At 70.3% G+C, this 57671-nt stretch carries 46 protein-coding genes (2 of these 46 running past the window's edge); 21 read left to right on the top strand and 25 right to left on the bottom strand.

Annotated elements, in window-relative coordinates:
- Positions 1 to 500, bottom strand: partial view of a sugar kinase gene (locus QRN44_RS07840; protein ID WP_285038772.1) — the 5' end (the start) only. Its footprint begins 550 nt before the window's first position; the window shows 500 of its 1050 coding nt (coding positions 1-500); the start codon lies at positions 498 to 500; the stop codon falls past the left edge of the window.
- 158 nt (positions 501 to 658) lie between these two features.
- On the opposite strand from QRN44_RS07840, the gene QRN44_RS07835 reads away from it, so the two are divergent.
- From QRN44_RS07835 to QRN44_RS07820, 4 genes are read left to right on the top strand one after another with little or no spacing between them, the layout of a single operon-like run.
- Positions 659 to 1963, top strand: coding sequence for a type III PLP-dependent enzyme domain-containing protein (locus tag QRN44_RS07835; protein ID WP_285038771.1), 1305 nt, complete (start codon positions 659 to 661; stop codon positions 1961 to 1963).
- Between the two features lie 23 nt (positions 1964 to 1986).
- Entirely contained in the window at positions 1987 to 2646 is a 660-nt protein-coding gene (locus QRN44_RS07830; RefSeq protein ID WP_285038770.1) for a bifunctional 4-hydroxy-2-oxoglutarate aldolase/2-dehydro-3-deoxy-phosphogluconate aldolase, read from the top strand.
- Positions 2643 to 4280: an N-acyl-D-amino-acid deacylase family protein gene (locus QRN44_RS07825; RefSeq protein ID WP_285038769.1), complete on the top strand. Its 1638-nt coding sequence runs from the start codon at positions 2643 to 2645 to the stop codon at positions 4278 to 4280. Before QRN44_RS07830 ends, QRN44_RS07825 begins: the two co-directional genes overlap by 4 nt.
- Before the next feature lie 38 nt (positions 4281 to 4318).
- On the top strand, positions 4319 to 5788 hold the full coding sequence (locus QRN44_RS07820; protein ID WP_079000560.1) for a GntP family permease: 1470 nt from the start codon (positions 4319 to 4321) through the stop codon (positions 5786 to 5788).
- Between the two features lie 199 nt (positions 5789 to 5987).
- On the opposite strand, the gene nucS is transcribed toward QRN44_RS07820, so the two are convergent.
- Both nucS and QRN44_RS07810 read right to left on the bottom strand, forming a co-directional pair.
- The gene (nucS, locus tag QRN44_RS07815) at positions 5988 to 6683 is read right to left on the bottom strand and encodes an endonuclease NucS (RefSeq protein ID WP_064294112.1); all 696 of its coding nucleotides are present in this window, start codon (positions 6681 to 6683) and stop codon (positions 5988 to 5990) included.
- A gap of 95 nt (positions 6684 to 6778) precedes the next feature.
- Complete coding sequence (locus QRN44_RS07810; RefSeq protein ID WP_285038768.1) at positions 6779 to 8023, bottom strand: MFS transporter; 1245 nt, start codon at positions 8021 to 8023, stop codon at positions 6779 to 6781.
- 114 nt (positions 8024 to 8137) lie between these two features.
- Between QRN44_RS07810 and QRN44_RS07805 the strand changes: the two genes are divergently transcribed.
- From QRN44_RS07805 to QRN44_RS07790, 4 genes are all read left to right on the top strand, one after another.
- On the top strand, positions 8138 to 9205 hold the full coding sequence (locus QRN44_RS07805) for a LacI family DNA-binding transcriptional regulator (RefSeq protein WP_285038767.1): 1068 nt from the start codon (positions 8138 to 8140) through the stop codon (positions 9203 to 9205).
- Positions 9206 to 9284: 79 nt separating this feature from the next.
- Complete coding sequence (locus QRN44_RS07800; RefSeq protein WP_121293000.1) at positions 9285 to 10571, top strand: amidohydrolase; 1287 nt, start codon at positions 9285 to 9287, stop codon at positions 10569 to 10571.
- Between the two features lie 5 nt (positions 10572 to 10576).
- Positions 10577 to 10969 carry a YbjQ family protein gene (locus QRN44_RS07795; protein WP_314138173.1) on the top strand — a complete coding sequence of 131 codons (393 nt, stop codon included), beginning with the start codon at positions 10577 to 10579 and terminating at the stop codon, positions 10967 to 10969.
- Positions 10970 to 11113: 144 nt separating this feature from the next.
- Complete coding sequence (locus QRN44_RS07790; protein ID WP_139205426.1) at positions 11114 to 11356, top strand: hypothetical protein; 243 nt, start codon at positions 11114 to 11116, stop codon at positions 11354 to 11356.
- 101 nt (positions 11357 to 11457) lie between these two features.
- Here the strand turns inward: QRN44_RS07790 and QRN44_RS07785 are convergent, their stop codons facing one another.
- From QRN44_RS07785 to QRN44_RS07755, 7 genes are all read right to left on the bottom strand, one after another.
- Positions 11458 to 12087, bottom strand: a complete 630-nt coding sequence (locus tag QRN44_RS07785; protein WP_285038766.1) for a response regulator — start codon at positions 12085 to 12087, stop codon at positions 11458 to 11460.
- Positions 12084 to 13358 (bottom strand): sensor histidine kinase, encoded by a 1275-nt coding sequence (locus tag QRN44_RS07780; RefSeq protein ID WP_285038765.1) that lies wholly within the window; start codon positions 13356 to 13358, stop codon positions 12084 to 12086. Before QRN44_RS07780 ends, QRN44_RS07785 begins: the two co-directional genes overlap by 4 nt.
- 85 nt (positions 13359 to 13443) lie before the next feature.
- A complete protein-coding gene (locus QRN44_RS07775; protein WP_285038764.1) occupies positions 13444 to 14304 on the bottom strand; it encodes an ABC transporter permease in 861 nt (286 codons plus the stop codon).
- Entirely contained in the window at positions 14301 to 15224 is a 924-nt protein-coding gene (locus tag QRN44_RS07770; protein ID WP_285038763.1) for an ABC transporter ATP-binding protein, read from the bottom strand. The genes QRN44_RS07775 and QRN44_RS07770 overlap by 4 nt, the downstream gene beginning before the upstream one ends.
- Before the next feature lie 221 nt (positions 15225 to 15445).
- A complete protein-coding gene (locus QRN44_RS07765) occupies positions 15446 to 16018 on the bottom strand; it encodes a hypothetical protein (RefSeq protein ID WP_121293007.1) in 573 nt (190 codons plus the stop codon).
- Positions 16019 to 16110: 92 nt separating this feature from the next.
- Positions 16111 to 17451, bottom strand: a complete 1341-nt coding sequence (locus QRN44_RS07760) for an MATE family efflux transporter (RefSeq protein WP_285038762.1) — start codon at positions 17449 to 17451, stop codon at positions 16111 to 16113.
- A gap of 65 nt (positions 17452 to 17516) precedes the next feature.
- Complete coding sequence (locus tag QRN44_RS07755; protein ID WP_285038761.1) at positions 17517 to 20417, bottom strand: VTT domain-containing protein; 2901 nt, start codon at positions 20415 to 20417, stop codon at positions 17517 to 17519.
- A 150-nt stretch (positions 20418 to 20567) separates the two neighbouring features.
- Between QRN44_RS07755 and QRN44_RS07750 the strand changes: the two genes are divergently transcribed.
- Both QRN44_RS07750 and argG read left to right on the top strand, forming a co-directional pair.
- Complete coding sequence (locus QRN44_RS07750) at positions 20568 to 22547, top strand: M13 family metallopeptidase (protein WP_285038760.1); 1980 nt, start codon at positions 20568 to 20570, stop codon at positions 22545 to 22547.
- A gap of 362 nt (positions 22548 to 22909) precedes the next feature.
- Positions 22910 to 24349 (top strand): argininosuccinate synthase, encoded by a 1440-nt coding sequence (gene argG / locus QRN44_RS07745; RefSeq protein ID WP_285038759.1) that lies wholly within the window; start codon positions 22910 to 22912, stop codon positions 24347 to 24349.
- Between the two features lie 372 nt (positions 24350 to 24721).
- Here argG and QRN44_RS07740 read toward each other — a convergent pair whose 3' ends face one another.
- Entirely contained in the window at positions 24722 to 25366 is a 645-nt protein-coding gene (locus tag QRN44_RS07740) for an SAM-dependent methyltransferase (protein WP_121293017.1), read from the bottom strand.
- A gap of 298 nt (positions 25367 to 25664) precedes the next feature.
- On the bottom strand, positions 25665 to 27209 hold the full coding sequence (locus QRN44_RS07735; protein WP_121293019.1) for a leucyl aminopeptidase: 1545 nt from the start codon (positions 27207 to 27209) through the stop codon (positions 25665 to 25667).
- An 87-nt stretch (positions 27210 to 27296) separates the two neighbouring features.
- On the opposite strand from QRN44_RS07735, the gene QRN44_RS07730 reads away from it, so the two are divergent.
- Positions 27297 to 28073: a hypothetical protein gene (locus QRN44_RS07730; RefSeq protein ID WP_147427168.1), complete on the top strand. Its 777-nt coding sequence runs from the start codon at positions 27297 to 27299 to the stop codon at positions 28071 to 28073.
- Between the two features lie 45 nt (positions 28074 to 28118).
- On the opposite strand, the gene QRN44_RS07725 is transcribed toward QRN44_RS07730, so the two are convergent.
- The 6 genes from QRN44_RS07725 to QRN44_RS07700 form a co-directional block, all read right to left on the bottom strand.
- A complete protein-coding gene (locus QRN44_RS07725) occupies positions 28119 to 29258 on the bottom strand; it encodes a Gfo/Idh/MocA family protein (protein ID WP_285038758.1) in 1140 nt (379 codons plus the stop codon).
- The gene (locus tag QRN44_RS07720) at positions 29255 to 30034 is read right to left on the bottom strand and encodes a ThuA domain-containing protein (protein WP_064295429.1); all 780 of its coding nucleotides are present in this window, start codon (positions 30032 to 30034) and stop codon (positions 29255 to 29257) included. The genes QRN44_RS07725 and QRN44_RS07720 overlap by 4 nt, the downstream gene beginning before the upstream one ends.
- Before the next feature lie 59 nt (positions 30035 to 30093).
- Positions 30094 to 30975, bottom strand: coding sequence for a carbohydrate ABC transporter permease (locus QRN44_RS07715; protein WP_082916066.1), 882 nt, complete (start codon positions 30973 to 30975; stop codon positions 30094 to 30096).
- Positions 30976 to 30989: 14 nt separating this feature from the next.
- On the bottom strand, positions 30990 to 31988 hold the full coding sequence (locus QRN44_RS07710; RefSeq protein WP_285038757.1) for a carbohydrate ABC transporter permease: 999 nt from the start codon (positions 31986 to 31988) through the stop codon (positions 30990 to 30992).
- 5 nt (positions 31989 to 31993) lie between these two features.
- Positions 31994 to 33253 carry a sugar ABC transporter substrate-binding protein gene (locus QRN44_RS07705; RefSeq protein WP_121293028.1) on the bottom strand — a complete coding sequence of 420 codons (1260 nt, stop codon included), beginning with the start codon at positions 33251 to 33253 and terminating at the stop codon, positions 31994 to 31996.
- Positions 33254 to 33323: 70 nt separating this feature from the next.
- Complete coding sequence (locus tag QRN44_RS07700; RefSeq protein WP_285038756.1) at positions 33324 to 34556, bottom strand: Gfo/Idh/MocA family protein; 1233 nt, start codon at positions 34554 to 34556, stop codon at positions 33324 to 33326.
- Positions 34557 to 34739: 183 nt separating this feature from the next.
- Here QRN44_RS07700 and QRN44_RS07695 point away from each other — a divergent pair, with 183 nt between their 5' ends.
- Complete coding sequence (locus QRN44_RS07695; RefSeq protein ID WP_240555621.1) at positions 34740 to 35753, top strand: LacI family DNA-binding transcriptional regulator; 1014 nt, start codon at positions 34740 to 34742, stop codon at positions 35751 to 35753.
- 36 nt (positions 35754 to 35789) lie between these two features.
- On the opposite strand, the gene QRN44_RS07690 is transcribed toward QRN44_RS07695, so the two are convergent.
- Entirely contained in the window at positions 35790 to 36224 is a 435-nt protein-coding gene (locus tag QRN44_RS07690; RefSeq protein ID WP_121293032.1) for a hypothetical protein, read from the bottom strand.
- Positions 36225 to 36329: 105 nt separating this feature from the next.
- Entirely contained in the window at positions 36330 to 37634 is a 1305-nt protein-coding gene (locus QRN44_RS07685; protein ID WP_285038755.1) for an alpha/beta hydrolase, read from the bottom strand.
- Positions 37635 to 37818: 184 nt separating this feature from the next.
- Between QRN44_RS07685 and QRN44_RS07680 the strand changes: the two genes are divergently transcribed.
- The 4 genes from QRN44_RS07680 (at position 37819) to QRN44_RS07665 (ending at position 41488) form a co-directional block, all read left to right on the top strand.
- Positions 37819 to 39210, top strand: coding sequence for a glycine--tRNA ligase (locus tag QRN44_RS07680; RefSeq protein ID WP_285038754.1), 1392 nt, complete (start codon positions 37819 to 37821; stop codon positions 39208 to 39210).
- 189 nt (positions 39211 to 39399) lie between these two features.
- Positions 39400 to 39690, top strand: a complete 291-nt coding sequence (locus QRN44_RS07675) for a gamma-glutamyl-gamma-aminobutyrate hydrolase family protein (protein WP_285038753.1) — start codon at positions 39400 to 39402, stop codon at positions 39688 to 39690.
- Between the two features lie 2 nt (positions 39691 to 39692).
- Positions 39693 to 40511: a pyridoxal phosphate-dependent decarboxylase family protein gene (locus QRN44_RS07670; protein ID WP_285038752.1), complete on the top strand. Its 819-nt coding sequence runs from the start codon at positions 39693 to 39695 to the stop codon at positions 40509 to 40511.
- Positions 40508 to 41488, top strand: a complete 981-nt coding sequence (locus QRN44_RS07665; RefSeq protein WP_285038751.1) for a DMT family transporter — start codon at positions 40508 to 40510, stop codon at positions 41486 to 41488. Before QRN44_RS07670 ends, QRN44_RS07665 begins: the two co-directional genes overlap by 4 nt.
- Positions 41489 to 41558: 70 nt before the next feature.
- On the opposite strand, the gene QRN44_RS07660 is transcribed toward QRN44_RS07665, so the two are convergent.
- The gene (locus QRN44_RS07660; RefSeq protein WP_285038750.1) at positions 41559 to 42302 is read right to left on the bottom strand and encodes a dienelactone hydrolase family protein; all 744 of its coding nucleotides are present in this window, start codon (positions 42300 to 42302) and stop codon (positions 41559 to 41561) included.
- Between the two features lie 251 nt (positions 42303 to 42553).
- Here QRN44_RS07660 and QRN44_RS07655 point away from each other — a divergent pair, with 251 nt between their 5' ends.
- The 5 genes from QRN44_RS07655 to QRN44_RS07635 are packed head-to-tail and all read left to right on the top strand — an operon-like array spanning position 42554 to position 51649.
- Positions 42554 to 47257 carry a type I polyketide synthase gene (locus QRN44_RS07655; protein WP_285038749.1) on the top strand — a complete coding sequence of 1568 codons (4704 nt, stop codon included), beginning with the start codon at positions 42554 to 42556 and terminating at the stop codon, positions 47255 to 47257.
- Positions 47254 to 49410 carry an MMPL family transporter gene (locus QRN44_RS07650; protein ID WP_285038748.1) on the top strand — a complete coding sequence of 719 codons (2157 nt, stop codon included), beginning with the start codon at positions 47254 to 47256 and terminating at the stop codon, positions 49408 to 49410. The genes QRN44_RS07655 and QRN44_RS07650 overlap by 4 nt, the downstream gene beginning before the upstream one ends.
- Complete coding sequence (locus QRN44_RS07645; RefSeq protein WP_285038747.1) at positions 49411 to 50418, top strand: nitroreductase family protein; 1008 nt, start codon at positions 49411 to 49413, stop codon at positions 50416 to 50418.
- Complete coding sequence (locus QRN44_RS07640; protein WP_285038746.1) at positions 50411 to 51130, top strand: 4'-phosphopantetheinyl transferase family protein; 720 nt, start codon at positions 50411 to 50413, stop codon at positions 51128 to 51130. Before QRN44_RS07645 ends, QRN44_RS07640 begins: the two co-directional genes overlap by 8 nt.
- 18 nt (positions 51131 to 51148) lie before the next feature.
- On the top strand, positions 51149 to 51649 hold the full coding sequence (locus tag QRN44_RS07635) for a DUF2087 domain-containing protein (RefSeq protein WP_121293044.1): 501 nt from the start codon (positions 51149 to 51151) through the stop codon (positions 51647 to 51649).
- A gap of 214 nt (positions 51650 to 51863) precedes the next feature.
- Here the strand turns inward: QRN44_RS07635 and QRN44_RS07630 are convergent, their stop codons facing one another.
- The 4 genes from QRN44_RS07630 to QRN44_RS07615 form a co-directional block, all read right to left on the bottom strand.
- Entirely contained in the window at positions 51864 to 53495 is a 1632-nt protein-coding gene (locus tag QRN44_RS07630) for a beta-N-acetylhexosaminidase (protein ID WP_285038745.1), read from the bottom strand.
- Between the two features lie 115 nt (positions 53496 to 53610).
- On the bottom strand, positions 53611 to 53961 hold the full coding sequence (locus QRN44_RS07625) for a hypothetical protein (RefSeq protein ID WP_071261463.1): 351 nt from the start codon (positions 53959 to 53961) through the stop codon (positions 53611 to 53613).
- Positions 53962 to 54300: 339 nt separating this feature from the next.
- Positions 54301 to 56043, bottom strand: coding sequence for a DUF5605 domain-containing protein (locus tag QRN44_RS07620; protein WP_285038744.1), 1743 nt, complete (start codon positions 56041 to 56043; stop codon positions 54301 to 54303).
- Between the two features lie 89 nt (positions 56044 to 56132).
- Positions 56133 to 57671, bottom strand: partial view of a family 78 glycoside hydrolase catalytic domain gene (locus QRN44_RS07615; protein WP_285038743.1) — the 3' portion only. 1290 nt of this gene lie beyond the right edge of the window; the window shows 1539 of its 2829 coding nt (coding positions 1291-2829); the start codon falls outside the window, past its right edge; the stop codon is at positions 56133 to 56135.

The raw sequence follows: 57671 nt of genomic DNA, 5'->3' as shown, positions 1-57671 counted from the left end.
GGGAGCGCGTCGCCCAGCTCGCCCACGAGCAGCGCGGTCGAGTCGGACAGCGCCGGGGTGATGCCGGAGGTGTGCACGATGGCCGAGGCGGTGATGGCCGCCCGGGTCGCTTCGTGTCGAAGGGTGTCGGCGCCGAGCTGCGACGCGGCGGACTCGCTGCGGTAGTAATGCATCCGCGGCCGACGGTCGCCGTCGGCGCTCACGACCGTCTCCTTGACGTAGAGGCCGGTGGGCCGGTGGTCGTCACGCTCGACGGCGTCGGTGAGGACACCGTCGTGCCGGGCCGTCTCGAGGATGTAGTCACCGAACCCGTCGTCGCCGAGGCGAGAGATCCAGTGGGTGGGGACGCCCAGGCGCGCGAGGCTGGAGGCGACGTTGAACTCGGCACCGCCGACGCCCGTCCGGTATTCGCGGGCTTCGGCGACCGGGAGCTGCCCCTCGGGCAGGAGGACGACCATCGCTTCGCCGATCGTGCTCACGGTGGACGGTGACGTCGTCATCACGGTTCCCCTCGCGTCTCGGCCGGGTCCGGTTGACGGCCTGTGGATGCAATGCTAGAACAGATGTAGCGCTGAGTGCAATGTACGTTGCAAGATGCGCAACGTCTGACGCTCACGGTGTCGGTGGGTGCAGCGCTCGATCGCGAAACGAGGAGACCATGACGGACGACTTCGATGCCGGTGCGCTGGGCGTGCTCGACGGCAGCCTCAAGGGCTTCCCACCGGCGTCCGTCGGGACCGACGCCGCCACGTTCCTCGCCGGTCGACCGGCGCTCGCCGACTTCACCACGCCGCTCGTCACGCTCGACCGCTCGGCGGTCACCGACAACGTCGAGACCATGCGCCAGTGGTGCGACCGCGCCGGGGTGGGCCTCGCGCCGCACGGCAAGACCACGATGAACCGGGCCCTATGGCAGCGTCAGCTCGACGCGGGTGCCTGGGGCATCACCGTCGCGACCCCGTGGCAGCTCTCCGTCGCGCTCGACTGGTCGATTCCGCACATCATGCTGGCCAACGCCCTCGTACAGCCCGAACACCTGCGCGCCGTCGGGCGGGCCCTCGACCGCGGCGACGCCGAGATCGTCGTGTGGGCCGACTCCGTCCGCGCCGTGCAGATCATGTCGCGCGTGCTCGCCGAGCAGCCACTGCGTCGCCCGCTCCACGTGCTCGTGGAACTCGGTGCGCCGGGTGGCCGCACCGGAGCCCGGGACTACGCCACCGCGCTCGAGATCGCCGAGGCCGTCGTCGCCTCGCCCGAGCTCGCGCTCGCCGGCGTCAGCGGCTACGAGGGGGCCCTCGCGCACCACGGCGACGACGGTTCGCTGCAGATCGTGCGTGATTACCTGACCTCCCTCGCCGAGCTGCACACCGGGCTCCTCGCCGACGGCCGCTACGACGATCGCGTCGAGACCCTCATCGTGACCGCCGGGGGCAGTGCCTACTTCGACGTGGTCGCCGAGGTCCTCGCGGAACTGCGCGACCTCGACGGTGCTCGCGGACGCGCCGTCGACGTGCTGCTGCGCTCCGGCGCGTATGTCACCCACGACGACGGCTTCTACCGGGGGATCACGCCGCTGGGCCGCCACGAGGGTACCGGCGACTTCCGCTCCGCGATCCACGGCTGGGCGACGATCGTCTCCCGCCCCGAACCCGGCCTGGCGCTCGTCGACGGCGGGAAGCGCGACTTCCCCTTCGACGAAGGGCTCCCCGAGGTGCAGGGCGTCCGCCGCGCCGGATCCGCCACCGTCGAACCGCTCTCGGGCGCGACGACCACGGCCATGAACGACCAGCACACCTTCGTCTCCCTGCCGCCCGGCAGCGACGTCGAGGTCGGTGACGTCATCCGCCTGGGCCTCTCCCACCCGTGCACCACCTTCGACAAGTGGCGTGCCCTCGTGGTCATCGACGACGTCCGTCTCGCCGAACCGAGCGCCGTCGACGCCGTCACCACCACCTTCGGCTGAGCCGAACCGAACAGGAGCCCCGCATGACGCTCGAGACCCCTCCCACCACGCCGCACGCCCTCGACGCCCTGTACGCCGACCGCGCCATCGCCGTCGTCCGCGTGCCCGTCATCCCCGACCCGGTCGAACTCTGCCGGGCGCTCGCCGCGGGCGGGATCCGCAGTGTGGAGTTCACCTTCACGACGCCGGGCGTCGAAGCCCTGATCCGTGGCGCGGCCGACGCGATCGGCGACCACGGGGCCGTGATCGGCGCGGGGACGGTCGTGGACCGCGACACCGCCCAGCGCGCCATCGACAGCGGAGCGCAGTTCCTGGTCACACCCGGTCTGAGCGAGGAGGTGGCCGAGGTCGCCACCGCCGCCGGCATCCCGTTCCTGCTCGGTGCGATGACGCCGAGCGAGGTCATGCGCGCCGCGTCGCTCGGTTCCCACGCGGTGAAGATCTTCCCGGCCGCCGCCATGGGGTCCGGCTTCCTCAAAGACCTCAAGGGTCCGTTCCCGGGTCTCCGGCTCGTGCCGTCGGGCGGACTGCACGCCGGCAACGCCCGCGAGTACATCCAGGCCGGCGCAGCCGCCGTGACCGCGGGTTCGAGCGTGGTCGGTGCGGCCGACGTCGCCGCGGCCGATTGGGCCGGGGTCACCGAGCGTGCGACCGCCTTCACCGCGGCGGCCCTCCTGCCGTGACGTCGCGACCGACGGACGATGCGCGCGCGGTGGTCATCCGCGGCGCTCGCATCGTCGACGGCACCGGCGGACCGAGCGTGCACGGGTCGCTCCGCATCGACGAGGGCCGCATCGTCGCGATCGGGGCGTCCGCCGAGGCCGACGCGCCTGCTGACGCCCTGATCATCGATGCTGACGGCCTCGTCGCGTCGCCCGGCTTCATCGACATGCACGCACACTCCGACCTCGCGGTCCTCCGCGACCACGAGCACCTCGCCAAGGTCTCGCAGGGCGTCACCACGGAGGTCCTCGGACAGGACGGGCTCTCCTACGCCCCGACGGACGACCGCACGATGGCCATCGTCCGGCAGCAGATCGCCGGCTGGAACGGGCAACCCGACGACGTCGACTTCGCGTGGCGGACCGTCGGCGAGTACCTCGACCGGGTCGACCGCGGGGCCGCGCTGAACGTCGCCTACCTGGTGCCGCAGGGCTCCGTCCGGATGCTCGTGGTCGGCACCGAGAACCGGTCTGCGACCGCCGACGAGATCGCTCGGATGCAGGAGCTCGTCGCCGCCGGCATGCGGGAGGGCGCGGTCGGGATGTCCTCCGGCCTCACCTACGTGCCCGGCATGTTCGCCGACACCGAGGAACTCGTCGCGCTGTGCCGCACCGTCGCGGAGCACGGCGGCTTCTACGCACCGCATCAGCGCTCGTACGGCAAGGGTGCACTCGAGGCGTACGCGGAGATGATCGACATCAGTCGTCGTTCCGGCTGTGCGCTGCACCTCACGCACGCGACGATGAACTTCGGCGTCAACGCCGGCCGGGCCGCCGAACTCGTGGCCCTCATCGACGCCGCCATCGCGGACGGCGTCGACATCACGCTCGACACCTATCCGTACCTGCCGGGTTCGACGACCCTGTCGGCGTTGCTGCCGAGCTGGTCGGCGGTCGGCGGGCCGGACGCGACGATCGAGCGTCTGGGCGACGACGACGTCCGGGCGCGGATCCGATACGAGCTCGAGGTGCTCGGCACCGACGGCTGTCACGGTGTCGTCACCGACTGGGCCACGATCGAGATCTCCGGCGTCGCGAACCCCGAGCTCGCCGGCTTCGTCGGACGGACCGTCGCCGACATCGCCGCCGAGGAAGCGGGACACGCATGGTCGGGTGACCCGACGGCCCTGTTCTTCGCGCTGCTCGAAACCGACCGGCTCGCGACCGGCATCCTCCAGCACGTCGGCGACGAGGCCAACGTGCGCACGATGATGGTGCACCCGGCCCACACGGGCGGGAGCGACGGGATCCTGATCGGCGCGAAGCCACACCCGCGCGCCTGGGGCACCTTCCCGCGCTACCTCGGCCACTACGTCCGCGAGGAGGGGGTGCTCGGGCTGGAAGACGCCGTCGCCCACCTCACCTCGCGGCCGGCTGCGCGCCTCGGCCTCAGCGACCGCGGCGTGCTCCGCGTCGGAGCCGCGGCCGACCTCGTCCTGTTCGACCCAACGACCATCGCCGACCGCGCGACGTTCGCCGAGCCCCGGCAGCAGGCCGCCGGCATCCCGTGGGTGTTCGTGAACGGTGCCGCCGTCATCGCCGACGGTCGACGCACCGACGCCGTCCCCGGCCGCTCGATCCGCCGCCCGGCCTGACCGCTTCCCCCGCCTCCCACCGATCCAGAAGGTCTCCCATGCCCATCAACGCCCTCGCGCGCAGCGTCGCGGCCGCCGCTCCAGCACCGAGCGACCCCATCGGCTGGTTGCAGCAGACCACGCCCGGCCTGCTCATCCTGTGTGCCGTCGCCATCGCGGTGCTGCTGTTCCTCATCATCCGGGTCAAGCTCGAACCGTTCATCTCGCTCTTCATCGTCGGCATCGGCCTGGCTCTCGCGACCGGGACGAGCATCTACCAGATCGTCGGCGTGGCCGTGCCGGACCCCTTCGACGACGAGCAGATCAAGCCGGGGGCGTCGCTCCTCGAGACCGGCTTCGGCGGGATCCTCGGGCACATCACGATCATCATCGGTCTCGGCACCGTGCTCGGCGCGATCCTGGAGCGCTCCGGTGGTGCTGACGTCCTCATCCGGAAGCTGCTCGGTCGCTTCGGGGAACGCGGTGCTCCGATCGCGATGGGGCTCACCGGTCTCATCTTCGGCATCCCCGTGTTCTTCGACGTCGGCATCTTCGTCCTCGCGCCCCTCGTCTACATCACCGCGCGTCGCGGCGGGAAGTCGCTCGTGCTCTACGCGCTCCCGATGCTCGCCGGCCTCTCGATGACGCACGCGTTCCTGCCGCCGCACCCGGGCCCGACGGCGCTCGCCGGTACCTTCGAGGTCGGGCTCGGCTGGCTCATCCTCATGGGCTTCCTCTGCGGCATCCCCGCCTTCATCGCGTCGGGTATCGCCTGGCCGCTCTGGATCGGGAAGCGCGTCATGGTCTCGGTTCCCGAGGAGTACGTCCTGGAGCCCGAGGACGACGCCCCCGAGCGCAAGGACGTCTCGCTCTGGAGCGTCGGTCTCATCATCATCACGCCGATCCTGCTGATCCTCGCCGCCACCTTCGGTGCCCTCGCCTTGCCGAACGGACCCGTCCTCGAAGCGTTGACGCTCATCGGCAACCCGGCGGTCGCGCTCACGATCGCCGTCTGCCTCGCGTACTACGTGCTCGGGGTGCGGCGCGGCATGACGCTCGCCGAACTGGGTGAGCTCTCCGGCCAGTCGCTCCGACCGATCGGCATGATCCTGCTCGTCGTCGGTGCGGGTGCGTTCTTCGGCGCCGTCATCTCGGCGACGGGGGTGGGCGCGGCGTTGGCCGAGGTGCTCGGTTCGCTCGGCCTGCCGATCATCGTGTCCGCGTACCTCATCAGTTCCGGCCTCCGCATCGCGCAGGGCTCGGCGACCGCGGCCATCGTGATCACGGCGGGGATCCTGCAGCCGGTCGTGCTCGCGGGTGACTACTCGCAGCCGCAGCTGGCGCTCATCGGCATCGCGATCGCCGCGGGTTCGATCACGCTCTCGCACGTCAACGACGGTGGGTTCTGGATCATCGCGAAGTACTTCAACATGTCGGTGAAGCAGACGCTCGCGACCTGGACCGTGCTCGAGACGATCCTCTCGGTCGTCGGCTTCGGGATGGTCGCCCTCATCTGGCTGTTCGTCTAGCCCGAGTCGCGACCGTCGGTCCAGTGCCTTTCTCAGGAGTGTCCGGGCGTGTCGGTGCCCGGTGAAGCCGGCGCGCCGGAGGACTCCTGAGCAAGGTCACTGAGCGGTAGGTGGTGCCTTTCTCAGGAGTGTCCGGGCGTGTCGGTGCCTGGTGGAGCCGGCGCGCCGGAGAACTCCTGAGAAAGGGACTCAGTCGACCTCAGAAGAGGCGGGAGTCGCTGTCGTCGAGGCCGCGCATCGCGTCGTAGTCGAGGACGACGCAGCGGATCCCGCGGTCCTGGGCGAGGGTGCGCGCCTGCGGCTTGATCTCCTGTGCGGCGAACACGCCCTGCACGGGAGCGAGGAGCGGGTCGCGGTTCATGAGTTCGAGGTAGCGGGTGAGCTGCTCGACGCCGTCGATGTCGCCGCGGCGCTTCAGCTCGACCGCCACGGACGCCCCGGTCGCGTCGGTGGCGAGGATGTCGACCGGGCCGATCGCGGTCATGTACTCGCGGCGGATGAGTCGGTAGCCGTCGCCGAGGAGCTCGATCTGCTCCGCGAGGAGCTTCTGCAGGTGCGCTTCGACGCCGTCCTTCTGGAGGCCCGGATCGACGCCGAGTTCGTGCGCGCTGTCGTGGTGGACCTCGTGGATCGACACGATGAGGGCGTCGCCGGTCTTCTTGTGCGTGACCTTCCACAGCTCGGTGATCCCGGCCGCGGCCTGCGTCTCGTCGGGCTCGACCGTCGTGAGCACGCAGGGCGGGCTCATCCAGTTCAGCGGCTTGTAGGAGCCGCCGTCGGAGTGGACGAGCAGGCTGCCGTCGTTCTTCACCATGAGGAGCCGCTTGGCGAGCGGCAAGTGAGCCGACAACCGTCCGGCATAGTCGACCGAGCACTCCGCAATCACCAAACGCACGACGACGAGCCTACCGCGACACCGCAGCACGTCCATTCGCCCATGTTCGGGCGACGGAACCCTGAATCGCCCGAATATGGGCGAACGAACGGGGCTCAGCGCTTGCCGCGGCTGCTCTCGCGGGCGGCCGGAGAGGCAAGGCCGGCGAACACGATGAGTACGAGCACGACGAACAGGGCGTTCAGCAGGCCGATGGCGTCGCCGAGGATGCCGATGAGCGGCGGACCGACGAGGAACGCGCAGTAGCCGATCATCGCGACGGCACTCACCCGTGCCGCAGCGCGCTTGGAGTCGTCGGCCGCGGCTGACATGCCCACCGGGAACCCGAGCGAGGCGCCGAGTCCCCAGAGCACGGTGCCGAGGATCATCAGTCCGGTCACCGGCGTGAGGATGAACAGGACGAGCCCGGCGATCGCGGCTCCAGCCGACACCCGGAGCACCGGCACCCGTCCGAACCGGTCGATGAGGGGCCCGCCGACGATGCGACCGACGGTCATCGCGGTGACGAAGACCCCGTAGACGAGCGCGCCGGTCGTGTTGCTCTGCCCGTGGCCGTCGACGACGGCCAAAGCGAGCCAGTCGTTGGCACTGCCCTCGGCGAACGCCATACCGAGGATGATGACGCCGATGAGGATGAGCCGGCCGTCCGCCCAGACCGAGAGGCTCTCGCGGAGACGCTCCTGCCACGGCGTCTTCGGTGCGTCGTCGGCCTCGGCGGCCACGTCCTGCTGGACCGGGACGAAGCGTACGGCGACGACGGTCGCGACGGTGATGGCGACCGCCATGATGAGCGCGTGCCAGAACACCTCGAGGCCGATCGCCGAGGCCAGAGCGCCGAGCCCCGCTCCGGCGACCGTGCCGAAGCTGAAGCACGCGTGCATCAGCGGCATCACCGTCTTGCCGAGTTCCTGTTCGGCTGCGGCTCCCTCGACGTTCATCATCACGTCGAGGGCTCCGTTTCCGAAGCCGAAGACGATGAGCCCGACCAGCACGATCCCAGCGAGCGGTACGAGGCTCGCGCCGACGCCGATGAGGAGGAGTCCGGTCGCGACGAGCCCGAGCACCAGCTGCATGCCTCGCCGCGGTCCGAGTCGTGCGAGGAGGTGCTGGGAGGCGACGAGCCCGACGACCGATCCGATCGACATGCCCAGGATGAGCAGCCCGACGGTGCCGGTGGTGAGTCCGAGGTTGTCGCGGATGGCGGGGATGCGGGCCACCCACGTCGCGATGCTGAGGCCGCTGAGGGCGAAGACCACGAAGATCGCGTTCCGCCAGGCGAGCAGTTCGCGGCGTGGTCGCAGGGCGACGGGGGCGGTGTGCGGGTTGGTCGGCTCTGACACGTGGTCCTCGGGTTCGGTGCTGGTGCGCCTGGGCGCCGTGTGGAACGGGTGGTGAAGCCCGTGGATCGGGAGGCTATCGAATCGATTCGATTCCGTCGACTAAGCTAGCAGACCGTGGACCAGGAATCACGCCCCTCGCGACCGACGCTCGCCGATGTCGCCGAGCGCGCGGGGGTGTCACCATCGACCGCCTCGCTCGCGTTCAGCGGCGCCGGACCCGTGTCCGAAGCGACCAAGCAGCGCGTGCTGCAGGCTGCCGCCGACCTCGACTACGCCGGACCCGACCCCCGGGCCCGCTCCCTCCGTCAGGGACGCAGCGGCATCGTGGGAGCCGTCGTCGCAGGCCGGATCGGGCACTCCTTCCGCGACCCCGTGATGGTCCAGACCCTCGACGGACTCGCCGACGAGCTCGGTGCGGTCGGCGCGGGACTCCTCCTGCTGAACGACGCGCAGGAAGGCACACTGCAGTTGAGCAACGCGCCGATGGACGGCGTCGTCCTCATCGGCTGCAGCCCCAACCTCGACAGCTCGGTCGCGATCCTCAGTCGACGGGGGATGCCGATCGTGTCGATCGAGGGCCTCGCAGCCCTCGGCGTGCCCGACATCGCCGTCGACAACCGCGGCGGCGTGCGTGCGGAGGCCCAGCACCTCGCCGACCTCGGCCACGAGCGCGTCGCCGTCGTCACCCTCAACCTCGATCCGACCGAACGCCGCGGCCCGCTCACGCCCGAGTGGGAGCGATCCGCCACGACGGTCCCGGCGATCGAGCGCCTGCAGGGCCTCCGCGACGTCTTCCCCGACGCGCAGGGGTTCGTCACCACGGGGTCATCGCTCGAAGAGGGACGCGTCGCCGGACACTCGATCCTCGACGTGCCCGCGGATGAACGCCCGACGGCGATCGCCGCGCAGAGCGACCTCCTGGCCGCCGGCGTCATCCGCGCAGCCGAGGAGCTCGGCATCGCCGTCCCCGCGGAGCTCAGCGTGGTCGGGTTCGACGGCATCCGGGTCGAGGGGCTCGACTACGACCTCACGACGGTGTGGCAGCCCTCCCGCGAGAAGGGTTCGGCCGCGGGCCGTGCGATCATCGCCATGCTCGACGGCCGCGATCCGGAGTGCGAGCAGTTCAGCGTCCGGTTCCACCGCGGAGCGACGACGGCACGGGTCCCCGCTCCACAGCGCTGAGGTCTCGCCGGGGTTTCGACAGATCCTGCCGCACGGCGGACCCGCCCCGTAGGGTGGAGACGACGCTCGAAGGAGACCCATGACCGACCAGCCCATCGCCACCGCAGCACTCGTCCAGCAGGAGGCGGCGGCGCTCGCCGCGTCTCTCGCCCCGGTCTACAAGGATCTCCACGCCAATCCGGAGCTCTCCTTCGCGGAGCACCGGACCGCCGCCCTCGTCGCGGACCGCATCACCGGCCTCGGGTACGGGGTCGCGACGGGGATCGGCGGCACCGGCGTCGTCGGCGTCCTGGAGAACGGCGAAGGTCCGACGGTCTTGCTGCGGGCCGACATGGACGGCCTGCCCGTCTTGGAGGAGACCGGCCTCGACTACGCCAGCGTCGCACGCGGGGTCGACCCGGAGGGCAACGACGTCCCGGTCATGCACGCCTGCGGCCACGACGTCCACGTCACCTGCCTGCTGGGCGCCGCCGAACTGCTCGCCGCACGGCGCGACACCTGGTCCGGGACGCTCGTCGTCCTGTTCCAGCCGGCCGAGGAGGCCGGCGGCGGTGCGCAGGCGATGGTCGACGACGACCTCTACGCACGCGTCCCGAAGCCCGACATCGTGTTCGGCCAGCACGTCGGTCCGCTGCCGGCCGGTGTCGTCGGCACGCACGCCGGGCCGTCGTTCGCCGCGACCGACGCCTACCGCGTCACCTTCCACGGCCGCGGCGGTCACGGGTCCCGCCCGCAGTCGACGATCGACCCGATCGTCATGGCGGCGTCGGCGGTCGTCAGGCTCCAGAGCATCGTTTCCCGCGAGGTCGCCGGGACCGACACCGCCGTGCTCACCGTCGGCACGATGCACGCCGGCACGAAGAACAACATCATCCCCGACACGGCACAGATCGGCGTGAACATCCGCAGCTACGAACCGCACGTGCGCGACCGCGTCGTCGGCTCCATGGAGCGCATCATCCGGGCCGAGGCCGCGGCGTCGGGCGCCGAGCGGGAACCGGTGATCGAACACACCGAGGCCTTCCCGGTGCTCGTGAACGATCCCGCGGCGACCGGTGCGGTGACGGCGGTGTTCGCCGACGCGTTCGGTGCCAACCGCGTCGTCGACCCCGGTCTCGTCACGGGCAGCGAGGACGTCGGCATGCTGGCGACGGCCGCAGACGCGCCAATCGTCTACTGGATCCTCGGCGGCGCCGACCCGCAGGCCTTCGCCGCAGCCTACGCGTCGGGGCGCATGGAGCAGGACCTCCCGGGCAACCACTCCTCGAAGTTCGCCCCGCTCATCCACCCGACGCTCGACACCGGCATCGCCGCCCTCTCGCTCGCCGCCCTGTCGCGGCTCTCCGGAACGGCGGCGACCGCGTGATCGTCGTGACGACGGACACCGTCGCCGGTCACCGCATCGACGCGGTCCTCGGCGAGGTCATCGGCCTCACGGTGCGCGCTCGCGACTGGGGCTCCTCCATGTCGATCGGCTTCTCCGCGCTCGGCGGCGGAGAAGTCCCGGGGATGACCGCGCTGCTGTTCGAGTCCCGTCAGGAGGTCATGCGGCGCTTGGTCGCCGACGCCGAACAGCGCGGCGCCAACGCGGTCCTCGCCATGCGCCTCGAGACCACCGACATCGGCGGGGCGTGGACGCAGCTGACGGCGTACGGCACCGCGGCCTATCTCGTCCCGATCCCCGCGGGCGAACCCGGAGCGACCGGCCAGTCCGCCTACGCGGCGGCGCAACCCGACGCCCCGAAGCCCCGGGGTCAGGTCTAGTCCGACGACCGGTCGCGAACGGCGGGTGCGAATCGATCGCACCCGCCGCTCGCGAAATCGGTGGTTGATGGCTGTGGTGTCCGCGCGCTAGCGTGGCTGCACTGCGGCGACAGGGGGTCGCCGCAAGGAGGATCGGGGGATCTGATGCGCAGACGAATGGCGAGGTTCCTGGCCGCGGTAGGCCTCGGCGCGGCACTGGTGGTGGGTGGTGCAACGGCGCCGGCGAGCGCCGCGCCGCAGGTCTGGTACCAGATCACCGGGTCGGTGAAGGCCGACTGCTCGGCCATGTCCGCCAAGTACCGGGGCCTCGGAGCTCGCATTTACACGGGATGCCACCAGCGTTCCTACGACAAGCAGTGGGCGTTCTCCTACTACTGGCCGAGCTGAGCCGCGGAGCCGGAGGCCTTCGTCGGTCGGCCTTGCAGCGCGAGCTGGTCGAGGTCGAAGTCGTCCGACCCGCCCCGTGGCTCGCGCCGGTGCGGTGCGGCTCAGAGCAGGCGGAGCTCCTGGGCGCGGGTGACGGCCCGGGTCCGGTCGGCCACCTCGAGCTTCTCGAAGACGTGCAGCAGGTGCGTCTTCACCGTCGACTCCGAGATGAAGAGCGCTGCCGCGATCGCGCGGTTGCTGTTTCCGGCGGCGACGAGCGCGAGGACCTCGAGCTCGCGGGCGCTGAGCTGCGGGCGGGTCGGTGCCCCACCCTGCATGCGGCCGACGAGCGTCTCCGCGATCGTGGGCGCGAGCACCGTCTGACCGGCGACCACTGAACGGATGCCGGCCAGGATCTCCTGCTCTGGCGCCGCCTTCAACAGGTAGCCTCCGGCTCCGGCCTCGATCGCGCCGAGGATGTCGTCGTCGGTCTCGTAGGTCGTGAGGACGAGCACCCGGACGCCTGGCACGCGCTGCACGATGCGTGCTGTCGCCTCCGCGCCGCCGAGGACCGGCATGCGCAGGTCCATGAGCACGAGGTCCGGCCGGTGCTCCTCGGCCGCCGCGACCGCCGCAGCGCCGTCCGCCACCTCGGCCACGACCTCGAGGTCGTCCGCGCGCCCGAGCAGTGCGACGATGCCCGATCGCACGATGGGGTGGTCGTCCGCGACGACGATCCTGATCCGTGTCATCGTGTGTCCTGTCTGGTCCCTGAGCTTGTCGGAATCCCGGTCCCTGGGCTTGTCGAAGGGCCCGCTTCGATCGTCACCGGCACTCGCACCCGAACCGTCGTCCCCGCTCCGGCGGCACTCGTGAGTTCCACCGTCCCACCGAGCAGCGTCACCCGGTCGTGCATGCCGTGCAGCCCGAAGCCCGCGCCCGGGCTGGTCCCGAGGAGCGCGCGTTCCGGGTCCGCGATCCCGCCCCCGTCGTCGGTGATGCGCAGTTCGGCCCAGCCGTCGTCGACGCTGAGCACCAGCTCGACGCGGTTGGCGGCGGCGTGCTTCCGGATGTTCGCGAGCCCCTCCTGGGCGCTCCGGAGCAGCACGACCTCGGGTGCCCGCTCGAACCGTTCGGACGGGGCGTCGATGTCGACGGCCACGCCGGTCTCGCGGGCGAACCGCTCGCCCAAGCGTCGGAGGCTGTCGCCGAGGGTCGTGTCGGCAGCGGGCATCGCCGCCGTCGTCGCCACGAGGGACCTCGCCTCGCGGAGGGCGTCGCGCGCCGTACTCTCGATGAGGTCGATGCTGTCGAGGGCGGCGACCGGGCGACCGTCCAGCGGGGAGGCGTCCGGCGTGCCTGCGACGGTCGCGCCGACCTCGGAGCGGGCCCGTTGAGCGAGCAGCACCACGCTCGTGAGGCTCTGCGCGATCGTGTCGTGGATGTCGCGCGCCATGCGTTCCCGTTCGGCGGCCGCTCCGGCTTCCCGGCTCGCCAGTTCCGTTTCGGCCTGGGCCGCCTGCAGACTGACCAGGAGTCGTGCCTTCTCGTCGCCGAGCTCGGCGATCCGGGTGATCCAGAGACCGAGGGACAGCGCGAAGACGAGTGAGACGCTCTGGATCGCGAGCCCCTGCAGGATCACGTCGGGGGTGGCGCCCAGCCCGACGATGAAGCCGACGGCGAGGGTCGCGGCGCTCGCGATGTTGAGGATGATCGCGTTCCGGGTGTTCGGTGTCAGCACCCACAGCAGCGGGAACACGAGGCACTGCAGGGTCAGGACGTTCGGGGAGAACGCCGTCCCGACGGCGGTGAGCGCGATGAGGGTGATCGCGAACCAGAGTCCGCCCTGCGGTCGCTCCAGGGTGCGTCGCCCGACCGTGTAGTACACGAGGCAGAGTGCCGCCAGCACGATCCAGACGCCGACGACCCGTTCCGATGCCCCGGCCGCGCTGACGCTCACGAGCGCGCCGACGATCACGCACCCCGCGGCGAACGCGACATCCCACCACCGTCGTCCGTCCATGTCCCAACCCTCCCATCCTGCCCGCGAACTGTCACTTCCTGCTGGTTCCGGTGGCGTACACCCACCGGAACTGACAGTTCGCGGGCTAGGAGCGGCGGACCCAGCGGAAGGTGAGTCGGGTGAGGACGAGGCCGACGATCGCCCAGACGACGAGGACGAGCGCGACCATCGGGAGGTCCCAGCCACCGGACGGCTCCTGTGAGGCGAACCCCTCCGGCAGGAAGACGGAGCGCATGCCCTGCGCGATCCACTTGAGCGGGAAGACACTGGCGACGTTCTGCAGCCACTCGGGGAGCATCGTGAACGACAGGTAGACGCCGGAGATGAACTGCAGCACGAGCACGATCGGGATGATGACGGCCGTCGCGCTCTTGCCCGTGCGGGGGAGCGCCGACAGGGCGATGCCGAGGACCGCCGACGTGGCGATGCCGAGCAGGTAGACCCAGGCGAAGGTGAGCCACCGCTCGGGCTCGGTCGGCAGGATGACGTCGAACAGGAACCGCGCGACGAGGAGCAGCAGCGCGATCTGGAGCACCGAGGTGACGAGGACCTGCCCCATCTTCCCGAGGAAGTAGGAGATGACCGGGAGCGGGCTGCCGCCGAGACGCTTGAGCGTGCCGTCGCTCTTCTCCGTCGCGATGTCGGTCGCGAGGTTCTGGACGCCCGAGAGGAGGATGCCCGCGGCGATCATGCCGGGCAGGTAGAAGGCGGCCTGACTGACCCCGCCGGTGCCGTCGGGTGCCTCGCCCACGTTCCCCATCGCGCTGAAGGCGGTCGAGAAGATCGCGAGCATCACGACGGGGAAGAGGAAGGTGAAGAACACCTGGTCGCCGGAGCGGAAGTAGATGCGGGTCTCGTAGCCGATCCGGCTCGCTCCGAGTCGGAGGGTGCGTCCTCGGGGGAGTGCCGGGACGAGGGGGGTCGTGGTGCGGTCGATGGCGGTCATGCGCCGACTCCTGTCGTGGTGACCTGCGTGGCCGGTGACGGTGCTGCTGATGGGGTGGTCGACGACGCAGCGCCGTCGGCCGCGTGGACGAGCCCGAGGTAGATGTCCTCGAGGCTCGGACGGATGACCTCCAGGTCACGCGGTTCTCCACCTGCGGCAGCGGTGAGGGCGGCGACGCGGGCAGCCGGAGTCTCGGTCCGTTCCTCGCGGAGGCCGTGCTCGTCGCGCCAGCGCACCACCGGGATCCGGGCCTCGGCGCCGCCGATCTCGTCGACCGCGCCGATCTCCACGAGTCGACCCGCCGCGATGACGGCGACGCGGTCGGCGAGCTGGGCGGCTTCGTCGAGGTAGTGGGTGGTGAGGAGGATGGTCGTGCCGTCGCGCTTGAGCGAGCGGATGAGGTCCCAGAACTGCCGACGCGCCTCGGGGTCGAACCCGGTCGTCGGCTCGTCGAGGAAGAGGAGGGCCGGGCGGCCGACCACCCCGAGGGCCACGTCGACCCGGCGACGCTGACCGCCCGAGAGCTTGCCGATGCGCGTGCCCGCCTTGCTCGTGAGCCCGACCGCCTCGATGACCTCGTCCACATCCCGCGGATCCGCGTAGTACCGGGCGAACTGTGTGAGCTGCTCCCGGACCGTGACGTTGGCGGCCTCGGCGCTCGACTGCAGGACGATGCCGAGGCGGGCCTTCCAGTCGAGACCGCCCTTCGCCGGGTCGACACCGAGGACGCTCGCCTCGCCGCCCGTCCGGTGCCGGTAGCCCTCGAGGATCTCGATCGTGGTGCTCTTCCCGGCACCGTTCGGGCCGAGTAGGGCGAAGGTCTCGCCCGTGTGGATGTCGAAGGAGACCCCGTCGACGGCGGTGAAATCGCCGTACTGCTTGCGCAGCTCGCGGACCTCGATGATCGGTCGTGTGCTCATGGTGACCATGCTCGTCCGCTGCGACGCGCGCCGGTAGCGGTGGAGGGGCTGATCCTCGTATCCACCGATCGGTTGATACGGGCATGGACGGGCGCCGACGTGGCCGCACCGCGGTACCCGGGTCGAGTGCTGTTCTTCCTGGCCCAGTTGAGCCGCGCCGACGGGAACGCCCGCCCACCCTTGCGCGGGTGGGCGGGCGTCGGCCTGGCAGGGCGGAATCGCTATCCGGCCAGCGCGGTCGCAGCGATGACGACCAGATCCTCCACGTTCTCGAAGCCCGCGGTCTCCTTCGTGAGCGTCGTGAACGGCACGCCGACGACGGTCTGCCCGTCGATCGAGGTGGTGAAGGTACCGCCGGCTTCGGTGACCTCGCCGCCCGCGGCGGTGGCGTTGGCAGCGGCCGCGGTGAGTGATGCGGCACCGCCGGAGAGGACGGCGTAGCTGCCGGAAGCCGCGCCGGCTTCGAAGCTCAACATGCACACGACCGGCAGATCGCCCACGACGGTGGCGGGTGTGAAGGAGGCCTTCGCAGCAGCGATACCGGCTGCCGGGACGGACACGCCGCTCGCCGCGCTGAGGGTGTTGACCTGCTCCTCCGTGCACTTCGCGCCGCTCGCAGCGGGCGCCTCCTCGGTGGCCTCCGTCTCCGGCTCACTGCTCGCCGAGGAGGTCGACGCGGGCTTGGAGTCGGACGGTTCCCCACCGCTGCAGGCGGAGAGCCCGAACAGTCCGAGGACGGCGACCGCGGTCACGGCGGACACGCGGAGGCGGTGGTGAGCGAAGTGGAGTGGCATGGTGGTTCCCCCTGAGCGGTGTGGATCGATGTCGCTTCCAGACTGGCGTGCCGGCGTTGCGGCCTCAATGGGGACAACTCCCCAATCGTCGTTCAGGCGCCGGTGCGCATCCAGGTGGTCGTCCGGGCACGGAGGCCGAGCGTCGTCGCCCGCGCACCGAGATAGCCGACGAAGAAGGCGAGCGCCAAGCAGGTGAGTCCCGCCTGCCCGCCGGGTGCCCAGGCGAGGACCGCGAGCGCGAACGGCAGGAAGACGAGCGTGTTGAGCAGCCCGGTGATCGCGAGGTACCTCGCGTCGCCGGCGCCGATGAGGACGCCGTCGAGGACGAAGACGACGCCACCGAGTGGGGTGGTGACGGCGAGCACGACGATCGCGGGCACGATGAGCGCCGCGAGGTCGGGGTCGCTCGTGAAGAGCAGGCCGATGACCGGGCTCGCGAGGCCGATGACCAGACCGAGCACGATCCCCGAGCCGACGCCCCACTGCAGACAGCGGATGAGGACGGCGCGCACCCCTGCCACGTCGCTGGCCCCGAGTCCCTTGCCGACGAGCGCCTGCGCGGCGATCGCGAGGGCGTCGAGCGCGAACGCGAGGGTGGCGAAGAGGGTCATGACGAGCTGGAACCCGGCGAGTTCGTCGGTGCCGAGGTCGGTCGCGACGAACACGGCGATGAGCATCGCGGCGCGGAGGCTGACGGTGCGGAGGAACAACCACCCGCCGGAACGGGCCGCTCCACCGAGGCCGGCGCGGTGCGGGCGGAGGCGCGCTCCCGTCCGGCGCACGTGACGCAGGACGACGACGAGGTAGGCGACGACCATGCCCCACTGCGCGATGACGGTGCCGATGGCGGATCCCGCGATGCCGAGTCCGAGGCCGTAGATAAAGAGGAAGTTGAGGCCGATGTTCGCTGCGAACCCGGCGCCGGCGACCACGAGGGGGGTGGTGGTGTCCTGCAGGCCGCGGAGGAGCCCGGTCGCGCCGAAGACGAGCAGCATGGCGGGGATGCCGAGCATCGAGATGCCGAGGTAGGTGTCGGCTTGCTGGGCGACGTCGTCCGTCGCGCCGAACAGCCCGACGAGCGTGGGGGAGAGGAACCAGCCGGCCGCACCGATCACGACGCCGAGCCCGAGCGACAACCAGAGGCCGTCCACCCCGAGCGACACCGCGCCGCGCTCGTCGCCGTGCCCGAGCCGACGGGCGACCGCCGGTGTCGTCGCATAGGCGAGGAACACCATGAGCCCGATGACCGTCTGCAGGACCGCGCTCGCGACCCCGAGGCCGGCGAGCGGTACGACGCCGAGGTGACCGATCATCGCGGAGTCGGCGAGCAGGAACAGCGGCTCCGCCATCAGCGCCCCGAGCGCCGGGACCGCGAGCCGCAGGATGTCGCGGTCGACGGGCCGCAGCCGTCGCCTGTCCTGTCCCGTGGTCACCCGCCGAGCCTAGCTGCGGGTGGTGACACGCCGCTTCGCCGTCCGAGACGGGACGAGTCGACGGCCTACCGCGCGAGCAGCGATCCGCTCAGGCCAGGGAGGTCGCGCAGGCGGATGCCGGTGAGGAATCCCGCGGCAGCGGCGTAGGCGACCCGCGGTTGGTCGGCGTCCTCGCGGCAGGCGAGGAACAGCGGCACGGTGGCGGCGCCCAGGCGCTCGGCGACGTCGGCGATCTCGGTGAAGCCGACGAGCGGGTCGACCCGGTGGGCGATGCCGGCCATCGTGCGCACGGCGACGCCGTCGGGCTCGGTGCCGTCCTGTGCCAGTCCGGAAGCAGCGAACGAGACCATGGACGCACCTTCGGACGAGAATCGTCGGCAGGCGTCGGTCAGGGCCCGCTCGACGGCTCGGCCGGTGCGTTCCCCCGACGCTGTACCCGCACGCGTAGCCGTGTCGACGTCGTCGTCCGGCAGAGCACGACGGACCGCGTCGAGCGCCCACCCGTGCACGATGCCTCCGGCCCCGGGGATCGGCAGCCAGGACACCGCCGCGAGCACGGTGCCTGCGGCGTCGGTCACGACGGAGACCCGGACCGCGGCAGCCGACTCCTGGTCGTCGCCATCGGGGGCGTCGATGCTCGAACCCACGGTGAGACCGAGCTCGGGCACGTGCCGGTCGGACACCCACACCGAGGACAGCGCGCGGATCTGGCTGCGGAGCTCCCACGGCAGTTCGCGCGCGGGCAGCAGGATCGAGGTCGTCGAATCCGCGCCGATGGCTCCCGTCGCATCGTCCGGACCAGCGGGTTCTGGTGCATCCGCCTCGCCGAGGTCGAGCACGAGGTCTCGACCGAGCGGCGACACCCGCCACCCCTCGGGCACGATGCGCGCGTCGCGAGTGGCGAAGACCGCCGGGGTGAGCCCCTCCTGCTCGGCCGCCGTCGCGAACGCCGACACCGCTGCTGCTGCACCGCCGGGGTCGCCGATCGGCTCGCCGAGGACCAGCGCGACGCCGGCGTGCTGCTGGTAGGCGACCGCGTGTCCGCCGTCGGCCGTGACGAACACCCGGTTCTCGGGGCGGAGCGCCGAGGCCGCCAGCGGTCCGCCGCCGTGTTCGCGCAGCAGCTGCGCCGCCCGGGCGCGTGCTCGCCGCGCACCAGGACCGATCGCCCCCGGCAGGCGTCGCCTGGTCTGGTTCGCCGCGACCCGGAACGCGTGGCGCGACAGTCCGAGGACCACCGCCTGTCCCACCCACAGGACGCTCGCGGAGATCCAGATGGTCGACGCCACGACCGGCACCTGGGCCAGCCAGGCGAGGGCGATGAGGGCGAGGGTGACCAGCAGGTTGCCGACGGTGAGCACCATCGCCGCCCACCAGGCCCAGCGATGACCACGGCGGAGCCAGTTCGCGATCACCAGGATCGCGACGGTGTCGAATCCGACGTCCAAAATGGAGCCCTGCGTCAGGCTGGTCGAGCCGAGCGGCCCGTCGAGCGGCACCAGCGTGACGAGCAGCTGCACCGCACCGATCACGAGCAACCCGGCGACCGCGAAGAGTCGCCAGTCGCGCATGGTGGGTCGCGGGGTCGACCGGTGCTCGCCGAGGAGGAGGCGGGCCACGATCACGAAGACGACGGTCGTGATGAAGTGCTCGAGGTCGTCGATCTTCCCGATGTAGAGGAGCGCTATCGACACCCACGACAGGAGCAGCAGCCGCCAGCGCAGCCGGTAGGGGGAACGCATGAACGCGGTCGCGGTGGCGACGCAGGCCAGGACGCCGCAGCTCGGACCGACGTCGAGCGTCGTCACGAGGGACTGCGCCCACGGCCAGTCGAGCCGAGCCAGCGCCAGGGCCGCGCCGAGGGCCCCGAGGATACCGACGAGATGGCCGGCCACGAAGATCGCCGACGCCCGCAGCGTGCCGAATCGGACCTCCACCCACCCGCCGAAGACGGCCGCGCCGACGATCGCGATGAGGTAGGCGAGCGGGTCGGCGGTCATGAACATGCCCGTCAGGACCGTCCACCAGCGCCCGGCTTCGAGGCTCGGCACCCCGTACGCGAACGCCGGGTGCCAGGCGGCCTGGTCGATCGGGCGCCACAGGCCACCGGTCACGACGCCGAGGGCGACGAAGACGGTGACGAAGGCGGTGGTCGCGGGGGTCGTCCGCAGGGCCCAGCGCAGCGGCGTCAGGACGACGGCGATCGCGGCGCGCAGATCGGTGCGGGCGGGGGCCGAGCCGGCGGCCCGGGTGTGCGGCGTGTCTACGCGGTCTCCGGCGTCGGTCGTGGCCGAGGCCGGGCCGGATGGCGACAGCAGTTCGTCGAGCTCCGCCTCGGTCATCGACACGGGCGCGCGATCGGCGGCCGGCTGGGCAGCCCGACGACGGATCCGGAACACGACGACCACCGCGATCATGACGGCCGCGGCGCCGGCCAACGCGAGCGCCGCCCAGGAGAAGCGGTGCAGGAACTCGGTCGCAGCGCTCCCCAGGATGGTGACGACGGTCACCACGAGTGAGGCCCAGGCGATGCCACCCGCCGCATTGGCGACGAGGAAGTGCGGGTACGTCATGCGGAACATACCGGCCAGCGGTCCGGAGAAGATGCGGAGGACCGCGATGAACCGTCCGACGAACACCGCCCACGGGCCCCACCGCCGCATGAGGTGCACCGCGGCGCCCAGCCGCTTCGGCCCCACGTGCTTCGGGAACCTGCGGTTCAGCACCGACAGGAGCCGCCGACCGTAGCGCTTGCCGATCCAGTACCCGATCGAGTCGCCGAGGATCGCACCACCGGCGGCCGCAGCGGCGACGAACACCGGATTCAGGCCGCTCGACGCGGCGAGGAGGGTCGCCCCGATGAGCACGGTCTCTCCCGGCAACGGCACGCCGAGGCTTTCGACCGCGACGACCAGGAAGACGACGAGGAGCAGGACGCCGGGCGGGAAGTCGGCCAACCAGTCCACGCGGGCTCCTTCCGGCCGGGTGGGTCAACGGTAGTCCCTCGTTCCCCGAAGCGCTCGCGACGCTCCTCCACAGGACTCCGTCCAGAGCGGCACGCCCGCTCTGAGAGAACACCCGAGCCGTGGTCGGGTGCCGTCGCTAGGCTGATCCGCATGACTGACGCGCAGCTCGCCTCCGGCATCGACCGCTCCGAACTCGACCCGGCCGTGCGGCCGCAGGACGACCTCTTCCGCCACGTGAACGGCAAGTGGATGGACCGCACCGAGATCCCCGACGACAAAGCTCGATGGGGATCGTTCCACCAGCTGGCGGAAGACGCCGAGAACGCCGTCCGCGACATCATCGAGGAGTCGCAGACGAACCCCGACGGCGAGGAGGGCGTGAAGATCGGCGCCCTGTACGCGAGCTTCATGGACGTCGACCGCGCCAACGCCCTCGGAGCGACCCCGCTCGCCGACCAGCTCGCCCGCGTCGCAGCGGTCGACTCCATCGAGTCCTTCCTCCGTCTGTCCGGCGAGTTCGAGGCGGAAGGGGTCGGCGGCTTCCTGCAGCTCTTCGTCGACAACGACCCGGGCAACCCCGAGCGCTACCTCGTCTTCGCCGAACAGGGCGGCATCACGCTGCCCGACGAGTCCTACTTCCGTGAAGATACCTTCGCCGAGATCCGCGACGCCTACCGCGCACACCTCCAGACGATGTTCGAGCTCGCCGGCATCGACGACGCCGCCGCACGCGCCGACCGCGTGTTCGCCCTCGAGACGGCGATCGCGTCCAAGCACTGGGACAACGTCGCCACCCGCGACAGCGAGAAGACGTACAACCTGTATTCGTGGGACGAAGCGGCGGCGCTCGCCGCGGGTGCCGACCTCGACGGCCCGGACCTCGCCGTCTGGCGCGACGCGATCGGCGCCGCCGACGCGGTGTTCGCCGAGATCGTCGTGCGCGAGCCGAGCTTCCTCGAGGGCCTCGGCGAGCTCCTCGTCGCGGAGCAGCTCGAGTCCTGGAAGGACTGGCTGGCCTGGAAGGTCGTCCACGGTGCCGCTCCGTACCTCTCCGAGGAGTTCGGTCGCGCCAACTTCGACTTCTACGGCAAGACCCTCACCGGCACGCCGCAGCAGCGCGAGCGCTGGAAGCGCGGCGTCTCGCTCGTCGAGGGCATGCTCGGCGAGGCCGTCGGGCGGATCTACGTCGACCGACACTTCGGCGCCACGTCAAAGGACGAGATGGACGTCCTCGTCGGCTTCCTCGTCGAGGCGTACCGCGACAGCATCGAGAACCTCGAGTGGATGAGCCCCGAGACCCGCACGCGCGCGCTGGAGAAGCTCGACAAGTTCACGCCCAAGATCGGTTTCCCCGTGAAGTGGCGCGACTACTCGGCGCTGGAGCTCGAAGCCGACGACCTGCTCGGCAACGTCCGTCGCGCCAGCCGGTTCGAGATGGACCGCGAGCTCGGCAAGATCGGTAAGCCACTGGACCGCGACGAGTGGTTCATGACGCCGCAGACGATCAACGCCTACTACAACCCCGGTTTCAACGAGATCGTGTTCCCGGCCGCCATCCTCCAGTACCCGTTCTTCGACGCCGGCCGCGACGCCGCCGCGAACTACGGGGCCATCGGCGCGGTCATCGGCCACGAGATCGGGCACGGCTTCGACGACCAGGGGTCGAAGTTCGACGGCGACGGCCGACTCACCGACTGGTGGACCGAGGCCGACCGCGCGGCGTTCGAGGAGCGCACCGCGTCGCTCATCGAGCAGTACAACGCGCTGGCTCCGGCCCAGGTGCCCGACCACCACGTGAACGGCGCCCTGACGATCGGCGAGAACATCGGCGACCTCGGCGGGCTCGGCATCGCCTGGAAGGCGTACCTGCTGTCGCTCGAAGGCGCCGAGCCGCCGGTCATCGACGGCCTCACCGGCGCGGAGCGGTTCTTCCTCTCCTGGGCGCAGGCCTGGCAGCAGAAGGGGCGCGACGCGGAGGTCATCCGACTGCTGTCGATCGACCCGCACTCGCCGAACGAGTTCCGCTGCAACCAGATCGTCCGGAACATCGACGCCTTCTACGAGGCGTTCGGCGTCACCGAGTCCGACGCCGCATGGCTCGCCCCCGAGGAGCGCGTCACCATCTGGTAGTGCCGCGTCTCGCGGAGCCTGTCGCCCCCTGCCGATGACCCCAGTAGTGGGACATGTGGGAGGGCGGTCGACGCTGCGAGAATCACTCTGGAGTCGACGAATCGTCATCCCGATGCACTCGAGAAGCTCATGGCGCGAGACCCGAACAGCGCCTGAGTGGACCTGGTCCGATCCGTCCGGTTCACAGCAGCGTCGCCGTCGATATCGCCGCAGCCCCCGCCGTCCCCCGGCCCGGGCGAGGCGGTACCGGCGGCGACGTGCTCCGCTCCGGTTCATTCGCCCATTCCTGGGCGAGTGGGCCTTCCGTCGCCCAAGAATGGGCGAATGAACACCGTGGCGCGTGAACCCGTAGAATCGCAGGCGTGTCTAAAGTCTTGAGCAGCCTCCCCGTCGGCGAGCGCGTCGGCATCGCCTTCTCCGGAGGTCTCGACACCTCCGTCGCCGTCGCCTGGATGCGCGAGAAGGGTGCCGTCCCGTGCACCTACACCGCCGACATCGGCCAGGCGGACGAACCGAACATCGGCGCCGTCCCCGACCGCGCCAAGGAGTACGGCGCCGAGATCGCGCGCCTCGTCGACGCGAAGTCGGCGCTCGTCGAGGAAGGCCTCGTCGCCCTCCAGTGCGGTGCGTTCCACATCCGCAACGCCGGCAAGACGTACTTCAACACGACGCCGCTCGGTCGCGCCGTGACGGGCACCATGCTCGTCCGTGCGATGAAGGAGGACGGCGTCGACATCTGGGGCGACGGCTCCACGTACAAGGGCAACGACATCGAGCGGTTCTACCGCTACGGTCTGCTCGCCAACCCGCGCCTGCGCATCTACAAGCCGTGGCTCGACGTCGACTTCGTGGGCGAGCTCGGTGGCCGCAAGGAGATGAGCGAGTGGCTCGTCGCCCGCGACTTCCCGTACCGCGACTCGACCGAGAAGGCATACAGCACCGACGCCAACATCTGGGGTGCCACCCACGAGGCCAAGCGCCTCGAGGAGCTCAGCTCTGGTATGGAACTCGTCGAGCCGATCATGGGCGTACCGTTCTGGCGTGAAGACGTCGAGATCGCCTCCGAGGTCGTCACCGTCACCTTCGAGGCCGGTCGCCCGGTCGCGCTCAACGGCGTCGAGTACGCCGACGCGGTCGCGCTGATCCTCGAGGCCAACGCCATCGGTGGTCGTCATGGCCTCGGCATGAGCGACCAGATCGAGAACCGCATCATCGAGGCGAAGAGCCGCGGCATCTACGAGGCCCCCGGTATGGCGCTCCTCCACATCGCGTACGAGCGTCTGCTCAACGCGATCCACAACGAGGACACGGTCGCCAACTACCACAACGAGGGTCGCCGACTCGGCCGCCTCATGTACGAGGGCCGCTGGCTCGACCCGCAGTCGCTCATGCTCCGTGAGTCCATCCAGCGCTGGGTCGGCTCCGCCGTCTCCGGCGAGGTCTCCATCCGTCTGCGCCGTGGCGACGACTACACGATCCTCGACACCTCGGGCCCGGGCCTCAGCTACCACCCCGACAAGCTCTCGATGGAGCGCGTCGGCGACGCAGCGTTCGGTCCCGACGACCGCATCGGTCAGCTCACCATGCGCAACCTCGACATCGCGGACTCGCGCTCGCGTCTCGAGCAGTACGCAGCGGCCGGCATCGTCGGCGGCGCGACCGCGGACCTCGTCGGCAAGCTCGAGCAGGGTGAGGCGCAGGAGATCCTCGGCGGCGAACTCCTCGACCCGACCGCGGACGCCCTCGAGCGCGCGACCGACCTCGCTTCCGAGGGCGCCGCGTTCGACTCCGGCACCGACTAGTCGCACCACGTAACGCCGAACGCCCGCCGCACTCCAGGAGTGCGGCGGGCGTTCTGTCGTGGTCCCTCCCGTTCCGTTCTCAGGAGTCCTGCGACGTGTCGACCTGCCACCACGCCGACACGCCGGACGACTCCTGAGTTGGGGACGGCGGGGGTTCACAACTCAGGACCGGTGCGGCGCGTCCCGCCGGACACGCCGGGTGGCCGATGTGACCCGCCGGGGCCGTCCTGAGTTGTGAACCGGCCAGGCCTACGCGGGGACGGGTGACTCCGAGTGTCGACCGGATGTTGCGTTGTGCCCAACTCAGGAGAAGGGTGGCGTGTCGGCGTGACACGCCGGCCGGGCGAGGCGACACGCCGAGACGCTCCTGAGTCAGGGACGGCGACGGAGGACGAGGACGCTGTCGTCGAGCTCGGCGGGCTCGCCATCGGGCCCGATCGCGGCGCGCGCGACGAGGCCAGCGGTGACGACCTCCCAGTCGGTCGCCTCCAGCTCCAGCGAGGCGTGGACCTCGTCGGGCGTCGGGAAGTGCGCGTGCGCGATGTGCTCGGTCGCCCAGGGCGGCGGACCGGCGTGGCCGACGACGAGGAGGGTGCCGCCGGGAGCGACCGCCGATGCCGCGCGACGGAGGACCGCCTCGCGGGGGAACTCGACGGGGGAGTGCAGGAACGTCGCGGTGACGAGATCGAACGTCGCCGACGGTTCCCACTCGACGAGGTCGGCCTGCACCCAGGTGATGCGGTCGACGACCCCCGCCTCGCTCGCGGTCGACGCTCCGAGGGCGAGCGCGCTCGGAGAGATGTCGACGGCGGTCACGGACCAGCCATGCCGGGCGAGCCAGACGGCGTCCGCGCCCTCTCCACTGCCGAGTTCGAGCGCGGTGCCGGGCGCCAACGCGTCCACCTCGCGCTCGAGCGCGGCGTTCGGCTTGCCGCTCCACACCTGGCCGCGGCTGCTGTAGCGGTGCTCCCAGAAGGCGGCGGGATCGGTGATGGCGGGCTCGTGCTCGGAGGTCATGGCATCAGCCTGCCGTGACACCGGCCGCGAACGGCCGTCTCTTGCCGGAACGGCAACTGAGGTTGTCACCGCGCGGCCTTCGACACTTCGACAGGCTCAGGGACCGGGTTGCGGCTCGGGGACCGGGTTGCGGCTCGGGGACCGGGTTGCGGCTCAGGGACCGGGCTGCGGATGGGCTGATCCGGTCACTGAGCCTGTCGAAGTGCTCGCGGGGAAAGACGGTCCGGTCGCCGCCCTTCGACAGGCTCAGGGACCGGGCTGCGGCTCAGGGGACCGGGCATCGACGCCGCGTCCGGGGTCAGGCGCGGAAGTTGAGCGCCAGGTCGATCAGGAGGCGCGTGCCGTACCCGGTCGCACCCTTCGACCGCCAGGACTCGTCCGACTCCACGAGCATGGTGCCGGCGATGTCGAGGTGCGCCCACGGGATGTCGCCGACGAACTCCGCAAGGAACAGTGCGGCGAGCGTCGAACCGGCGAACCGGCCGCCGATGTTGGCGAGGTCCGCGACGTCCGAGTCGAGCTGCTTGCGGTAGCTGCGTTCGAGCGGCAGCTGCCACAGCTGCTCGTCGGTGGCCTTCGATGAGGCGAGCGTCTGGTCGACGATGCCCTGGTCGGTGCCGTGCACGGCCGCCGTCTTCGTGCCGAGCGCCATGATCGCGGCACCGGTCAGCGTCGCGATGTCGACGATCGCGTCCGGCTCCTCTTCGACGGCGAGGCTCAGGCCGTCGGCGAGGACGAGGCGACCCTCCGCGTCGGTGTTCTTGATCTCCACGGTGGTGCCGTTGCGGAACGTCAGCACGTCGCCGAGCATCGTGGCCGAGCCCGAGGGCATGTTGTCCGTGCACATGAGGAACGCCGTGACGCTGCTCGTGCAGTGCAACTCCTCCAGCGCCGTCATGGCGGACAGGATCGCTCCGGCGCCCGCCATGTCCATCTTCATCGCGGCGTGGGACGGGTCGGACGGCTTGAGCGAGATGCCGCCCGAGTCGTACATGATGCCCTTGCCGACGAGCGCGAGGTGTCCTGCGGCCTCGATCGGCGAGCCGTCGTCGTCCTTCGGCGTGTACCGCAGCTTGATCATGCGCGGTTCCTCGACGCTACCGGCGTTGACGCCGAGCAGGCCGCCGAGACCGAGCTCGATGAGCGCGTCCTTGTCGAAGACCTCGACGTCGAGCCCGTTGGCGGCACCGAGCGTCTCGGCCACCTCGGCGAGGTCGGTCGCCGTGAGGTGTCCGGGAGGCGTGTTCGCGAGGTCGCGCGCGAGGTTCGCCGATCGGGCGAGAACCTCGCCACGGTGTGCGCCGGTCGCGGTCTCCGGCAGGTCTTCAGCACCGGCGACGAGGTGGAGCGCGACGAGCGGGGTGCGCTTCGTCTCCCGCTTCAACTCGGTGTAGCGGTACCGGGCGAGGAGCGCGCCCTCGACGACGAGCTGCCCCGCGGAGGCCGGGTCGAGGTCGAACGACCGCGCCACGTCGAGGCCGATGCTCGCGAAGGAGGATGCCGCACGGGCGAAGGCAGCAGCGATGTCGCGGAGGGCTGCCGGGGTGCGCTTCTCGGGTGCACCGACGCCGACCGCGATGTACGTCGGGGCGTCCTGGCTGGGGATGACGAGCGTCTGGCCGATCTCGCCGGTGAAGCCGGCGCGGGCCAGTGCCGCGCGGTCGAGTCCGAGCGCGGTGGGGATGTCGTCGCCGGCGCCGTCGGCTGCGGGGGCGACGGCCAGGCCGATCGCCTCCACGCCCTCGGGGAGTTCGATCGCGACGCTCAGCTCGACCGCCTCGGCGTCGAGTGAGGGGGTGCGGGAGAAGGTCGGCGGGATCAGCTTGGTGGGGCGGGATGGCATGCAGCGTCCTTCGTCTCGGAATCGGGCTGGATCCATCGTATGGGCCTCACCTGGCCGCTGACGCGAGGGGTCTGGCAGGATGCCGGGATGGGTGCATGGGGAACGGCGATCTTCTCGAACGACACGGCCTCGGACATCCGCACCGAGTACCGCGAGTACGTGCAGGACCGGGTGCCGGACGACGAGGCGACGCGACGGACCATCGCGTCGTTCGCCCATCTGGTGGAGCGCGAGGACGGTGAGCTGTGGATCCCGCTCGCGGCCGCGCAGAGTGAGGTCGGCCGGCTCGATCCCGAGGTGCGGACGCGGGCGCTCGCGGCGATCGATCGCGGTGCCGACCTCGAGCTGTGGGCCGAAGCGGGCCCGGGGGAGGTCGCCAGGCGGACCGCGGCCCTCGATCGTCTCCGCGAGCAGCTCCTCGGCCCGCAGCCCGCACCGAAGCGCCTCCGCCGATCGTGGCGCCATGTGGAGGACGACCTGACGCCGGGCGACGTCCTCGCGTTCACGGCGCCGAACGGACGGACCGCCCTGTTCCGGGTCGCCGGCATCCATCGGTCCCGATACGGTGACTCACCCGAGCTCGACGTGCTCGACTGGGTGGGCGAGCAGGTCCCCGGGCCGGAGACCCTGGCGACGCTGCGAGCGAAGCGCGAGCCGGCCTCGGGCAATCTGCCGGAGCGTCCGGTCGTCTGGCAGCCGGACCGCTTCCGCAAGACGGACCCGCAGTGGCACGAGGTCGGCTTCGTCCGTGTGGCACGTTTCGAGGGGTGGCCGAACCGGCCGGGCCGGACCCCGGGCCACTCCGGCCTCTGGCGGGTGCTCAATCTGGTCGTGACCCGCAACCTCCTCGACGGGACCTGGTGAGCGGATCGTCGCTCGCGGGGTGCGCGGGCGACGATCCGCCTCACCTCAGCGGGAGGCGACGAGCGCGCCCCGGACGTCGGCGCGCGGCTCGGTCTCGATCGCCTGCGCGTGCGCCTGGGCGAGCACGTCCGCGATGACCACGCGCTCGCCGGACTCGGCGGACCGCACGGCGGCCTCCACCATCGCGAGGCTCAGCACGTTGGCGTGCACCTCACCCGAGGGGACACGCCCCGTGCGCAGGGCGTCGACGAACTCGACGAGCGAGCCCGCGATCTCCTCCGGCACGTCCGGCTCGAGCTCAGCGGTCTCGACCGCCGACGGTGAGCCGCCCTGCGGTGCGAGCTGCCGCTGCGGAGCGGAGTCGCCGTCCCAGACGGCCGTGCCGTGCTCGCCGTTCACTCGCCAACTGCCGTTCCACGAGGTCTCCATGCCGTCCGCGCACCAGCTGCCGCTGTAGGTGTACCGGACGCCTCCGGCGAACTCGAAGACGGCGGTCGCGGCGGCGTCGGCGGAGAACCAGCTCCACCCCGGGTTGTACTCCTCGCAGTACACGGCGATCGGGTCGAGACCGAGGACGTAGCGGGCGGCGTCGAAGGCATGGATCGCCATGTCGACGAGCAGCACGTGCGCCATCTCCTCGCGGAAGCCGCCGAAGTGCGGTGCCTTGAAGAACTCCGTCGTCGCGGACCCGAGCCGACCGAGCGTGGCGACCTGCTCCCGGAAAGCGGCGATCGACGCGTAGTAGCGACGCGACTGGCTGGTCATGAGCAGTTGCCCACTGGCCTCGGCCGTCGCCGCCAATGAGAGGGCCTGCGCCACCGTCGGTGCGATCGGCTTCTCGCAGAGCACCGGCAACCCGGCGAAGAGCGCCTCGGTGTTGACCGGGTGGTGCGCGGCGGGCACGGTGACGTTGACGACCGCGTCCGCCGCCGTCGCCTCGGCGACGACCGACACGCTGGTGCCGACGACGACACCCTCGGGGCCCAGCCGGAGCCCCGCCTCGGTCACCGCCGACTCCGCGAGGGCCGAGTCGAGGTCGACGACGCCGACGAGTTCCGTGTCCGGGTTCGCGAGGATCGTCCGCAACCACGCCCGTCCCATCCCGCCCGCACCGACGAGCACGAGCCGAACCGGCCTGATGGCGTCCGCGAGCGTCGCGAAGCCACCGTCGACAGGAGCACTCATCGCGCGAGCGCCCCTTCGTATCCGCGGCCGTTGTAGAAGTCCTCGGTCTCGTACCGCAGCAGGACCGGCACCGCGCGTTCCGGACGCAGCGTCTGCGCCCACCGGACGCCGTTCGCGAGGACGCGACGGACGTGCTCGTGGTGGTAGACGGGGTAGTCCTGGTCGCCGGGGGAGAAGAAGAAGATCTTGCCGAAGCCGCGCTTGTAGGTCATGCCGGAACGGAAGACCTCGCCACCGGTGAAGGTCGACAGGAAGACGAGCTCGTCGGGCGCGGGGACGTCGAAGAACTCGCCGTACATCTCCTGCGCCGGGATGATGAACGGGTGCGGGATCCCCTGGGCGATCGGGTGGGTGGGGTCGACGGTCCAGACGATCTCGCGGTCCTCCTCCGACCGCCACCGGAGCGTGCACGAGGTGCCCATGAGCTTGCCGAAGATCTTCGACCAGTGGCCGGAGTGCAGCACGAGCAGACCCATACCGGCGAGTACGTGCTGGTGCACGCGCTCGACGACCTCGTCGGCGACCTCGCCGTGAGCCGCGTGGCCCCACCAGACGAGCACGTCGGTCGCGGCGAGCACCTCCTCGGTGAGCCCGTGCTCCGGTTCGTCGAGCGTGGTCGTGGTGACCACGGCGTCGGCGCCGAGGTGCTCTTCGATGCCCTCCTTGATGGTCGTGTGCATGCCGTCCGGGTAGATGGCGCGGACCTTCTCCTCGATCTGCTCGTGGCGGTTCTCGCCCCAGACGAGGACGCGGATGGGGGTGCTGCTGTCGGACATGGTGGTGCTCCTTCGAGGATGCGTTGCGTGGTCGGAGAGGGTGTCGGAGTGGTCGTCGGTCATTTCACGGCACCGCCCGTGGCGCCCGCGGCGATGAACCGCTGGGCGATGACGAGCAGCAGGATCGCGGGCAGGGACGAGAGGACGGCGGTCGCCATCACCGCGCTCCAGTTCGAGACCTGCGAGCCGAGGTACTGGTAGATGCCGAGCGTCACTGGCCGGACGTCCTCCGTCGTCGTCAGCGTCAGGGCGAACAGGAAGTCGCTCCAGGAGAAGAGGAAGGCGAACAGACCGGCGGTGATGAGCACGTTGCGGCTCACCGGGAGGACGATCGAGACGAAGGCCCGCACGTGCCCGGCGCCGTCGACCCGTGCCGCCTCGACGATCGACGGCGGGATGGTCTGCATCGACGCCCGCAGGATGAGGATCGCGAACGGGATGGCGTGCGAGGCGTCGGCGAGGATCAGCCCGGGGATCGAGTTGAGCAGGCCGAGGTCGTTGTACGCCGAGTAGAGGGCGTTCGCGATCACGATGCCCGGGATCATCTGGGCGATCAGGATCACGAGGAGGGCGATGCTGATCCACCGGAACCGGAACTGCGCGAGGGCGTAGGCCGCCGGGGCCGCGATCGCCAGGCTGAGGACGACGGTTCCGAGCGAGATGACGAGGCTCGTGACGAGGTGCCCGCCCTGGTCGGCGATCGCCTTCTCGTACCCGGCGAAGCTCGGGTTGACCGGGAAGAAGTCGCCGGTGAGCGTGTTACCGGAGGGTTGCAGGGACGCGTTCACCATCCAGTAGACGGGGAAGAGCATGATCGCGAGGATGAGGATGCCGAGGACGGTGTAACCGAGGTGGCGCCGGTCGCCGCGGTGGCGACGCGGGCCGACCGGGGCGAAGCGGCGCGTCTGCCGGCCGCCGGTCACGATGCTGGTCGTGGTCATGAGGGTCCGTGTCCTTACTCGTCGACCGCGCGTCGGTTCACGCGCAGGTAGACGATGGCGAAGAGGAGCGAGATGACGATGAGGATGTTGCTGAAGGCCGCACCGACACCGAACTCGAAGTTCACGAACGACTCCTGATACGACCGCACCGCGAGGGTCTGGGTGGCGTTCGCCGGCCCGCCGTTCGTGAGGCCGAGGATGATGTCGAGCACCTTGATCGTGTAGACGACGCCGAGCACGAGCACGACGCTGACCACGGGGCGGAGGTTCGGCCAGGTGATGTGGCGGAACGCCTTCCAACCGGTCGCGCCATCGAGCGCTCCCGCCTCGTAGAGCTCGTCGGGGATGTCCTGGAGGCCGCCGTAGAGGATCGTGACGTTGAACGGGATGCCGATCCAGATGTTGACGAGGACGACCGCGAACAGGGCCACCGACGGGCTCGTCAGCCAGGGGACGCCCGACAGGCCGATGGAGCCGAGGGCGGCGTTCAGGACGCCGCTGTCCTGGTCGAGGATCGACCGCCAGGTGGCGCTCGACACGATCAGGGGGAGGAGCCAGGGGAGCAGCAGCATCGCGCGGAGGAACGAGCTCAGGGGGAAGCGTCGCTTGAAGAAGACGGCGAGCGCGAGCCCGATCACGAACTGCCCGGCGATCGACCCCGCCGTGAACAACGCCGTGTTGAGCAGCGCCGGTGTGAACAGTTGAGAACTGAACACGGTCACGTAGTTCGCGAACCCGACCCACGGCGCCTCGCCCGTGAAGAACGTCTTCGTCGTGTACTCCTGCAAGCTCATCGTGACGTTCTTGACGACCGGATAGCCGAAGAAGAGGACGATGTAGAGCGCTGCGGGGAGGACGAAGCCGAGCTTGATCAGGTCTTCCCGGCGGAAGCGTCGGCTCCGGCGGCCGGCCCCGGCGGGGGTGCGCTTGGTCGGCGCGCCCCCGTCGGTGCCGCTGGACCGCTGGTCGGTCTTCCGGTCCTGGAGCGATGCTCCGGCGATGCCACTGCTCATCGGGATCAGCCCGCGGCCGCCTGCTTGAACGCCTCTTCAGGCGTCGCCTGCCCGGTCAGGGCGAGCTGGATGGCGGTGTAGATCTCGGTCGCGGCCTCGGGCCACTCCTCGCCGAGCTCGCCGGTGCGCGAGCGGGCGTTGGCGACCTGCTCGGTGAACGCGGCCATCTCGGGGACCTTCGCGACGTACTGCTCGGCCAGGGCCGTCTTCGTCGGGACGGTGAAGCGGGCCTCCGCGAGGGCCAGCTGGTTCTCGTCGCTCGAGATGCACTCGACGAACTTCGCCGCCTTCGCCTGCTTGTCCTTGTCGCCGGTCACGGGGACGGTCCAGACCTCGCCGCCGAGCGGGGCGACGGGCGTCTGGCCGGCCTTGTTGACCGGAACCTGCACGCTGCCGTACTTGAGGTTCGTGTCGGCGCTGAGGGCCGGGATCTGCCACGGACCGTTGATCATCATCGCGGCCTTACCGGCCATGAACTGGTCGTTCACGTCGGCCTGTGACCAGTTGATGACGCTCTTCGACGCCGACCCCGAGTTCACGAGGTCGACCTGCAGCTGGAGCGCCTCGGCGACGGCGGGCGTCGTGAGGTCGGCCTCGTCGCCGCCGTTGGTCCACATGAACGGCAGGAACTGCCAGCTGCCCTCGTAGGTGGCGATGGAGCTGAAGGCCAGCCCGTAGGTGTCGCCCTCGGTCAGTGCCGCCGCGGCCGTCTTGAGTTCGTCCCACGTGGTCGGCGGGGTGATGCCCTTCGCCGCGAGGAGGTCCTCGTTGTAGAAGAGGCCGAGGGTGTTGACCGTCGGTGCCAGGCCGTAGACCTCCCCCTCGTAGCTCGCCGCGTCGAGGATGCCCTTCGCGAAGCCCGAGGTGTCGACGCCGTAGTCGCTGAGTGGCGAGAGTCCGCCGGTCGCGGCGATCTCCTGGACGTCCGGGTTGTCGAGCATGAGGACGTCGGGCAGCGTCTTGGACGACGACTGCTGGAGCACCTTCTGGATGAGGTCCTTGCCGGGGACGGTTTCGCGCTTGATCTTCACGCCGACGTCGTCCGCGCACCGGTCGAGGGCGTCGCCCACGAGGGTCTTGTCGGGTTCGTTGTTGTAGTAGTCGAGGATCGTGAGGGTGCCGGCGTCGCCTCCAGCCGCCGCGCCACCGCCACCGCTGCACGCGGTGAGGGCGAACGGGGTGATCGCGAGGATCGCGAGCGATCCGAGCACGTGCGGCCGACGGATGGTGCGTGGCCGGGTGTCGCGGGTGGTCGTGGATCTCATGTCATGGCTCCTTTGCCTGGTGAGTGGTGATCGTGATGCGGTGGTGATCGTGGTGCGGCGGGTGGTTCGGTCAGTGGTCGAGTGGGATCCAGGTGGCACCTGCGTCGGCGCTCGCCGAGACCGCTGCGAGCACGCGCTGCACCCGGAGGCCGTCGGCGAAGCCCGGTTCGGGCGCCCGGCCCGCGGCGAGGTCGCGGGCGAGGTCGGCGACCTCGTGGACGAAGGTGTGCTCGTAGCCGAGGCCGTGGCCGGCCGGCCACCAGGCGTCCGCATACGGGTGACCGGGTTCGGTGACGAGGATGCGCCGGAAGCCCGCCTCCTCGGCCGGGAGGGTGTGGTCGTGGAACTGCAGCTCGTTCATGCGCTCGAAGTCGAAGACGAGCGATCCGTCGGAGCCGTCGACCTCGAGCCGCATCGCGTTCTTGCGACCGGCGGCGAAGCGGGTGGCCTCGAAGGTCGCCAGGGCGCCGCCGTCGGTGCGGGCGATGAACACGACCGCGTCGTCGACGGTCACCCGCCCGGTGAGGGGTTCCGACACCTCGCCATCCTCAGGATCGCCCTCCGTGGTGGCGCTGAGGCCGCTCGACGAGGTGGGGAGCGGCCGCTCGGTGACGAAGGTCGAGGTCAGGGCGCTCACGCCGTTCAGTTCCTGTCCGGTGACGAACTGTCCGAGATCGATGATGTGGGCGCCGAGGTCACCGAGCGCACCGGAGCCGGCCTGGTCGGCGTCGAGTCGCCAGACGAGCGGGAAGGTGGGATCCGCGATCCAGTCCTGCAGGTACTGGGCCCGGATGTGACGGATCGTCCCGAGGCGACCGTCGGCGACGAGCTGTCGTGCATAGGCGAGCGCGGGGGTGCGTCGGTAGCTGAAGCCGACCATCGCGCGCACGCCGCGCGCAGCCGCCCGTTCGGCCGCGGCGTTCATCCGCTCGGCCTCCTTCAGCGTGTTCGCGAGCGGCTTCTCGCAGAGGACGTGGATACCGGCGTCGAGCGCGGCGATCGCGATCTCAGCGTGGAGGTGGCCCGGGGTGCAGATGTCGATCACGTCGATGTCGCCACGGGTGAGGAGCGCTCGCCAGTCGGTCTCGACGTCAGCGATCCCGAACCGGTCGGCGAACGCGCGGGCGGCGTCGGCATCGCGACCGCTGACGGCGACGAGGTCGACCCCGCGGCCGAGGTCGAAGAAGCGGGGAGCGGTGGTCCAGGCCTGCGCGTGGATGGTGCCCATGAAGCTGTACCCGACGATCGCGACGCGCAGTGGCTGCTCGGACCGGTTGTCGTCCGTGGTCGTCGGTACAGGCATCAGCACGGCTCCTTCGCCGGTCGAGGTCGGATCGCGCAGGCCGGAAAGTTAACCGGTTTACTGCGCGCTTCGGGAACCAGCATGCACCGTGCCGCCGGAGTCGTCAAGAAGTAATTTAACCGGTTTACCGAATCGTGATCCGTGAGAGACTGACCGGACAGCACCGCACCTGAACGGGGATCCATGGCAACGATGCGTGACGTCGCGCGACTCGCAGGGGTCTCGGTCGCCACGGTGTCGTTCGTCGTCAACGATTCGAAGCCGGTGTCCCCGGCCACTCGACTGCGGGTGGAGTCGGCGATGGTCGAGCTGGACTTCCGCCGGAACGCGGTCGCCCGCGCGCTCGCGAGCCGTCGGACCCGCATCATCGCGCTGCTGTTCCCGGTGTTGCAGCATCGACTGTCCGACAACGCGGCCCGCTTCTTCACCGGTGCTGCGGAGGCTGCGGCCGAGCTCGGGTACACCGTCGTCCTCTGGCCGGAGCCGAGCGAACCCGACGCGCTTCGCGAGTTCACCTCCGATGGCCTCATCGACGGCGTCATCCTCATGGAGGTGCGGCTCGACGACCATCGGGTCGACCGTCTGCTCGCGGCCGGGACGCCACTGACGCTCATCGGCCGGACCCGCGACCCCTCCGGTCTCGACTACGTCGACGTCGACTTCGAGGGGATGGTCGAGTTGTCCATCGATCGTCTGCAGGCCCTCGGTCATCGGGAGTTCGCCCTGCTCGAGGAGGTCGAGCGGGCCGACCTCGACGGCTACGGCCCGGTGGTCCGCGTGCAGGAGACGTTCCACGCCGTGTGCGCGGCTCGTGGACTCCGCGCTCGGACGCTCCAGTGCACTCCCGATCCAGCCGGTGGTCGCGAGATCGCGGCGACCCTCCAGGCGGAGGCGCCCGAGGTCACGGCCGTCCTCGTACTCAACGATCGGGCGGCCCTCGGTTTCGTGAGCGAGCTCGGCAGGCGCGGCGTCTCGGTCCCCGACGACGTGTCCGTCGTCCTCGTCGCCTCCACCCGAGAGGTGTCGGAAGCGGCCGACCCGGCGCTCGCCGTCACGTTGCTGCCCGCCGCCCAGCTCGGCCGGATGGGCGTCGAGACCCTCGTCGGCCGGCTCGACGGCACCCTCGGTGAACTGCGTCACGAACTCGTCATGGGCGCCTTCCTCGAGGGCGCGTCCCTCGCGCCGCCGCCCGATTGAGTCATCTCGTCGCGTGAGCGGCCCTCGAGCGACCGGTCACCGCACCTCAGGGCGCCGGGAGGACTCCGCCGCCCGGTTCGCGATCGCCCGGTGCCGTGCCTGCCCGATCAGCGATTGGGTGTAGCCGACGCGGTTCATGGTGTCGTGTCGGGCGAAGTCGGTCGAGATCGGGACCTGCTCGGTGTAGGTGTACGGGCCGGCCTGGACGTTCACGGAGACGAACCCCGAGACACGCCTCTCCTTCGCGAAGAGGAACAGCAGGCTGAGGAAGAAGAACCAGATCAACACGACGACCAGCACGATGGCCCACGCCGGGGTGTGGGTGGTCGTCGAGGTCTGATCGCTCGACGTCACATTGACGTCCGCGAGTGGCCACGTGCCGGCGGGTGTCATGATCACGTCGTCAGTGACCCTGATGTTGCCGATCTGGACGAGGAGGGGCTGCGGCATCGGCGGGAGCTGGGTGGTCATGGGCATCGACCATAACCAATCGGTTCAGACCGCCGCCGGAGTTCTCCACAGCCCACGACGGAGTGGAGGCCGGGTCGAGGAGCCTTGTCCCTGGCCCCGTCCCGGTCACGGTCGTTGGAGGCCGATCCGCGGGTAGAGCGCGCGGAGCGTCTGGTCCAGCCCGCCCGTGAGCGAGCTGGCGCCGTGGTCGCCGCCCGGTATCGCGAAGGTCTGGACCTTCCAGCCGGCCGACGTTGCGGTGGCTGCGGCGCGCCGCATCATGGCGGTGTAGACCGCGTCCGCGGTCCCGGCGGAGAAGAACGCCTCCGTGTCGGCGTAGTTCATCTTCGCCATGATGGTCGACGGTTTGATCGCGTCGTACGCGTTCTGGTCGCCGTCGAACATCACGCGCAGGTTGTCCGCCGGGAGCCCGGCTCCGGGATACTCCTCACCCGAGACACTGACGACGTTGCCGAAGGTCTGCGGGTACTTGGCTCCGTAGTAGATCGCACAGCTGCCGCCGGCCGAGTATCCGGCCACCGTCCAATCCTTCGGCGATTGGAGGATGTGCAGGTTCGCCTTCGCCCAGGGGAGCACGTCCTGCGTGACGTACGTCTCCACCTTCCCGTACCGCCCGTCGATGCACAGCGGATCCACGGAAGGGTCGCCGAGCTGATCCACGACGAGCGCGATGGGAGCGAGCCCCTGGTGGTCGGCGGCGATCGCGTCGAGCGCCTCGCCGATCCACTTCGCGTCGGGGTCGCCCGGTTGTCCCATCATCATGAGGACGAACGGGAGCGCCGGGGGATCCTTCACGAGCGCGGCGGGTGGGTAGTAGATCTGCGCCGGGCGCGCGTCGAACCCGGAGTTCGTGTTCGGGATCCGGTCGCCTGTGGGGAGCGGGCCGAACCTGCCCGTCTTCGGCAGGTCGGCCGGCGGCTTCCACGTCTCGTACAGCGGACGGGCCGGATCGCCGGTGGGCGTGCTCGTCGGCGTCACGAGGGTGATCGGCTTGCGGTTCTGGACGTGGAACATCGACCCGAGGGTGGTCTGGACGCCGTACGCGCCGTTGACGCCCAGCGCCGCGGTCGCGCCGAAGACGAGGATGCACGCGACGGCGATGACGCGCCGCTTCCACGAGACGCGCCAGCAGATCGTGAGGACGGCGAGCGCGATGCCGGCGAAGACACCGATCAACCAGGGCTCCGCGGAGCGGATCAACGGCCCGCCGAAGAGGTTGAGCACGTCGAAGACCAGCCAGACCGTCCCCAGGGCGAGGAGCGCGCCCGCCAGGAGGGCGATGGCGGCGCTCAGGTACCACAGCAGCCCGGACCGACGGATGACGAGGTACAGCAGGCCGGCGATGCTGAGCCCGTCGAGCACCCAGACGAGGGGACCGTCGATGACGTCGAGGTTCCACAGCCAGTCCATCGGTGCTCCATCCTGCGTACCGCGATGGTTGTCAGGCTAAGCGGCCATCCGGTGCCGGACAAGGGTCGTTGGGCGTCCTCACGGGCTCGCCCATAGGATTGAGGGGTTCCGGGAGCGGGCGCCAGCCAGGCGTCAGCACCGGAAGGTACCGCCGCGTGGCAAGCGGCACGGAGGATCCACACCCATGGCAGAGCAGTCCCATCTCGAGTCCGTCATCACCCTGGCGCAGCACCGCGGCTTCGTCTTCCCGTCGGGAGACATCTACGGCGGTACGCGGTCTGCGTGGGATTACGGGCCCCTGGGTGTCGAGCTCAAGGAGAACATCAAGCGTCAGTGGTGGAACGCGTTCGTGCGTGGCCGCGGCGACATGGTCGGTCTCGACTCCGCCGTCATCCTGCCCACCCCGGTCTGGGAGGCGTCCGGTCACGTCAAGGTCTTCAGCGACCCGCTGACCGAATCGCTCATCACCCACAAGCGGTACCGCGCCGACCACCTGTTCGAGGCGTACGAGGCCGAGCACGGCCACCCGCCGGAGAACGGCCTCGCCGACATCCCCGACCCCGAGCACCCCTCGAAGGTCGGCCAGTGGACCGAGATCCGTCAGATGTCCGGCCTCCTGAAGACCTTCCTCGGCGTCGTCGACGACGAGTCTGGTCTCCACTACCTGCGTCCCGAGACCGCGCAGGGCATCTTCACGAACTTCGCGAACGTGCTGCAGACGGCCCGCAAGAAGCCGCCGTTCGGCATCGGCCAGATCGGCAAGGCGTTCCGCAACGAGATCACGCCCGGCAACTTCATCTTCCGCACCCGCGAGTTCGAGCAGATGGAGATCGAGTTCTTCGTCGAGCCCGGCACGGACGACGAGTGGCAGCAGACCTGGATGGACCTCTGCTGGGCCTGGTTCATCGACCTCGGCATGACGCCCGACAACATCCGTTGGTTCGAGCACCCGCAGGAGAAGCTGGCGCACTACTCGAAGCGCACCGTCGACATCGAGTACAAGTTCGGCTTCGCCGGCAGCGAGTGGGGCGAGCTCATGGGTGTCGCGAACCGCACCGACTACGACCTCAAGGTGCACGCCGAGCAGTCCGGCAAGGACCTCAGCTATTTCGATCAGGCCAAGAACGAACGGTACATGCCGTACGTCATCGAGCCGTCGTTCGGTCTGACCCGTGCGCTCATGGCCTTCCTCGTCGACGCGTACGAGGAGCAGGAGCTGCCGCCGAACGCCAAGGGCAAGATCGAGAAGCGCACCGTGCTGCACCTCGACCCGCGTCTCGCGCCCGTCAAGGTCGCCGTGCTGCCGCTGTCCCGCAATGAGGCGCTGTCGCCGCTCGCCCGCCGGATCGGCGACGAGCTGCGCGGCTCGTGGAACATCGACTTCGACGACTCGGGCGCGATCGGCCGCCGCTACCGTCGTCAGGACGAGATCGGCACCCCGTACTGCGTGACGGTCGACTTCGACTCGCTCGAGGACGACGCCGTGACGGTCCGCGACCGCGACAGCATGCAGCAGGAGCGCGTCGCCATCGACGAGCTGTACGCCTACCTCGCCACCCGCCTCAAGGGCGCCTAGGCCTCCGCCGCACACCTGAACGCCCGCTCGCCCATTCTTGGGCGAGCGGGCGTCTCTTCGCCCATGTTTGGGCGAGTGGGCGAAGTTGCCCCGAGTTATCCACAGATCCCACCAACCTGGTATTTGGCATATCTCGATTTGTAGCATGGACCTCATGGACGCAACCGTCCGAGCAAGGGGATGCCAGGGGTGAGAGAGCGCGATCGGCCGACCAGGCCGCCGAGGATCGGAATCACGGCGCGGTTCGATCCGCGTGCGACGTCGTTCCGGGTTGACGAGCGGTATGTACGCGCGATCGTTCGCTACGGCGGAGTCCCCCTCGTCCTGCCGTTCGCCGGTCCACCCGGTCCCATCGTCGACGCTCTCGACGGCCTGATGCTGACGGGTGGCGAGGACCTGCACCCGCGATACTCGGGCGGCTCCGCGCAGGACGGCTATCGGTACTACCCCGACGCCGGATCGAGGTGGACACCGATCTGAGGATGCGCGTGGACGAACTCGAACGCACCATCCGGTCGGATCGGCATGCTGGGCTCACGCCACTGTGCGTCGTCGGCAACATCGGGACGGTCAACACCGGTACCATCGACCCCCTCGACGACCTGGTCCGTGTCGCCCGCCGTGAGGGAGTGTGGTTGCATCTCGACGGAGCGTTCGGAGCGTTCGCCTATCTCCTGCCGGAACTTCGGCCGTTGGTGTCGGCGATGAACCGCGCCGACTCGATCGTCTTCGACCTCCACAAGTGGTTCGGCATGCCGTTCGACGCGAGTTGTCTCCTGACTCGTGACCCGCACGTCCTCGAATCGGCGTTCTCGGTCGGCTCGCCGTACACGAGCAAGACGGACCGAGGTCCTGCTGCCTCGGCGATCTCGTTCGCTGACCGCGGGGTGGAGCAGAGTCGCCCGTTCCGGGCGCTGAAAGTGTGGTTCTCGCTCCAGGCGCTCGGAGTGGAGGCGTTCGAGGCCTCGATGCGCGCGAACCTCGAACAGATCCGTCACCTCGACGAGCGGGTGACGGCCTCGCCGGAGCTGGAGGTCGTCAGTCGGAGCCAGCTCAACATCCTGTGCTTCCGATACGTCGGCCGAGGGGTGGACCCGTCGCGGTTGAACGACATCAATCAGTCCCTGCTCGGGCGGTTGCAGTCTTCGGGAGTCGCGGTCCCGTCACACACGATCATCGACGACCGCTTCGTGATCCGGGTGGCTGACAACAATCATCGGACCACGTGCGCCGACTTCGATGTCCTCGTGGACTCGGTCATCGCTCTGGGCGACACCATCGTCTCCGAGGAGAGCGGGTGACCCGCCGCTCGACCGCCCTGGCGGGGGTGGTGTGGGCGGTCCTCGCCACCGCCCTGTGGGGGTCGACGTTCCTCGGTCCGGCGCTCGCTGCACCGGTTGGACCGCTGACGCTCGTGTTCGGCAGGTACGCGGTGTTCGGTCTCCTGTCCATCGTCGTGCTCCTGCTCCGCCGGGCGTCGTTGCGCACGATCGGCGTCCGGCGAGGACTCGTGGCGCTGCACCTGGGGGCTGTGGGATACCTCGGGTTCTACCTCTGCTTCTCGCTCGCGGCGGACATCGGGGGAGGAGTGCTGGCGTCAATGGCGACGGGCATGATGCCGGCGGCAGTGACGATCGGCGCGAACCTCCTGCACCGAGACGTTCCGTGGTGCCGGCTGGCCGGGCCGATCATGATCTCCACCGTCGGCCTCATCGTGCTGAACTGGCAGCGCCCGCCGTCGACTCAGGTCGTCGATGGAACAGGTGCTGAGGTGATCCTGGCGACACTCCTCGCGCTCGCGGCCTGTCTGCTCTGGTCGTACTTCGTGGTCATGAACGGCGCGATCCTCGGTCGTGGCGGTGCAGCAGCGGTCGACGGCACGTCGTGGACCGCTCTGCTCGGCCTCGGGGCCTTCGTCACCTCGTTCGTCCTCCCGCCGCTGGCCGTCCTCCGGGGCGAGGTGCCGCTCGGAGCCGTGGGCGATGAGCTGTTGATCCGCTTCCTGGTGTTGAGCGTCCTGCTCGCCGTCCTCGGATCCTGGTGCGCGTCGTGGTGCTGGAACCGGGCTTCGGGGCGCGTCTCCACGGTGGTCCTCGGGCAACTGATAGCCCTCGAGACCCTGTTCGGGGCGGCGTTCAACCTGCTGTTGGAGCGGCGTCTGCCTGGCGCCACCGAGACGGTCGGCGCCGCCCTGGTGACCACCGGGGTGCTGCTCTGCGTGCGATCCGCAGCCGCGCGGGAGCGCGACCCGGCTGCCCGTTCGGGTGTTGCGGAGTGAGCGGCGTTCGTTCGCCCGCACTTGGGCGAGCGAGCGTTCATTCGCCCAAGTTTGGGCGAAGGGATCGGCGTCAGGCGTTGCCGAGTGAGGTGTCGAGGAACGCGAGCGTCTTCACCCAGGCGTCGGCGGCCGCGTCCTCGCGGTAGGTGATCGTGTTGGTGTCGTTGAAGAAGGCGTGACCGGCGTCGGGGTAGACGGTCGCGGTGAACTCGACCCGCGCGTCCTCCATCGTCGTGGTCAGCTCGGGCAGGCTCTTCATGAGGCCCTCGTCCTGGTCGCCGTAGAACGCGAGGACGGGGCAGGCGATGCTCGTCACGGCCTCGGGCTCGGGCGGGTAGCCGTAGAACGGGAGGGCGGCGCGGATGCGGCGGTCGGCCGCGGCGAGCGCGAAGCTGTAGCCGCCGCCGAAGCAGAAGCCGACGACGGCGACGCGGCCGTCGATCCCCTCCTCGTCGAACAGGGCGTCGACGGCCTTCCCCAGGTACCCGAGCGCCTCCTCGGCGTACTCGGGCGACTTCGAGGCCGAGAGCTTCTCGCGCAGCTTCGGCTGTGCCGCGGTCCTCGTCGCCTCGTCGCTGTTGAAGACGAGGCTCTCCAGCTCCGCACCGATCTCGGGCGTGACGCCGGCACCACTCAGGATGTCGGGCGCGATGACGAGGTACCCCTCCGCGGCGAAGCGGTCGGCGACGTCGGTGATGTGCGGGACGAGGCCCCAGATCTCGTGGATGAGCACGAGCCCGCCGCGGAGTTCGACGCCCTTCGGCGGGTCGGCGCGGTAGGCGGTGAGGCCCTTGGTCAGCGTGATGGTCGTCATATCGCCAGTGTTCCAGCCGACCCTCCGCTCCGGCTGGGGGTTGCGCTGCCTCGCGAGTTATCCACAGATTCTGGACGAGTACTCAAACTGATGTTTCAGATGACTACAGTCGGGCTGTGGCGTGCCCACGGGCCGGCTCTCCTCACCGCGAGGCGGCCCCGGGACCTCGACCCGCTCCGTCCGGAGTCGTCGACATGCCGACCTGCCCCCTCGTTCCATCCGCGATCAACACCCTCGGAGGTTCTCTCGTCGTGCCCGTTCGACCATTCGCCATCGTCGGCCTGTCCGCCCGCTTCGGTGGCGCGGCAGACGCCCACCAGTACTGGCACAACATCCTGGCGGCCCGACGCAGCGGCTCCGCCGTCCCCCGCTCGAGATGGGATCACGCCACCTTCTTCGCGCCGCACGACCCCAGAGCGGTGCATCACGCCTACTCCGACCAGGGTTCCTTCATCGACGACGTCGAGCAGTTCGCGGCGCGGCACTTCCGCATCCCGCCCAGCCGGGCGCACGCGATGGACCCGCAACATCGCCTGCTCCTCGAGGCTGCGCGAGCCGCCTGGATCGACGCCGGGTTCGAACGTCGTCGTGTCGACCGGTCGTCCGTCGGCGTGTTCGTCGGGATGGCCGCGAACGACTATCGAGAACTCACCTCCCTCCGCATCCGGGCGAAGCTCCTCGGCGACGACTCCATTCATCCCGAGCCCGCCGCAGCGGACCTCGGGGCGGCGCTGGCGGCGCGCGTCGCCGGCGTGCGTCCGTTCCACGCGTTCTCGATGCCCGGGTGCCTGCCGAACATGGGGCCGGCGCTGGTGAGCAGCACGCTCGACCTCGGCGGCCCGAGCTTCGCCGTCGACGCCGCGTGTTCCAGCAGCCTCGTCGCGCTGCACCAGGCGGTCGCCGCCATCCGATCCGGGCAGTGCTCGGCGGCGCTCGTCGGCGGCGTCAACCTGAGCCTCGTCCCGGATGCGATGGTCGCCTTCTCGCGGATCGGTGCACTGTCACGGAACGGGGTGTGCCGACCGTTCGACGGCGATGCCGACGGATTCCTCCTCGGCGAGGGCGTCGGCATGATCGTGGTCAAACCGCTCGAGGCCGCCATCGACGACCACGACGACGTCTATGCGGTCATCCGCGGCTCCGGGGTGTCCAACGACGGCCGCGCCGAAGGGCCGATGACGCCGACGACGGATGGACAGCTGGCGGCGCTCCGCCGGGCCTACGAGGACGCCGCGGCCGACCCCGCCGACCTGGGCGTCGTCGAGGCGCACGGCACGGCCACCCCGGTGGGCGACCGCACCGAGCTGGAATCGCTGGCGGCGCTGCGTCGTCTCGGGGCATCGCCGCACCGGACCGCCACGGTCACGGCTGTGAAGGCGCTCGTGGGGCACACGATGGCGGCGGCCGGGATCGCCGGCATCGTCAAAGCGGCACTCATGGCGAGGCATCGGGTCGTCCCCGGGCAGCCCCGCCTGCGTTCGGAGGCGCACACCGAGATCCTCCGAGAGGGCCGCCTGGTGCTCGCCTCCCGCACCATCGACCCGGGCGACGACGGTCTGGGCCTCATCGGCGTCAGCTCGTTCGGGTTCGGCGGCACCAACGCGCACGTGGTGCTCGAATCACCGCCGACGCGAGCGGGTCGAGTCCGTCGGCATGCCGTTGGGGGACCGGCCGACGAAACGCTCCCGCACCTCCTCGTGTTCTCGGCCGCCGACCTCACGCTGCTCGGCGAGCACCTTCGTGCGGTCCTCGCCGTCCTCGAGGCCGCCGACGCACCGTCCATCGCCGGCCTCGCACGGACCCTGAGCTCTCGGGCGCTCGCGAGCACCCGTCTGGCGATCGTGTGCCGCACCGCCGCCGAGCTGATCTCCGGGCTGTCGGCCGCCTTGGAGCAGCTCGCCCACGGAACCACCGGGGTGATCTCCGCGGACGTCTGCACCGGGGTCCGTGTCGACGAGGCCGCTCGGCGGATCGCCTTCGTCTTCCCCGGGCAGGGCAGTCAGACCCCGCGGATGCAGTCGGACCTCCTCGATCGATTCCCCGCCTTCCGTGCAGCTGCCGAGACCCTGAACGAGCAGGTGCTCGAGGAGACCGGGGTCGATGTGCTCGCGGCGCTCTCCGCGGCCGACGCCGACACCCCCTCCGGAATCGACCGTCTGACGTCCACCGAGGTCTGCCAACCCGCGCTCGCGGTGACGGCGCTCGCCACCGTGGCGCTGTTGCGCGAGATCGGCGTGGAGCCCGACCTCGTCCTCGGGCACAGCGTCGGTGAGCTGCCCGCCATGGCGACGGCGGGCGTGCTCGATGCGCCCGACGCCGTGCGGCTGGCCGCGGTCCGAGGACACCACATGCGGTCGGCTACGACGCGGCCCGGCGACGGCATGACGGCCCTCGGCTGCGACGCCGAGCAGGTCGCAGTCCTCCTCGGCGGCATCGACGACGCGTGGATCGCGGCCGCCAACGATCCCCGGCAGACGGTGGTGAGTGGAACCGGCGAGGCCCTGCGAGCCGTCGCGGAACGGTGCGTCGAGCACGGGGTGTCGACTCAACCCCTGCGCGTCGCCGCCGGCTTCCACTCGCCCCTGCTCGAGCCGATCCGGCCGGCCCTCGTGGCGGACCTGTCGCGGTTCCGACCTCGCGCGCCGCAGGTGCAGCTCGTGTCGACCGTGACGGGCCGCACGGTCGAGACGGGCGAGGAGCTGGGTCGTCAGCTCGAGGAGAACGTCTTCTCCACGGTGCGGTTCCGCGAGGCGATCGAGTCGGCGTCCGCATCCGACGTCGGCGTCTACGTCCAGATCGGTGGAGGTTTGGCACTGCTCGGGTCCATCCGACGCTCCCTGGGCGATGCGCCCGACGTGCACGTCATCCCGAGCAGCGCGTCGGCGCCGGACGACGCGTCGACCTTCCTCCGACTGCTCGGTCGGCTGACGGTGCTGGGTGCCGACCTCGACCTGGCATCGCTCGTCCCACCGGACACCGCGGGTGTGGCGCTGCCGATCGCTCCGCTGCCGACCGAGCCGTACTGGGTCGTCCGACCGGACGCCTCCGACCCGACGAGCACACCTCGAGAACCCTCATCCGAGCCGCACCGACCACCCTCCCCCGTCGAACAGGATCCCCACTCCATGCACCACAACCCTCACGACCTGCCGTCCTCACCCCTCGCCGGACGACCGTCGGCAGGACCGCCGATCCAGCCGCGAGCCGCCGACGCCCAGGCCGACCACCTGCCCGGACTGCTCGCCCTCATGAACCGTCAGCTGAGCCTCATCGAGGGTTCCGGGCAGGCCGGACATGCGCCCGCGTCGACGAATCCGTTCCGTTGGTCGACGGAACCCGGCTCGCCGCAGTCGGAGGTGGTCGCCCGGATGGGCCTCGCAGCCTCCCGGTCGCATCGTGCCGAATCCGACGCGGTCATCCTCGGCATGGTGTCGCGCATCAGCGGGTTCCCGCTGGACCTGATCCGGCCCGACATGCACCTCGTCGAACAGCTCGGATTCGATTCGCTGATGATGCGTGAACTGATCACCCAGCTGCACACGGAGTGGCCATCGTTGCCGACCCCGGCGCAGCTCGGCGAGCGCTTCGCCGGACGGCCCACCGTGGAGCAGCTGCTGGACGGCGTCGGCTCCCTGCTGCACCCGTTCGCCGAGGAGCCGCAGCACCGGCTCCCGCGGGTCGAGACGAACCCGGTGGCTGCCGCTTCCCCGGCGCCGGCCGACCGCCCGACCCGATGGACCGAGGCCGACGCCCGCATCGAGTGCTTCCCGGAGGCGGTCGCCATGCGGGAACGCCGGCAGCAGACGGACCGCAACCCCTACTTCCTGCTCCATGAGGGGATCATCGACGCGACGACGACGATCGGCGACGCCCAGCTCGTGAGCTTCTCGAGCTACAACTACCTCGGTGTCACCGGCCACCCCGTGGTCGCCGAGACGATCGCCGACGCCGTGGCCCGATACGGCAGCTCGGTGTCCGCCAGTCGGTTCCTGTCCGGTGAGCGCCCGATCCACGCCGAGCTCGAGCAGGAGCTCGCCGACCTCCTCCAGGTGGAGTCGGCGCTCACCCTGGTGAGCGGCCATGCGACGAACGTGAGCGTCATCGGGCACCTGGTGGGGCCGGGGGATCTCATCGTCCACGACAGCCTCGCGCACGACAGCATCATTCAGGGGGCGAAACTCTCCGGAGCCACCCGGCGGTCCTTCCCCCACAACGACCTGAGCGCGCTCGACGACCTCCTCGTCGCGATCCGCGACGGGTTCCGTCGAGTCCTCATCGTCGTGGAGGGCGTCTACAGCATGGACGGCGATCTCGTGCCGCTCCCGCAGCTCATCGAGCTGAAGCGGCGGCACGGCGCACTGGTGCTCGTCGATGAGGCGCACAGCATCGGAACGGTCGGCGCCAACGGCGGCGGGGTCGGCGAACACTTCGGTGTCGACCGCTCGGACATCGACCTCTGGTGCGGCACGATGTCGAAGTCGCTCGCCGGATGCGGCGGCTACGTCGGTGGCACCGCCGCCGCGATCGACTACCTCAAGTACTCCGTGCCCGGGTTCGTGTACAGCGTCGGCATCACCCCGGCGAACGCGGCCGCGTCACTCGCCGCCCTCCGGCTCATGCGCGACGAGCCCGAGCGCCTGAGCCGCCTGCGGCAGAACGCCGACCGCTTCCGCGAGACGGCTCGGGCCGCCGGCATCGACATCGGCGACAGCGCCGACTCGCCCGTCGTGCCGTGCATCGTCGGCAGCTCGGAACGGGCACTCGCCCTGGCGACGGCGCTCTTCGACCACGGCTTCAGCGTCAACCCGATCCTGTACCCGGCCGTGCCGGACGACCAGGCGCGGCTCCGCTTCTTCATCACCGCGGAGCACACCACCGAGCAGATCCAGCGGGTCGTGGACCTCACGGCATCCGAACTCGACCGCATCACCCACGACATGAAGGTATCCGCATGACGAACCACTCCAGAACGACACCCAGACGACGGGCGGTGATCACGCTCCTGATCGGCCTGGTGTTCGCGATCGTGGCGGGCATCGCGGGGGCCGACGTCCTCGACAACCTCAAGACGGGCGGGTTCGACGACCCGCAGTCCGACTCCGTGGCCGCAGCGGACGTGCTCGCCGACCGGTTCCCGGGCAGCGACCCGAAACTCCTCCTCGTCGTGGACGTCTCCGACGGACTCGACAGCGCCGCCGGCGGGGAGGCGCTCGACGACATCGTCGGTGCTGTGGACGACGTGGACGGCGCCAGCGTCACCGGCTCCTACGCCGACTCGGAGCAGCTGCGGAGCGGCACCGACCGCGGCGTCGTGCTCGTGGCGCTCGCCGGAGACGAGGACACCGTGCAACGCGCGACCACCGCGCTCCGCGGGACGATCACCGACGAGGTGACGTCGGCCACGGTCCGGTTCGGTGGCATCGCGGGTATCAACGACGACCTCAACGCGCAGGTCAAGACGGACATCATCGTCGCGGAGACGATCGCCATCCCGATCACCCTCGTGCTGCTGTTCTTCGCGTTCCGCGGAGTGGTGGCTGCTCTGCTGCCCGTCGGCGTCGCGGGCGTCACGATCCTCGGATCCCTCGGCCTGCTGAACGTGGTCGCACAGCTCACCTCGGTCTCCCTGTTCGCGGTCAACCTCGTCACCGCATTGGGCCTCGGTCTCGCCATCGACTACTGCCTGCTGTTCCTCACCCGCTATCGGGACGAACGCTCGGGTGGAGCCACCGACGAGGAGGCGTTGCGGATCGCTCGGCGGACGACCGGCCGGACCATCGTGTTCAGCGGCGTCGTCGTCGCCGCAGCGCTCGCCACGCTGATGCTGTTCGACCAGTACTTCCTGCGCTCGTTCGCCATCGCGGGACTCGTCATCGTTGCCTGCTCCGTGGTGGGCGCGGTCGTCCTGCTGCCCGCAGCCCTCACCCTCCTGGGTCGCCGGATCGACTGGGGCCGACTGCGCTCCCGCCGCCCGGCCGGGGCCGAGGGCCGGTTCTGGTACCGGGTGGGCGACCACGCGTATCGCCGTCCGTGGTCGGCGGTGCCCGTGATCGCGCTGCTCATCGCCATGGCCGCGCCGTTCGCGCACGCCGAGTTCGGGGTGCCCGACGAACGAGTACTCCCCGCCGGCGCCGAGAGTCGTGTCGTGGCGGACATCATGCGGTCCGATTTCGACATCGCCGAGGCGGACGCCGTCTCCGTCGTCACCGAGGACTGGGCGGGGACGGCCCGCGAGCTCGACGAGTACGCCGCCGAACTCTCCTCGATCACGGGCGTCGAGGCCGTCACGACGTCCCTCGGCAGCTTCGTCGACGGACGCCTCGTGGCCCCGGCCGCCGCGCGGACGGAGCAGCACTTCCGCGACGGTTCGGCGCTCTGGCTGCAGGTCGCGACCGACGTCGTCCCGTACTCGCCCAAGGGCTCGGAGCTCGTCCGCGACATCCGTGCGGTGGACCCTGGAGCCGCCTCGACCGTCCTGGTCGGTGGCCTGGCGGCGCAGATGATCGACATCGGTGACTCCATCTCGGCGCGTCTGCCGTTCGCCGCCACGGCCATCGCGCTCATGACGCTGATCATCCTCTTCCTGTTCACGGGGAGCGTGCTGCTCCCGATCAAGGCGCTGGTGCTGAACGTGGTCGGTCTGGTCGGCATCCTGGGCGTCATCGTGTTCCTCTTCCAGGACGGCAACTTGTCGGACGTGCTCGGCTTCACCCCGTCGCCCATCGCCATCTCGATCCCGATCCTGCTGTTCTGCATCGCCTTCGGGCTCTCGATGGACTACGAGGTGTTCCTCCTCGCTCGGATCCAGGAACGGTTCCGTGCCACGGGCGATCTCGCAGAGGCGGTGCGGAGCGGACTCGGCGCGAGCGGTCCGATCATCACGGCCGCAGCGGCGATCCTCGCGGTGTCGTTCTTCGCCATGGCGACCTCCGGAGTGTCGATCATCAAGATGCTCGGCATCGGAACCGGTATCGCGATCCTCATCGACGCCATCCTGATCCGCGGCGTGCTCGTCCCGGTCTTCATGCGCGTCGCCGGGCGATACAACTGGTGGGCGCCGCGGTGGCTCGCGGCGATCCATCGCCGCATCGGGATCACGGAGGACTGAATGGACACGCGGTTCAGCGGCCTGTCGGCCGATGACGACCTCTCGGCGCTCGTGTCCGAGGCGGCTCGCGCGGCGAACGCCCACAACACGCAGCCGTGGGTCGTGGACCCTCAGGGCGACGAACTCGTCCTCCGCCGGGATCGCACTCGCACCCTCGGCGCGAGCGATCCGCGAGGACGCGACACGATGTTGTCGTTCGGGGCGTTCGTCGAGTCACTCCTCATCTGTGCGGCCTCCGCCGGTGTCGGACTGCGCTTCGAGGCTGCAACCGGCGGTGACGCGGAGACCGATGAGGTCGGCCGGTTCTCGCGCCACCCGGAGGGCTACCAGACGAGGTTCTCCTCGGCGGACGTCCGTGGACGACGCGTCTGGCGAGGGCGATGGCGGGACGGCGCTCCCGGACCGGACCTCCTCCAGGAGGCCGCGGTGGAGGTGGAGCGCAGGGGTCTCCGGCTCGTCTCCATGCCGACCCGGGACGCGCGCCCGATCCTCGTGCGAGCCAACCGATGGTTCTTCGGCGAGCGGGCGATCGTCACCGAGCTCGATCAGTGGACCAGGCTCTCACCAAGACATCCGCGGTACGACGAGGACGGCCTCAACGACGCGATGCTCGTGCTGTCGAAGGTCGAACGAGCCGGCCTGCGGACGCTGATCAGCCCGCGGGTGTTCCGCGCGCTTCGCGGCGTCGGGCTGCCCGGGTTGTTGGCGAGGATGTCGGCCTCCGCGACCCAGGGCTCCGGCACCGTCCTCGGTGTCGTCGGACCCACCGGGGCCCGGCATGAACTGGCCGCGGGGCGACTGCTCACCCGGCTCTGGCTCGGCTTCCAGCGCCACGGCCTGTACGCGCACCCGCAGAGCGCGCCGCTCGATTGTCCGGAGACCCGGGCCATGCTCGACGAACGCTGGAACGTCGCCCGGGACGAGCAGCTCATCGCCTGGTTCCGGGTCGGCATCCCCGCCTCCGATCCCACGGCGCGCGCGGCGTCCCCGCGTCGCTCGGATGGCTGAATCCGCAGCCGCGGTGGTCGATGCGCTCCAAATGCAGGTGCCGACGGGCGTCGTCGTCTCGGCGTCCGTCGGCACCGCATCCGGGCCGTTCCGGGCCCGTCCGACCTCGGCTGGTCGTAGCGCCGAATCCGGCTCGGCGCGCGACTGCGCCAGGGCGGCACTCGCGATGCTCGGCCAGCGCTCCACGGACATCCCGACGGGGGAGGGCGGGCAACCGGTCTGGCCGGCCGGCTTCGTCGGGAGTCTCTCGCACTGCCCCGGTTTCACCATCGCAGCCGTCGGTCGCGTCGGCGTCGCGAGCGCCATCGGGATCGACGTCGAGGTGCACCGGCCCATCCGTCCCGCCGTCGCGGCGACGATCGTCTGCGGGAGTGAGGCGTCCATGCTCGCGCGACTCGCCTCGAGCCACCCGACCGTCGCGTGGAGCGCCGTGTTGTGGAGCGTCAAGGAGAGCGTCTTCAAGGCGTGGTACCCGCTCACCGGGCGATGGGTCGACTACACGGCATGTGAGGTCGTGATCCACCCGGATTGGGGCTCGTTCGATGCGCGGGTCGTCGCGCCGGCCGGCCCGACCACGCCGCGCACCTTCGCCGGCCGATGGTCGGTGGTGGGCACCCACCTCTGCAGCGTCGTCATCGTTCCGGTCTCGCGGCGACAGGACGGGGACCGGCTGATCCGGTCCACGCGGGTACCGTTGAGGACGATGTCGTAGACCGCAGGAGGAGGGGTCATGCCGGACGAGGAACGGACGAGGACCGACTGGCGCGCAGTGGCCGCCGCCCTCGCGAACGACGACACCCGGACGGTGTACGCACAACTCGCCCTCGGGCAGGAGCCCGATCTGGGCGCCACCCAGCGTGCTGTGCGACGGGCCGAGCAGAGCGTCCAGACGTTGTCTCGGGCGGGCCTGCTGGACGACGGCGGGCGCGTCTCGGGCGAGGTGTTCCGAGACCTTCTCGCAGCCGCCGCACCGCCGAAGCGCGAAGGAATCGACCGCTTCCTGGTCGACGGTCGGATCGTGCAGTACCCGTCGAATCCCGACGAGCGGCAGGCGCTGTTACAGCGGGTCGCGGCATCAGCGCTCCAGCCGGACGAGGTGGTCGACGAAGCTGAGATCAACGAGCGGTTGTCCGCGTTCCACGACGACGTCGCGGTACTTCGGCGGTACCTCGTGGACGCGCAGCTCGTCGAGCGCACGCGCTCGGGGACCGAGTACGCGCTCGTCACCTGAGGAGAACCCCCTTCGACAGGCTCAGGGACCGGCACGCGCGAGGTCGGACCTGTTCCGGTCACTGAGCTTGTCCAGGTGCCCACGGGGGTCCTGCGGGGCTGCCCTTCGACAGGCTCAGGGACCGGGAAGGGGGCTCAGGGACCGGGAAGGGGGCTCAGGGACCGGGGTGAGGCTCAGGGAGCGGGGTGAGGCTCAGTGCCCGGGACCGCCGGCGTCAGGCGCGGATGTCCTTGGTGAGTTCGGCGACGAGAGCGGCCCGCTGCTCGCGGGTGGACGGCCGACCTTCGGCGTCGGGACGCTCCTGCCACGGGAACGGTCCAGTGGCGCGGCGATACTCGACCCCGAGGGCGTCGAGGCGGGCGAGGTGCTGCTGCAGCCGTGCCTCGAAGCCCGCGAGGTCGCGATCGCGGCCGACCCAGGCGACCTCGGCGAGGGCGCACAGTCGCGGATACGCCTGGTAGTCGATGACGCGGGCGGAGTCCATGTGCTCCGTCCAGATGTTCGCCTGCACCCCGATGATGTGCTCGGCCTGCGCCTCCGTCAGCTCCGCCGGCACCGGCTCGAAGGTGTACACCTCCGAGACCGTCAGTGGCGGCCCGACCGGGATCGGCTCACCCGGCAGCTCCGACTCGCGGTAGTCGAGGTAGACGCGGTCGTCCGGGCAGGCGATGACGTCGTACCCCTGGCGTGCGGCGGCGACCGCACCGAACTCGCCGCGCCAGGAGGCGACGGTCGCGTCCTTCGGCAATCCGCCGCCCTCGAGGATCTCGTCCCAGCCGTACAGGCGCCGGCCCGCGGCTGACAGGTGCGCCTCGAGCTGGCGGATGAACCACGCCTGCAGCGCTTCGACGGTGTCCAGCCCACGCTCGGCCATGAGGGCCTGCGTTCGAGCGCTCGCCGCCCAGCGGGTCTTCTTCGCCTCGTCGCCACCGACGCCGATGAAGGTCGACGGGAACAGCTCCATGACCTCGTCGAACACGGTGCGGAAGAACGCGACCGTCTCCTCGCCCATGTCGAGGATCGCCTCGTTGATGCCCCACCGTGTCCACACCGACGGCTCGTCCGCGTCCTGCGGCACGTCCGGCACACCCAGCTCGGGGTAGGCGGCGATGATCGCTCGCGCATGGCCGGGCAGGTCGATCTCGGGGACGACCGTGATGGACCGCTCAGCGGCGTAGGCGACGATCTCGCGCAGGTCGTCCTTCGTGTAGAAGCCGCCGTGCGGGCGGCCGTCGCCGGGAGCGTGCCGCGCTGCACCGTGCTGGCTCTCGGTCCGCCACCCGCCGACCTCGGTCAGTTTCGGGAAGGCGTCGATCTGGATGCGCCAGCCTTGGTCGTCGGTGAGGTGGAAGTGGAGGACGTTGAGCTTGTGGCGTGCGGCGAGATCGATGAACCGCAGCACGTCGGACGTGGGGAGGAAGTGCCGTGCCACGTCGAGCATGACGCCGCGCCAGCCGAAGCGCGGGGCGTCGTCGATGGTCGTCGCCGGGACGGTCCAGTCGACGCCGGGGACGAGCGCACGGCGGTTGACCGCCGGTGGGAGGAGCTGGGTCAGGGTCACCGCAGCGGAGAACGCACCGGAGGCGTCGGCGGCGACGATGCGCACACCGTCCGCGTCGACCACGAGCCGGTAGCCGCCGGCCGCGACGGTGTCGTCGTGGATGAACGCGATGCTGTCGGTCCGCATGTCGATCCGTGCGTCGAGGTCGAACCCGGTCGACGTCTGCAGCACCCCGCGCAACCAGCGGGTCGCGGCCGTGAGGCGGCGGTCACCGCCGAGCCCGGTCGTCTCGCTCAGCGTGAAGGCGCCGTCGTGCTGCTGGATGGACACGGGCAGTGGAAGCATCGGTGGTTCTCTCCTCGAGTGCTGTTGGGCCGTTCTCAGGACATCCGCGGCGCGGCTCGCCGGGAACCCGGTGACACGCCGAAGGACTCCTGAGAACGGTTCCGGATGGTGGAGGTCAGGACGGACGGTCGACGAGGGTGGTGAGGCGGTCGGCGATCAGCGTATCCGAGACGACGGTGAGCGGCGACTGACCGGCCTCGGCGGCGAGCTCGGCGATGCTGCGGCCGACGAGCTCGCGGAGGTCGGGGTGCGACACCTGCGCGATGCGCACAGCGGACCAGTCGACGCGCTCGTCGAACGGCGGCTCGGCGAAGGCCCGTTCGAGTTCGTCGACGACGGCGTCGTCACGGAGGCGGTCGATGACGGCGTCGCCGCCACCGCCGGTCACCCAGGTGGGCAGCAGGGCGGTGAGAGCGGTGCCGCGGAGGACGCCGTCGAGCAGGATGGTGCCGGTGCCGTGATCCATGGGCCGCTCTCCAGTCGTCGCGCATGTTGCAACGGGGGTTGCGTCAATGCCCGACAACTGTAAAGGGTCCGAACAAACGTGTCAACGGTGTGGAGACGGTGTGGCGGGGCGGGTTGCTCGGCACTTCGACAGGCTCAGTGACCGGGGGAGGGCGGCTCAGTGACCGGGGAGTGTGGCTCAGTGACCGGGGGAGGGTGGCTCAGCACTTCGACAAGCTCAGTGACCGGGGGGAGTGTGGCTCGGCACTTCGACAGGCTCAGTGACCGGGGAGGGGGGCTCAGTGACCGGGGGAAGTAGCTTGGTGACCGGGGGAGGGCCTCGGCTCCGCGGTCGGGGCGCCTACTCCACGAGGCGGAGGCGGACCGCCATGAACTGGCGACCGGGCAGGTCGACCCGGACGGTACCGGTGTGGGTGCCGGGGAGGGTCTCGACCGTCATGTTCCAGGTGTCGAGCACGTCGACGTGGAACTCGCCCTCGGGGAGGAAGACGTTGCGGAACCGCGGCCGGTTGAAGCCGAAGTAGCCGATGACGTAGCGGCCGGCCACCCCGCCCCACGGCACGTCCCAGTCGCCGGGCAGCGGGTCGAGGACGCCCGTCGGGGACTCCGCCGAGATGCGCTCCAGGAACGCGACGCGGTCGGGACTCGAACCGATGAGCGGCCCGCCCTTCGACCAGAACAGCTCCTCCCGGTCGTTGAGGTAGGTCTCGCCGTGGCCGACGTAGCCGCCGCGGATCGCACCCTCCCAGAACCGTCGCACCATCTCCTCGCCGGTGATGTTGCCCCAGCCCTGGTCGATGTCGCCCTCGTAGGCGCACTCGTCGATGACGATCGGCTTGCCCCACTGCTCGCGCCAGGCGTCGGTGTTCTCCGCGGTCCGGTAGACGTCGACGCGCTGCACGCTGCAGTGCGTGATCCACGGCTTGGTGTAGTCGTAGAACCCCTGGCAGTTGTGGATGGAGTTGAGGTGGCCGTGAGGGTCCTCCGCGCCGACGACCGCCGCGAGCCGCTCCCAGTCGTCGTTCGTCTTCGCCCAGAGCAGGTCGTACTCGTTCGCCATGGACCACCACACGTTCGCGAACGCGGCGAGCCGGCGGACGGCGTAGCGGAGGTACCGTTCGTCGACGGCCGGACCGAGGTCCGCGAAGCCCCAGCGGTCGTAGGCGTGGAAGAGGATGAGGTCCGCTTCGATGCCGAGCGCGCCGAGCTGGGTGATGCGCCGCTCGAGGTTCGCCCAGTACGCCGGGTCGAACCGCTCGTGGTCGAACCCGTCGGCGAGCGAGCCGACGAAGGGGAACGTCTCCGGCTCGTTCGCGTTGTAGAGGTACGACTTCGGGAACACGCACATGCGGATCTTCGTGAACGGTGCGGCCTCCAGAGCGCGCAGCGTCTGCTCCTGCAGTTCCTCGGGCTGGTGCGTCCAGGCGTAGGCGGTCGTGCCGAGCGGGCGGTGGCGGGTGCCGTCCGCGTGGGCGAAGTGGTAGCCGTCGACGCGCACCGGTCCGTGGCTGTCCGTCGCCGCGGCCGACACGGTGAACATGCCGGCGACGCCGTCGAGCGAGCGGGCGGTCGAGCTCGTGGTGAACGACCACTCGCCCTGCTCCTCGGCGAGCAGCCGCACCAGGTACCGTCCGTCGCCGTCGTAGAACCCGCCGACGGTGAGCTCGCGTGCACCGTTCGTGAACGTCGCACCGAGTTCGACGTCGACGAACGGGTTGCCGTGCGACGGCCCGTCCAGCCGGATCTCCACGACGCCGTACTGCGGGACGTCGTCGGGGACCGTCAGGGTCGCCGAGCCGCGCGGGACGTCCTCGCCCTCGTAGTCGGGAGCGGGCTCGATCGCGGCGCCGTAGGGTGCGCGGGCCTCGGGACCGTCGTCGACCTGTGCGAGCGCCGCCCAGAGACGATCCTTCGCCGCGTCGTCCTGGAGCTCGGGCACGATCGCCGACAGCTGCCCGAGACGGATGCTGCGGAACTGTTTGGCCATCGGCGACGCGGCGATGCCGGGCAGGAACTGCTCGAGGACGGTGCGACCCGCCGGGCTCTCGATGACGTCTCCGAAGGCGGAACTGCGGTCGAACATGGATCTCCTGTGATCGGCCGAGCGGGTCGGCGGCGGGTGCTACTGGTGCAGGCGGTGCGAGTGTTGCACGTGGAACGGTCGAGTGGGGGTTATCGCGCAACTCCTGGTGCCGGAGTGGCTGCAGCCAGCGCCGCGTCCACCCCGTCGAGCATCGACGGCGGCGTGAACATGAGGAGTTGACGGACGGTCCGACCACGACTCCACTGGGTGCCGCGGCGGATGTCGTCGGCCTTGGCCTGATCGTGGGCACCCACCGAGTTGAGGAGGGCGTCGTACGCGGCCGGTCGGTCGATGATCTCGGAGAGCGGCGAGTCGAGGCCGAGCGTGATGTCGTCATCGGCACTCGAGCCGGCGTCCGTGACCTCGACCGTCCAGTCGTGACGACCGGACCCGACCGTCTCCTCCGGGGCACCCGGCAACGCGACCGTCGCCGTCGTGTTCGGCGGCACGACCGCCGACACCCGGAGGGACGACCCATCGCGTCGCCACGCCACCGACGCCTCGCCGTAGGGTGTGACATGTCGGGCCTCGGCGTGGTCGAGCCCGTCGATCGGCCGCGGTGCGATCCGGAGCTCGCGGTAGCCGGGAGCCGCGGGCGCGAGGCCGGCCACGGTGCGGTGCAGCCAGTCGGCGACGGCGCCGAGCGCGTAGTGGTTGAACGAGGTCATCTCGCCAGGGTTGACCGAGCCGTCCTCGAGCAGGCTGTCCCAGCGCTCCCAGATCGTGGTCGCGCCCTTGGTGACGGGCGAGAGCCAGGAGGGGTTCTCGGTCTGGAGCATGAGGCGGCCGGCCGCGCGGAGGTGTCCGCCTTCGGCGAGTGCGTCGGTGATGAGCGGCGTCCCCACGAAACCGGTGCCGATGCGGTAGCCGTCGGCGCGGACGAGGTCGGCCAGGCGGTCCGCGAGGCGTTGTCGGACGGTGGGATCGTCGACGAGGTCGAACCGCAGGGCGAGGGCGTACGCGGTCGGCGCGTCGGACATCATCCGGCCGCCGGGCGTCACGTACTCGGCGGCGAAGGCCGCCCGACTCCGCTCTGCCAGGTCGCCGTACCGCTCGGCGTCCGCCGTCTCCCCGAGGAGCCCGGCGGTGTCGGCGAGGATCCGGAGGGACCGTGCGTGATAGGCGCTCGCGACGATGTCCGAGTCGACCCTGGCCTTCGCCGGCTGGTCCGGCGGCGCGCTCGGGTCGAGCCAGTCGCCGAGCTGGAAGGTGTTCGACCAGAGACCGTCGGTGCTCACCCGGAGGACGGCCTCCACCCAGGAACGCATCGACGGGTACTGCTCGCGCAGGACACCGAGGTCGCCGTAGCGCTCGTGGAGCACCCACGGCACGACGGTCGCCGCGTCGCCCCAGGCCGCGGTCGGACCGCCACCGGCGAAGCCGGACAGCGCGGCCGGGACCACCATCGGGACGACACCGTCCTGGTGTCCCTGTTCGAGCGCGAGGTCGCGCAGCCAGGAGTCGAGGAAGGCGGAGCTGTCGTAGAGGAAGCTCGCGGTCGGGGCGAAGACCTGCAGGTCACCCGTCCAGCCGAGTCGTTCGTCGCGCTGCGGGCAGTCGGTCGGGATGCTCAGGAAATTGCCGCGCATGCCCCAGACGACGTTCTCGTGGAGGCGGTCGAGCAGCTC

The sequence above is a fragment of the Plantibacter sp. lyk4-40-MEA-4 genome, assembly GCF_030209415.1.
Taxonomy (GTDB): domain Bacteria; phylum Actinomycetota; class Actinomycetes; order Actinomycetales; family Microbacteriaceae; genus Plantibacter; species Plantibacter flavus_A.
Note: the sequence above shows the minus strand (reverse complement) of the source record. Positions and strands in the feature narration are given on the sequence as shown.

Excerpts from the sequence above, each read along its gene's own strand:
- QRN44_RS07700 (WP_285038756.1), bottom strand. The coding sequence starts at position 34,556 with ATGCCTGTACCGACGACCACGGACGACAACCGGTCCGAGCAGCCACTG.
- QRN44_RS07710 (WP_285038757.1), bottom strand. The coding sequence starts at position 31,988 with ATGAGCAGTGGCATCGCCGGAGCATCGCTCCAGGACCGGAAGACCGAC.
- QRN44_RS07640 (WP_285038746.1), top strand. The coding sequence starts at position 50,411 with ATGGCTGAATCCGCAGCCGCGGTGGTCGATGCGCTCCAAATGCAGGTG.
- QRN44_RS07770 (WP_285038763.1), bottom strand. The coding sequence starts at position 15,224 with ATGAGCACACGACCGATCATCGAGGTCCGCGAGCTGCGCAAGCAGTAC.
- QRN44_RS07670 (WP_285038752.1), top strand. The coding sequence starts at position 39,693 with ATGCGCGTGGACGAACTCGAACGCACCATCCGGTCGGATCGGCATGCT.
- QRN44_RS07715 (WP_082916066.1), bottom strand. The coding sequence starts at position 30,975 with ATGACCACGACCAGCATCGTGACCGGCGGCCGGCAGACGCGCCGCTTC.
- QRN44_RS07620 (WP_285038744.1), bottom strand. The coding sequence starts at position 56,043 with ATGTTCGACCGCAGTTCCGCCTTCGGAGACGTCATCGAGAGCCCGGCG.
- QRN44_RS07660 (WP_285038750.1), bottom strand. The coding sequence starts at position 42,302 with ATGACGACCATCACGCTGACCAAGGGCCTCACCGCCTACCGCGCCGAC.
- QRN44_RS07765 (WP_121293007.1), bottom strand. The coding sequence starts at position 16,018 with ATGCCACTCCACTTCGCTCACCACCGCCTCCGCGTGTCCGCCGTGACC.
- QRN44_RS07685 (WP_285038755.1), bottom strand. The coding sequence starts at position 37,634 with ATGGACTGGCTGTGGAACCTCGACGTCATCGACGGTCCCCTCGTCTGG.
- QRN44_RS07740 (WP_121293017.1), bottom strand. The coding sequence starts at position 25,366 with ATGACCTCCGAGCACGAGCCCGCCATCACCGATCCCGCCGCCTTCTGG.
- QRN44_RS07705 (WP_121293028.1), bottom strand. The coding sequence starts at position 33,253 with ATGAGATCCACGACCACCCGCGACACCCGGCCACGCACCATCCGTCGG.
- QRN44_RS07635 (WP_121293044.1), top strand. The coding sequence starts at position 51,149 with ATGCCGGACGAGGAACGGACGAGGACCGACTGGCGCGCAGTGGCCGCC.
- QRN44_RS07680 (WP_285038754.1), top strand. The coding sequence starts at position 37,819 with ATGGCAGAGCAGTCCCATCTCGAGTCCGTCATCACCCTGGCGCAGCAC.
- QRN44_RS07775 (WP_285038764.1), bottom strand. The coding sequence starts at position 14,304 with ATGACCGCCATCGACCGCACCACGACCCCCCTCGTCCCGGCACTCCCC.
- QRN44_RS07720 (WP_064295429.1), bottom strand. The coding sequence starts at position 30,034 with ATGTCCGACAGCAGCACCCCCATCCGCGTCCTCGTCTGGGGCGAGAAC.
- QRN44_RS07645 (WP_285038747.1), top strand. The coding sequence starts at position 49,411 with ATGGACACGCGGTTCAGCGGCCTGTCGGCCGATGACGACCTCTCGGCG.
- QRN44_RS07725 (WP_285038758.1), bottom strand. The coding sequence starts at position 29,258 with ATGAGTGCTCCTGTCGACGGTGGCTTCGCGACGCTCGCGGACGCCATC.
- QRN44_RS07785 (WP_285038766.1), bottom strand. The coding sequence starts at position 12,087 with ATGACACGGATCAGGATCGTCGTCGCGGACGACCACCCCATCGTGCGA.
- QRN44_RS07625 (WP_071261463.1), bottom strand. The coding sequence starts at position 53,961 with ATGGATCACGGCACCGGCACCATCCTGCTCGACGGCGTCCTCCGCGGC.
- QRN44_RS07690 (WP_121293032.1), bottom strand. The coding sequence starts at position 36,224 with ATGACCACCCAGCTCCCGCCGATGCCGCAGCCCCTCCTCGTCCAGATC.
- QRN44_RS07695 (WP_240555621.1), top strand. The coding sequence starts at position 34,740 with ATGGCAACGATGCGTGACGTCGCGCGACTCGCAGGGGTCTCGGTCGCC.
- QRN44_RS07650 (WP_285038748.1), top strand. The coding sequence starts at position 47,254 with ATGACGAACCACTCCAGAACGACACCCAGACGACGGGCGGTGATCACG.
- QRN44_RS07730 (WP_147427168.1), top strand. The coding sequence starts at position 27,297 with ATGGGTGCATGGGGAACGGCGATCTTCTCGAACGACACGGCCTCGGAC.
- QRN44_RS07800 (WP_121293000.1), top strand. The coding sequence starts at position 9,285 with ATGACCGACCAGCCCATCGCCACCGCAGCACTCGTCCAGCAGGAGGCG.
- QRN44_RS07780 (WP_285038765.1), bottom strand. The coding sequence starts at position 13,358 with ATGGACGGACGACGGTGGTGGGATGTCGCGTTCGCCGCGGGGTGCGTG.
- QRN44_RS07735 (WP_121293019.1), bottom strand. The coding sequence starts at position 27,209 with ATGCCATCCCGCCCCACCAAGCTGATCCCGCCGACCTTCTCCCGCACC.
- QRN44_RS07790 (WP_139205426.1), top strand. The coding sequence starts at position 11,114 with ATGCGCAGACGAATGGCGAGGTTCCTGGCCGCGGTAGGCCTCGGCGCG.
- QRN44_RS07835 (WP_285038771.1), top strand. The coding sequence starts at position 659 with ATGACGGACGACTTCGATGCCGGTGCGCTGGGCGTGCTCGACGGCAGC.
- QRN44_RS07820 (WP_079000560.1), top strand. The coding sequence starts at position 4,319 with ATGCCCATCAACGCCCTCGCGCGCAGCGTCGCGGCCGCCGCTCCAGCA.
- QRN44_RS07830 (WP_285038770.1), top strand. The coding sequence starts at position 1,987 with ATGACGCTCGAGACCCCTCCCACCACGCCGCACGCCCTCGACGCCCTG.
- QRN44_RS07630 (WP_285038745.1), bottom strand. The coding sequence starts at position 53,495 with ATGCTTCCACTGCCCGTGTCCATCCAGCAGCACGACGGCGCCTTCACG.
- QRN44_RS07750 (WP_285038760.1), top strand. The coding sequence starts at position 20,568 with ATGACTGACGCGCAGCTCGCCTCCGGCATCGACCGCTCCGAACTCGAC.